Annotated in this window: 68 protein-coding genes (2 of these 68 only partly in view); 31 read left to right on the top strand and 37 right to left on the bottom strand. The window is 70.0% G+C overall.

The features are described from left to right. Window positions 1-286 carry the start of a dihydrodipicolinate synthase family protein gene (locus ACYCO6_RS35020; protein WP_459768103.1) on the bottom strand. It extends 641 nt beyond the left edge of the window, so 286 of the gene's 927 nt are visible here — the first part of the coding sequence; the start codon lies at window positions 284-286; the stop codon falls past the left edge of the window. Between the two features lie 350 nt (window positions 287-636). Here ACYCO6_RS35020 and ACYCO6_RS35015 point away from each other — a divergent pair, with 350 nt between their 5' ends. The 3 genes from ACYCO6_RS35015 to ACYCO6_RS35005 all read left to right on the top strand — a co-directional run bounded on the left by ACYCO6_RS35015 (window position 637) and on the right by ACYCO6_RS35005 (window position 3,051). Further along, window positions 637-1,413, top strand: coding sequence for an amino acid ABC transporter substrate-binding protein (locus ACYCO6_RS35015; protein ID WP_459768101.1), 777 nt, complete (start codon window positions 637-639; stop codon window positions 1,411-1,413). 199 nt (window positions 1,414-1,612) lie between these two features. Then, entirely contained in the window at window positions 1,613-2,293 is a 681-nt protein-coding gene (locus tag ACYCO6_RS35010) for an amino acid ABC transporter permease (RefSeq protein ID WP_459768099.1), read from the top strand. Further along, window positions 2,290-3,051: an amino acid ABC transporter ATP-binding protein gene (locus ACYCO6_RS35005; protein ID WP_459768097.1), complete on the top strand. Its 762-nt coding sequence runs from the start codon at window positions 2,290-2,292 to the stop codon at window positions 3,049-3,051. The genes ACYCO6_RS35010 and ACYCO6_RS35005 overlap by 4 nt, the downstream gene beginning before the upstream one ends. Window positions 3,052-3,095: 44 nt before the next feature. Here the strand turns inward: ACYCO6_RS35005 and ACYCO6_RS35000 are convergent, their stop codons facing one another. The 3 genes from ACYCO6_RS35000 to ACYCO6_RS34990 all read right to left on the bottom strand — a co-directional run bounded on the left by ACYCO6_RS35000 (window position 3,096) and on the right by ACYCO6_RS34990 (window position 5,865). Then, window positions 3,096-3,257 carry a hypothetical protein gene (locus ACYCO6_RS35000; protein ID WP_459768095.1) on the bottom strand — a complete coding sequence of 54 codons (162 nt, stop codon included), beginning with the start codon at window positions 3,255-3,257 and terminating at the stop codon, window positions 3,096-3,098. Then, the gene (locus ACYCO6_RS34995) at window positions 3,254-3,766 is read right to left on the bottom strand and encodes a DUF2243 domain-containing protein (protein WP_459768093.1); all 513 of its coding nucleotides are present in this window, start codon (window positions 3,764-3,766) and stop codon (window positions 3,254-3,256) included. The genes ACYCO6_RS35000 and ACYCO6_RS34995 overlap by 4 nt, the downstream gene beginning before the upstream one ends. A gap of 89 nt (window positions 3,767-3,855) precedes the next feature. Continuing rightward, a complete protein-coding gene (locus ACYCO6_RS34990; protein WP_459773866.1) occupies window positions 3,856-5,865 on the bottom strand; it encodes an OPT family oligopeptide transporter in 2,010 nt (669 codons plus the stop codon). 233 nt (window positions 5,866-6,098) lie between these two features. Between ACYCO6_RS34990 and ACYCO6_RS34985 the strand changes: the two genes are divergently transcribed. Together ACYCO6_RS34985 and ACYCO6_RS34980 are read left to right on the top strand one after the other, a co-directional pair. Further along, entirely contained in the window at window positions 6,099-6,542 is a 444-nt protein-coding gene (locus ACYCO6_RS34985; RefSeq protein WP_459768091.1) for a DMT family transporter, read from the top strand. Between the two features lie 46 nt (window positions 6,543-6,588). Further along, window positions 6,589-7,032 (top strand): DMT family transporter, encoded by a 444-nt coding sequence (locus tag ACYCO6_RS34980; RefSeq protein ID WP_459768089.1) that lies wholly within the window; start codon window positions 6,589-6,591, stop codon window positions 7,030-7,032. A gap of 18 nt (window positions 7,033-7,050) precedes the next feature. Here the strand turns inward: ACYCO6_RS34980 and ACYCO6_RS34975 are convergent, their stop codons facing one another. Continuing rightward, on the bottom strand, window positions 7,051-7,779 hold the full coding sequence (locus ACYCO6_RS34975; protein ID WP_459768087.1) for an SDR family oxidoreductase: 729 nt from the start codon (window positions 7,777-7,779) through the stop codon (window positions 7,051-7,053). A gap of 248 nt (window positions 7,780-8,027) precedes the next feature. Between ACYCO6_RS34975 and ACYCO6_RS34970 the strand changes: the two genes are divergently transcribed. Both ACYCO6_RS34970 and ACYCO6_RS34965 read left to right on the top strand, forming a co-directional pair. Continuing rightward, complete coding sequence (locus ACYCO6_RS34970; protein ID WP_459768085.1) at window positions 8,028-9,197, top strand: DUF305 domain-containing protein; 1,170 nt, start codon at window positions 8,028-8,030, stop codon at window positions 9,195-9,197. A gap of 86 nt (window positions 9,198-9,283) precedes the next feature. After that, window positions 9,284-9,508, top strand: coding sequence for a hypothetical protein (locus ACYCO6_RS34965; protein ID WP_459768083.1), 225 nt, complete (start codon window positions 9,284-9,286; stop codon window positions 9,506-9,508). Window positions 9,509-9,517: 9 nt separating this feature from the next. On the opposite strand, the gene egtD is transcribed toward ACYCO6_RS34965, so the two are convergent. From egtD to gntA, 3 genes are read right to left on the bottom strand one after another with little or no spacing between them, the layout of a single operon-like run. Next, window positions 9,518-10,441: an L-histidine N(alpha)-methyltransferase gene (gene egtD / locus ACYCO6_RS34960; protein ID WP_459768080.1), complete on the bottom strand. Its 924-nt coding sequence runs from the start codon at window positions 10,439-10,441 to the stop codon at window positions 9,518-9,520. Then, entirely contained in the window at window positions 10,438-11,388 is a 951-nt protein-coding gene (locus tag ACYCO6_RS34955) for a methyltransferase (RefSeq protein ID WP_459768078.1), read from the bottom strand. The genes egtD and ACYCO6_RS34955 overlap by 4 nt, the downstream gene beginning before the upstream one ends. Window positions 11,389-11,398: 10 nt before the next feature. Next, window positions 11,399-12,154: a guanitoxin biosynthesis heme-dependent pre-guanitoxin N-hydroxylase GntA gene (gene gntA, locus ACYCO6_RS34950; RefSeq protein ID WP_459768076.1), complete on the bottom strand. Its 756-nt coding sequence runs from the start codon at window positions 12,152-12,154 to the stop codon at window positions 11,399-11,401. 385 nt (window positions 12,155-12,539) lie between these two features. Here gntA and ACYCO6_RS34945 point away from each other — a divergent pair, with 385 nt between their 5' ends. Further along, entirely contained in the window at window positions 12,540-13,124 is a 585-nt protein-coding gene (locus ACYCO6_RS34945) for a YgjV family protein (RefSeq protein WP_459768074.1), read from the top strand. A gap of 121 nt (window positions 13,125-13,245) precedes the next feature. Beyond that, window positions 13,246-13,986 (top strand): DUF4336 domain-containing protein, encoded by a 741-nt coding sequence (locus ACYCO6_RS34940; RefSeq protein WP_459768072.1) that lies wholly within the window; start codon window positions 13,246-13,248, stop codon window positions 13,984-13,986. A gap of 24 nt (window positions 13,987-14,010) precedes the next feature. Here ACYCO6_RS34940 and ACYCO6_RS34935 read toward each other — a convergent pair whose 3' ends face one another. Further along, window positions 14,011-14,304, bottom strand: a complete 294-nt coding sequence (locus tag ACYCO6_RS34935) for a hypothetical protein (RefSeq protein WP_459768070.1) — start codon at window positions 14,302-14,304, stop codon at window positions 14,011-14,013. A 155-nt stretch (window positions 14,305-14,459) separates the two neighbouring features. Here ACYCO6_RS34935 and ACYCO6_RS34930 point away from each other — a divergent pair, with 155 nt between their 5' ends. Both ACYCO6_RS34930 and ACYCO6_RS34925 read left to right on the top strand, forming a co-directional pair. Then, entirely contained in the window at window positions 14,460-15,635 is a 1,176-nt protein-coding gene (locus tag ACYCO6_RS34930) for a hypothetical protein (RefSeq protein WP_459768068.1), read from the top strand. Beyond that, a complete protein-coding gene (locus tag ACYCO6_RS34925; protein WP_459768066.1) occupies window positions 15,608-15,925 on the top strand; it encodes a hypothetical protein in 318 nt (105 codons plus the stop codon). Before ACYCO6_RS34930 ends, ACYCO6_RS34925 begins: the two co-directional genes overlap by 28 nt. Before the next feature lie 34 nt (window positions 15,926-15,959). Here the strand turns inward: ACYCO6_RS34925 and ACYCO6_RS34920 are convergent, their stop codons facing one another. The 4 genes from ACYCO6_RS34920 to ACYCO6_RS34905 form a co-directional block, all read right to left on the bottom strand. Beyond that, window positions 15,960-16,259, bottom strand: a complete 300-nt coding sequence (locus ACYCO6_RS34920; RefSeq protein ID WP_459773865.1) for a hypothetical protein — start codon at window positions 16,257-16,259, stop codon at window positions 15,960-15,962. Window positions 16,260-16,317: 58 nt separating this feature from the next. Continuing rightward, entirely contained in the window at window positions 16,318-16,578 is a 261-nt protein-coding gene (locus ACYCO6_RS34915; RefSeq protein ID WP_459768064.1) for a hypothetical protein, read from the bottom strand. Between the two features lie 88 nt (window positions 16,579-16,666). Next, the gene (locus tag ACYCO6_RS34910; RefSeq protein ID WP_459768062.1) at window positions 16,667-16,900 is read right to left on the bottom strand and encodes a hypothetical protein; all 234 of its coding nucleotides are present in this window, start codon (window positions 16,898-16,900) and stop codon (window positions 16,667-16,669) included. A gap of 15 nt (window positions 16,901-16,915) precedes the next feature. Further along, entirely contained in the window at window positions 16,916-17,311 is a 396-nt protein-coding gene (locus tag ACYCO6_RS34905; RefSeq protein WP_459768060.1) for a hypothetical protein, read from the bottom strand. A gap of 238 nt (window positions 17,312-17,549) precedes the next feature. Between ACYCO6_RS34905 and ACYCO6_RS34900 the strand changes: the two genes are divergently transcribed. Further along, window positions 17,550-17,813 carry a hypothetical protein gene (locus ACYCO6_RS34900; protein WP_459768058.1) on the top strand — a complete coding sequence of 88 codons (264 nt, stop codon included), beginning with the start codon at window positions 17,550-17,552 and terminating at the stop codon, window positions 17,811-17,813. A 249-nt stretch (window positions 17,814-18,062) separates the two neighbouring features. Continuing rightward, complete coding sequence (locus ACYCO6_RS34895; RefSeq protein ID WP_459768055.1) at window positions 18,063-18,251, top strand: hypothetical protein; 189 nt, start codon at window positions 18,063-18,065, stop codon at window positions 18,249-18,251. 18 nt (window positions 18,252-18,269) lie between these two features. Here ACYCO6_RS34895 and ACYCO6_RS34890 read toward each other — a convergent pair whose 3' ends face one another. Continuing rightward, window positions 18,270-18,515 (bottom strand): hypothetical protein, encoded by a 246-nt coding sequence (locus ACYCO6_RS34890; RefSeq protein WP_459768048.1) that lies wholly within the window; start codon window positions 18,513-18,515, stop codon window positions 18,270-18,272. Between the two features lie 120 nt (window positions 18,516-18,635). Between ACYCO6_RS34890 and ACYCO6_RS34885 the strand changes: the two genes are divergently transcribed. Together ACYCO6_RS34885 and ACYCO6_RS34880 are read left to right on the top strand one after the other, a co-directional pair. Further along, on the top strand, window positions 18,636-18,803 hold the full coding sequence (locus tag ACYCO6_RS34885; protein ID WP_459768046.1) for a hypothetical protein: 168 nt from the start codon (window positions 18,636-18,638) through the stop codon (window positions 18,801-18,803). Window positions 18,804-18,916: 113 nt separating this feature from the next. Further along, window positions 18,917-19,150, top strand: coding sequence for a DUF2171 domain-containing protein (locus tag ACYCO6_RS34880; protein ID WP_459768044.1), 234 nt, complete (start codon window positions 18,917-18,919; stop codon window positions 19,148-19,150). A gap of 19 nt (window positions 19,151-19,169) precedes the next feature. Here the strand turns inward: ACYCO6_RS34880 and ACYCO6_RS34875 are convergent, their stop codons facing one another. Beyond that, complete coding sequence (locus tag ACYCO6_RS34875; RefSeq protein ID WP_459768042.1) at window positions 19,170-19,499, bottom strand: hypothetical protein; 330 nt, start codon at window positions 19,497-19,499, stop codon at window positions 19,170-19,172. A 77-nt stretch (window positions 19,500-19,576) separates the two neighbouring features. Continuing rightward, complete coding sequence (locus tag ACYCO6_RS34870; RefSeq protein ID WP_459768040.1) at window positions 19,577-20,335, bottom strand: CDP-diacylglycerol diphosphatase; 759 nt, start codon at window positions 20,333-20,335, stop codon at window positions 19,577-19,579. Window positions 20,336-20,431: 96 nt separating this feature from the next. On the opposite strand from ACYCO6_RS34870, the gene ACYCO6_RS34865 reads away from it, so the two are divergent. From ACYCO6_RS34865 to ACYCO6_RS34855, 3 genes are all read left to right on the top strand, one after another. After that, window positions 20,432-20,812, top strand: a complete 381-nt coding sequence (locus tag ACYCO6_RS34865) for a hypothetical protein (RefSeq protein ID WP_459768038.1) — start codon at window positions 20,432-20,434, stop codon at window positions 20,810-20,812. A gap of 274 nt (window positions 20,813-21,086) precedes the next feature. Further along, on the top strand, window positions 21,087-21,389 hold the full coding sequence (locus ACYCO6_RS34860; RefSeq protein ID WP_459768036.1) for a hypothetical protein: 303 nt from the start codon (window positions 21,087-21,089) through the stop codon (window positions 21,387-21,389). A 341-nt stretch (window positions 21,390-21,730) separates the two neighbouring features. Next, window positions 21,731-22,279, top strand: coding sequence for a Ros/MucR family transcriptional regulator (locus ACYCO6_RS34855; RefSeq protein ID WP_459768034.1), 549 nt, complete (start codon window positions 21,731-21,733; stop codon window positions 22,277-22,279). Between the two features lie 50 nt (window positions 22,280-22,329). Here the strand turns inward: ACYCO6_RS34855 and ACYCO6_RS34850 are convergent, their stop codons facing one another. Further along, the gene (locus ACYCO6_RS34850; protein WP_459768032.1) at window positions 22,330-22,548 is read right to left on the bottom strand and encodes a hypothetical protein; all 219 of its coding nucleotides are present in this window, start codon (window positions 22,546-22,548) and stop codon (window positions 22,330-22,332) included. 139 nt (window positions 22,549-22,687) lie between these two features. Between ACYCO6_RS34850 and ACYCO6_RS34845 the strand changes: the two genes are divergently transcribed. The 4 genes from ACYCO6_RS34845 to ACYCO6_RS34830 all read left to right on the top strand — a co-directional run bounded on the left by ACYCO6_RS34845 (window position 22,688) and on the right by ACYCO6_RS34830 (window position 26,655). After that, window positions 22,688-22,942 carry a hypothetical protein gene (locus ACYCO6_RS34845; protein WP_459768030.1) on the top strand — a complete coding sequence of 85 codons (255 nt, stop codon included), beginning with the start codon at window positions 22,688-22,690 and terminating at the stop codon, window positions 22,940-22,942. 109 nt (window positions 22,943-23,051) lie between these two features. Then, on the top strand, window positions 23,052-24,101 hold the full coding sequence (locus tag ACYCO6_RS34840) for a phosphatase PAP2 family protein (RefSeq protein WP_459768028.1): 1,050 nt from the start codon (window positions 23,052-23,054) through the stop codon (window positions 24,099-24,101). An 88-nt stretch (window positions 24,102-24,189) separates the two neighbouring features. Beyond that, a complete protein-coding gene (locus tag ACYCO6_RS34835) occupies window positions 24,190-25,119 on the top strand; it encodes an oxidoreductase (RefSeq protein ID WP_459768026.1) in 930 nt (309 codons plus the stop codon). A gap of 60 nt (window positions 25,120-25,179) precedes the next feature. Then, a complete protein-coding gene (locus ACYCO6_RS34830; protein WP_459768024.1) occupies window positions 25,180-26,655 on the top strand; it encodes a protein adenylyltransferase SelO in 1,476 nt (491 codons plus the stop codon). Between the two features lie 55 nt (window positions 26,656-26,710). Here ACYCO6_RS34830 and ACYCO6_RS34825 read toward each other — a convergent pair whose 3' ends face one another. Next, a complete protein-coding gene (locus tag ACYCO6_RS34825; protein ID WP_459768022.1) occupies window positions 26,711-26,926 on the bottom strand; it encodes a hypothetical protein in 216 nt (71 codons plus the stop codon). A gap of 281 nt (window positions 26,927-27,207) precedes the next feature. On the opposite strand from ACYCO6_RS34825, the gene osmF reads away from it, so the two are divergent. From osmF to ACYCO6_RS34790, 7 genes are all read left to right on the top strand, one after another. Beyond that, window positions 27,208-28,116 (top strand): glycine betaine ABC transporter substrate-binding protein OsmF, encoded by a 909-nt coding sequence (gene osmF / locus ACYCO6_RS34820; protein WP_459768020.1) that lies wholly within the window; start codon window positions 27,208-27,210, stop codon window positions 28,114-28,116. Window positions 28,117-28,166: 50 nt separating this feature from the next. Then, window positions 28,167-29,390, top strand: coding sequence for an ABC transporter permease (locus tag ACYCO6_RS34815; RefSeq protein WP_459768017.1), 1,224 nt, complete (start codon window positions 28,167-28,169; stop codon window positions 29,388-29,390). Continuing rightward, complete coding sequence (locus tag ACYCO6_RS34810) at window positions 29,387-30,319, top strand: ABC transporter ATP-binding protein (RefSeq protein ID WP_459768015.1); 933 nt, start codon at window positions 29,387-29,389, stop codon at window positions 30,317-30,319. The genes ACYCO6_RS34815 and ACYCO6_RS34810 overlap by 4 nt, the downstream gene beginning before the upstream one ends. Beyond that, the gene (locus ACYCO6_RS34805) at window positions 30,316-31,059 is read left to right on the top strand and encodes an ABC transporter permease (protein ID WP_459768013.1); all 744 of its coding nucleotides are present in this window, start codon (window positions 30,316-30,318) and stop codon (window positions 31,057-31,059) included. Before ACYCO6_RS34810 ends, ACYCO6_RS34805 begins: the two co-directional genes overlap by 4 nt. A 285-nt stretch (window positions 31,060-31,344) precedes the next feature. Continuing rightward, window positions 31,345-31,605 carry a hypothetical protein gene (locus tag ACYCO6_RS34800; RefSeq protein ID WP_459768011.1) on the top strand — a complete coding sequence of 87 codons (261 nt, stop codon included), beginning with the start codon at window positions 31,345-31,347 and terminating at the stop codon, window positions 31,603-31,605. 47 nt (window positions 31,606-31,652) lie between these two features. Continuing rightward, window positions 31,653-31,787 (top strand): hypothetical protein, encoded by a 135-nt coding sequence (locus ACYCO6_RS34795; RefSeq protein WP_459768009.1) that lies wholly within the window; start codon window positions 31,653-31,655, stop codon window positions 31,785-31,787. 112 nt (window positions 31,788-31,899) lie between these two features. Then, complete coding sequence (locus ACYCO6_RS34790; RefSeq protein ID WP_459768007.1) at window positions 31,900-32,214, top strand: hypothetical protein; 315 nt, start codon at window positions 31,900-31,902, stop codon at window positions 32,212-32,214. Between the two features lie 39 nt (window positions 32,215-32,253). Here ACYCO6_RS34790 and ACYCO6_RS34785 read toward each other — a convergent pair whose 3' ends face one another. From ACYCO6_RS34785 to ACYCO6_RS34775, 3 genes are all read right to left on the bottom strand, one after another. Beyond that, window positions 32,254-32,697, bottom strand: coding sequence for a hypothetical protein (locus tag ACYCO6_RS34785; RefSeq protein ID WP_459768005.1), 444 nt, complete (start codon window positions 32,695-32,697; stop codon window positions 32,254-32,256). Window positions 32,698-32,975: 278 nt separating this feature from the next. Next, window positions 32,976-33,563, bottom strand: a complete 588-nt coding sequence (locus ACYCO6_RS34780; protein ID WP_459768003.1) for a hypothetical protein — start codon at window positions 33,561-33,563, stop codon at window positions 32,976-32,978. A gap of 193 nt (window positions 33,564-33,756) precedes the next feature. Further along, on the bottom strand, window positions 33,757-34,989 hold the full coding sequence (locus ACYCO6_RS34775; protein WP_459768001.1) for an MFS transporter: 1,233 nt from the start codon (window positions 34,987-34,989) through the stop codon (window positions 33,757-33,759). Window positions 34,990-35,245: 256 nt separating this feature from the next. On the opposite strand from ACYCO6_RS34775, the gene ACYCO6_RS34770 reads away from it, so the two are divergent. Next, window positions 35,246-35,500, top strand: a complete 255-nt coding sequence (locus ACYCO6_RS34770) for a hypothetical protein (protein ID WP_459767999.1) — start codon at window positions 35,246-35,248, stop codon at window positions 35,498-35,500. A gap of 108 nt (window positions 35,501-35,608) precedes the next feature. Here ACYCO6_RS34770 and ACYCO6_RS34765 read toward each other — a convergent pair whose 3' ends face one another. The 12 genes from ACYCO6_RS34765 to ACYCO6_RS34710 all read right to left on the bottom strand — a co-directional run bounded on the left by ACYCO6_RS34765 (window position 35,609) and on the right by ACYCO6_RS34710 (window position 47,260). Continuing rightward, window positions 35,609-36,889, bottom strand: a complete 1,281-nt coding sequence (locus ACYCO6_RS34765; RefSeq protein ID WP_459767997.1) for a sensor histidine kinase — start codon at window positions 36,887-36,889, stop codon at window positions 35,609-35,611. A gap of 290 nt (window positions 36,890-37,179) precedes the next feature. Further along, window positions 37,180-38,187: an SLAC1 anion channel family protein gene (locus tag ACYCO6_RS34760; RefSeq protein WP_459767995.1), complete on the bottom strand. Its 1,008-nt coding sequence runs from the start codon at window positions 38,185-38,187 to the stop codon at window positions 37,180-37,182. 45 nt (window positions 38,188-38,232) lie between these two features. Next, window positions 38,233-40,479 carry a xanthine dehydrogenase family protein molybdopterin-binding subunit gene (locus ACYCO6_RS34755; RefSeq protein ID WP_459767993.1) on the bottom strand — a complete coding sequence of 749 codons (2,247 nt, stop codon included), beginning with the start codon at window positions 40,477-40,479 and terminating at the stop codon, window positions 38,233-38,235. A 12-nt stretch (window positions 40,480-40,491) separates the two neighbouring features. After that, window positions 40,492-40,938 carry a (2Fe-2S)-binding protein gene (locus tag ACYCO6_RS34750; protein WP_459767991.1) on the bottom strand — a complete coding sequence of 149 codons (447 nt, stop codon included), beginning with the start codon at window positions 40,936-40,938 and terminating at the stop codon, window positions 40,492-40,494. Window positions 40,939-41,187: 249 nt separating this feature from the next. Continuing rightward, a complete protein-coding gene (rclC, locus tag ACYCO6_RS34745) occupies window positions 41,188-41,808 on the bottom strand; it encodes a reactive chlorine resistance membrane protein RclC (protein ID WP_459767989.1) in 621 nt (206 codons plus the stop codon). A 37-nt stretch (window positions 41,809-41,845) separates the two neighbouring features. Continuing rightward, window positions 41,846-42,193, bottom strand: a complete 348-nt coding sequence (locus tag ACYCO6_RS34740) for a carboxymuconolactone decarboxylase family protein (RefSeq protein ID WP_459767987.1) — start codon at window positions 42,191-42,193, stop codon at window positions 41,846-41,848. Between the two features lie 87 nt (window positions 42,194-42,280). Further along, a complete protein-coding gene (locus ACYCO6_RS34735) occupies window positions 42,281-43,231 on the bottom strand; it encodes an AraC family transcriptional regulator (RefSeq protein WP_459767984.1) in 951 nt (316 codons plus the stop codon). Window positions 43,232-43,431: 200 nt separating this feature from the next. Then, complete coding sequence (locus ACYCO6_RS34730) at window positions 43,432-43,782, bottom strand: response regulator transcription factor (RefSeq protein WP_459767982.1); 351 nt, start codon at window positions 43,780-43,782, stop codon at window positions 43,432-43,434. Between the two features lie 436 nt (window positions 43,783-44,218). Continuing rightward, window positions 44,219-44,878, bottom strand: a complete 660-nt coding sequence (locus ACYCO6_RS34725; protein WP_459767980.1) for a response regulator transcription factor — start codon at window positions 44,876-44,878, stop codon at window positions 44,219-44,221. Between the two features lie 230 nt (window positions 44,879-45,108). Then, the gene (locus ACYCO6_RS34720) at window positions 45,109-45,285 is read right to left on the bottom strand and encodes a hypothetical protein (RefSeq protein WP_459767978.1); all 177 of its coding nucleotides are present in this window, start codon (window positions 45,283-45,285) and stop codon (window positions 45,109-45,111) included. A gap of 319 nt (window positions 45,286-45,604) precedes the next feature. Next, window positions 45,605-46,075, bottom strand: a complete 471-nt coding sequence (locus ACYCO6_RS34715; RefSeq protein ID WP_459767976.1) for a hypothetical protein — start codon at window positions 46,073-46,075, stop codon at window positions 45,605-45,607. A gap of 894 nt (window positions 46,076-46,969) precedes the next feature. After that, the gene (locus ACYCO6_RS34710) at window positions 46,970-47,260 is read right to left on the bottom strand and encodes a hypothetical protein (RefSeq protein WP_459767974.1); all 291 of its coding nucleotides are present in this window, start codon (window positions 47,258-47,260) and stop codon (window positions 46,970-46,972) included. Window positions 47,261-47,589: 329 nt separating this feature from the next. On the opposite strand from ACYCO6_RS34710, the gene ACYCO6_RS34705 reads away from it, so the two are divergent. Next, window positions 47,590-47,751 (top strand): hypothetical protein, encoded by a 162-nt coding sequence (locus ACYCO6_RS34705; protein ID WP_459767972.1) that lies wholly within the window; start codon window positions 47,590-47,592, stop codon window positions 47,749-47,751. 411 nt (window positions 47,752-48,162) lie between these two features. On the opposite strand, the gene ACYCO6_RS34700 is transcribed toward ACYCO6_RS34705, so the two are convergent. The 4 genes from ACYCO6_RS34700 to ACYCO6_RS34685 form a co-directional block, all read right to left on the bottom strand. Beyond that, window positions 48,163-49,578: an efflux RND transporter periplasmic adaptor subunit gene (locus tag ACYCO6_RS34700; protein ID WP_459767970.1), complete on the bottom strand. Its 1,416-nt coding sequence runs from the start codon at window positions 49,576-49,578 to the stop codon at window positions 48,163-48,165. Between the two features lie 171 nt (window positions 49,579-49,749). After that, entirely contained in the window at window positions 49,750-50,247 is a 498-nt protein-coding gene (locus tag ACYCO6_RS34695) for a hypothetical protein (RefSeq protein WP_459767968.1), read from the bottom strand. A 470-nt stretch (window positions 50,248-50,717) separates the two neighbouring features. Beyond that, the gene (locus tag ACYCO6_RS34690; RefSeq protein WP_459767966.1) at window positions 50,718-51,179 is read right to left on the bottom strand and encodes a hypothetical protein; all 462 of its coding nucleotides are present in this window, start codon (window positions 51,177-51,179) and stop codon (window positions 50,718-50,720) included. A 62-nt stretch (window positions 51,180-51,241) separates the two neighbouring features. Further along, window positions 51,242-51,401, bottom strand: the 3' portion of a protein-coding gene (locus ACYCO6_RS34685) for a hypothetical protein (RefSeq protein ID WP_459767964.1). The gene runs 227 nt beyond the window's last position; 160 of the gene's 387 nt are visible here — the last part of the coding sequence; the start codon falls outside the window, past its right edge — the gene reads right to left on this strand; the stop codon is at window positions 51,242-51,244.

The following is a 51,401-nucleotide window of genomic DNA, read 5'->3' as shown; positions in this document are numbered from 1 at the left end:
GCGAGCGCTCGGCGCAGACCTGCGTGGCGAAGTGGGTCGTCGTCACGATCACCGGCACGCGGCCGGCCACATGCTCCAGCACGGCGTGCATGACGGCCTCGCGCTCGTCGTCGGTGAGGACGAACTGCTCCGAGAAGTTGGCCAGGATACACAGGCCCTGGCTGCCGGCGTCGATCATGAAGTCGATCGCCCGGCGCTGCCCGTCGAGATCGAGGGCGCCGGAGGCGTCGAACACCGTGGGGGCGACCGGGAAGACGCCCCGGTAGGGTTGAGCGGGCGAGGTCATGCGCGATCCTTCCGTCGAGCGGGCCGCACCCCGGCGCCTGACTCGGTCGGGGAATCGGGACCCGCCCCCATCTAGCACGAACCCGGCGCGCCGCTGTCGGGAAGCGGAGCGACCGGCGGGGACAATGCAGCCCGCGCGGGCGGCCGGTCGGCTGATGCGTCCCAGATGCCGATGGATGAAGAAGCCGCGCCCCGGAGTAAAGCGCCCCGACGGGGCAGAGATCCGCGCCTGTCGATCCTGCCCCTTGCCAGCACCACCCGACTCGATTCATTGACGCGATGCACGCGCGAAGCCGAGATCGACTTCATCGGCGGCGAGAGAACATTATCCTCGAGTCGGAGCAATTACGGATGCGACTTTTCTCGACGGGCGTGGCCGCAATGCTGGCCGTCTCGGCGCTTCTCCTGGGTGGCCCCGCGCAGGCCGACGACCTCGACGCGATCCGCGCCGCCAAGACCCTGCGCATCGGCACCGAGGGCACCTACGCGCCCTTCACGTTCCACGACGCCTCCGGGGCGCTCGTCGGCTTCGACGTGGAGATCGGCCGCAAGGTCGCCGAGACGCTCGGCGTCACCGCGCAATTCCTCGAAGGCAAGTGGGACGGCCTGATCGCGGGGCTCGATGCCAAGCGCTACGACGTGGTGATCAACCAGGTCGGCATCACCCAGGAGCGTCAGGCCAAGTTCGACTTCTCCGAGCCCTATATCCGCTCCCGGGCCGTGCTGATCACCCGCGCCGACCGGGCGGACATCAAGGCCTTCACCGACCTGAAGGGCAAGAAGGCGGCGCAGAGCCTGACCAGCAATTTCGCGCGCCTCGCCACAGAGGCCGGGGCCGAGCTCGTCGGCACGGACGGCTTCGACCAGTCGATCCAGCTGGTCGTCACCGGCCGGGCCGATGCCACGATCAACGACAGCCTGTCCTTTCTCGACTTCCACAAGCAGAAGCCGAACGCCCCCGTGAAGATCGTCGCCGAGAAGGCGGATGCCGAAGCGTCCGGCATCCTGCTGCGCAAGAATAATCCCGCGCTGAAGGCCGCGCTCGACAAGGCCCTGGCGGACATCAAGGCCGACGGCAGCTACGCGGCGATCGCGCAGAAGTACTTCGGCGCCGACGTCTCGCAGTAGACCGGCCGGAGAGTACCCCTCGCGGTGCCCTTCCTGTTCGCCTTCGGGCCGTTCGGGTCCGGGCGCGCCGCCGATGAGAGAGCGCATCGAGCCCCCTCTCCCGTGCGGGAGGGGGGACCCGCGCCACATCCGCCCCGGCGAAGGACGCGCCCGGACGCCGAAGCTGCATAGCCCGTACGCCCGAAAGGACACGCCGCCCGTGCCGCACTGGCTCGATCTCATGCTCCAGTCGCTCGGACCGCTGCTCGAAGCCGGCCTCCGCTTCACCGTGCCGCTGACGCTGATCGCCTTCGCGTTGGGCCTGGGGCTCGGGCTCGGGACAGCCCTCGCCCGCCTGTTCGCGCCCCGCCCGCTGGCGGCGCTGGCTTGGCTCTACGTGTGGATCTTCCGGGGCACCCCACTCCTCGTCCAGCTCTTCGTGATCTTCTACGGCCTGCCGAGCGCCGGGATCCTGATCGACGCCTTCCCGGCAGCGGTGATCGGGTTCACGCTCAATGTCGGCGCCTATACGTCCGAGATCGTGCGCGCCGCCATCGGCTCCATCCCGAAGGGCCAGTGGGAGGCGGCCTACGCGACCGGCATGACGCCGAGCCAAGCCATGCGCCGCACGATCCTGCCGCAGGCGGCGCGGGTCGCGGTGCCGCCGCTGGCGAATTCCTTCATCGCCCTCGTCAAGGACACCTCGCTGGCCGCGGCGATCACCGTGCCCGAACTGTTCCAGGCGGCCCAGCGCATCGTCGCCGTCACCTACGAGCCGCTGATCCTCTACATCGAGGCCGCGCTCATCTACCTCGTCCTGTCCTCGCTCCTGTCCTGGCTCCAGACGCTCCTGGAACGGCACCTCGGGCGCTATGGCGGCTACCTGGAGGCGCGCGCGTGATCGCCCTGTCGGCCATCGAGAAGCGGTTCGGGGCCAACGCGGTCCTGCGGGGCGTCGACCTCGGCGTCCCGGAAGGGCGCGTCACGGCGCTGATCGGCCCGTCAGGCTCGGGCAAGTCGACGCTCCTGCGCTGCGTGAACCTCCTGGAGGTTCCGCAGGCCGGGACGCTGACCCTCGGGGATATCCGCCTCACCTTCCGGCCGGGGGCGCCGCCGTCGCGGCGGGACGTGCTCGCGGTGCGACGCCAGACAGGCATGGTGTTCCAGACCTTCCAGCTCTTTCCCCACCGCACCGTGATCGAGAACGTCACGGAGGGGCTCATCACCGTCGGCAAGTGGCCGCCGCGGAAGGCGCGGGAGCGGGCGGTGGCGCTGCTGGAGCGCGTCGGCCTTGCCCACAAGGCGGCGGACTGGCCCGCCAACCTGTCGGGCGGCCAGCAGCAGCGCGTGGCAATCGCCCGGGCGCTGGCCCCTTCCCCGCGCCTGCTGCTCTGCGACGAGCCGACCTCGGCCCTCGACCCGGAACTCGCAGCCGAGGTGGTCGACGTTCTGGCCGGCCTCGCGGGCGAAGGCATGACCATGCTGATGGCGACGCACGACCTGCGCCTCGCCCGGCGCATCGCCGACACGGTGGTCTTCCTGGATGGTGGCACGGTGGTCGAGCAGGGCCCGCCCGCCGATCTGTTCGTCCAGCCGGCTGACCCGCGCACCCGCCGCTTCATCCGCACGCTCCTCGGCGCGGACGAGACGCAGATGTGAACGCGGAAGCCGCCTCGCGGGAGAGCCTGCCCCGGGGCGGCCGGTCACCACCCCCTGCAGCGCAGGCTCAGAAGGTCGTCGAGGGTCAGCGCGGTTCCGAAGAGCAGCGGCCGCCAGGCCGGCAGGGTGGCGAGGATCAGACCCACCAGCAAAGCGAGCCACGGCAGGGCCGGCCGGAGGCCGGGGCTGGCCTGTCCGGGCCTCACCGGCGTGCTCCCGCCCGCCGGGATTCCTGCTCCGTCTGGCCGACCTGCACGAGACCGAGGCCCGCGGCCAGCATGGCGCCGCCCCAGAGCAGGAAGCCGAGATCCCAGTAGAGCCACTGCGCTCGCGGCATCAGCTCGTTGACGTGGTGCACGCCGAGGACCTCATGGTCGACCACACCCTCGACGAGGTTGAACAGGCCCCAGCCGATCAGGAGCGACCCGGTCAGCAGCTTGTTGGACCAGTGGAGATGCGACCGGTGGGCGGTGCGCCAGAGGAGGAACAGCCCCAGGACGACGAAGACGTAGGTCGTGCTGTGGAAGATGCCGTCCCACAGGGTGTTCAACTCGAGGTTCGGGATCGAGTCGATCGGGTACCAGCTGCTCACCATGTGGTGCCATTGCAGGACCTGGTGCAGCACGATTCCGTCGAAGAACCCTCCCAGACCGAGTCCGAAGAGGATGCCGGCGCTCAAGGGGAAGACGCGGTCCCGGGTCTCAACCGCTCCCATTCCGCTCTCCCGGCTGCGGCATCCGGACGGTCCGACGGCGCGGGGCAGGATGGTTCATTCCGGCCGGTCCGGCACCAACGCATGTTGCATCAGGCGGCCGGCCGCGCCCGCGGCCCAGTCGGGTCCGTCGAGACCATCCGCAGGTAGACGGCGAGCCCGCCCAGGAAGACCGCGAGGCCGAGCCCCGTGGCGTAGGGTGCGAACCCCTCGCCCGCGATGGCGAGGGCCGAACTGTGCCCGGCGAGGAGATCGGTCCCGGCGAGCAGGACGCCGACGCAGCTTTCCCCGACCAGGAAACCGGAAGCTAGGAGGACGCCGCGGCGGCGCGCGGCCCCCACCACCTTGTCGGCCCTCGTGTCGCCCTTCCCGCGGCGCAGCCGGCGCTCGGCGATCCAGCCGAGCACGCCGCCGATGGCGATCGTCATCTCCACGGAGAGCGGCAGGTACATGCCGATCCCGACCGTGAGCGCCGGAAAGGTGAGATTGCGCCGTTTCAGCAAGGTCTCCGCGGCGACCAGCACCACGCCGAGCCCGGCGCCGATCAGCACCATGCTCCAGGGCAGTTCGCGATGAACGATGCCGTTCGCGATCTGCGTCATCAGGGCCGCCTGAGGCGCCGGCATGGCGCTTCCCGGATTCTGGCCGTCGTGCGAGGGCGCGCCCACGAAGCCGTAGGCCTCGTAGAGGAGCGACAGGAGCGGCGCGATCACCACGGCGCCCACCCCGACGCCGAGGATGAGGGCGACCTGCTGGTGCCAGGGCGTGGCACCGACGACCTGCCCGGTCTTCAGATCCTGCAGGTTGTCGTTGGCGATCGAGGACGTCGTGATGATGACCGCCGTGAGCAGCAGCGCCATGCCGGTGACGAACCGGTCGCCCTCCGGTCCGGCGGAATGCCCGAGCAGCAGGGGCAGGAGCAGCGCGGTCGCCATCGTGGTCAGGATGCCGATCCCCGAGATCGGGCTCGACGAGGATCCGAGCAGGCCCGCGAGGTAGCCGCAGGCGGCGGCCATCAGGAAGCCGAACAGGATCGTGAACAGGGTCGCCGCCACCGCGAGCACGATCATCAGGCCGCCGAGATCGGCCGGCTGCGCGAAGAATCCGAACAGGAGCGCCAGCGGCACGGCGAGCGCCAGCGTCGCGGCGGCCACCCAGGTGATCGGCAGGTCCCGCTCCTCGCGCGGATGGTCCTTTCCGAGACCGCCGCTGCCGGACAGGGCCGAGCGGATGCTCGCCAGGATCGGGCGCGCCAGCGATCCCACGGTCCAGAGGCCGCCCACCGCGATGATGCCGGCACCCATGAGGCGCACCTGACCGGACCAGACCGCCTCGGCGGCCTCACCGGCGGATTTGGCGGGGTCGGGCGACATCAGGGTGAGCACGGGCACCGCAATGCCCCAGGCGATCACGACACCGGTGAGGAGCGCCAGGCACGCGCCGATGCCCACGAGGTAGCCGACGCCGACCAGCGCCAGCGAGAAGCCGGTTCCGGTGCGGAACGCGGCCCCGCCGAGGCTGACCGCACCGTTGAGCCCGTCGCCCAGGATCCGCAGCCCGCTGGTGGCGAACCCGATCGTCCCGGCGGCCGCAGCGGCCCCGAGCAGGTCGCGCAGGCCGTGGCCACCCTCCTCCTCGTGGCCGGTCCTGAGCACCTCGGCGGCGGCCACGCCCTCCGGGTAGGGAAGGTCGCTGCCCGCGACGAGGGCCCGGCGGAGGGGGATCGAGAAGGCGACGCCGAGCAGGCCGCCCAGCATGCAGACGGCCGTGGTCTGCCAGAACGGGAAACCGTGCCAGTGCCCGACGAGCACAAGTCCGGGGAGCGCCAGGATGACGTTGCAGAGCGTGCCGGCGGCCGAGGCCTGCGTCTGCACGATGTTGTTCTCGAGGATGCCGGCCCCGCCCATCAGCCGGAACGCCCCCATCGAGATCATGGCGGCCGGGATCGAGGACGAGAACGTCATCCCGGTCTTCAACCCCATGTAGAGGTTGGCGGCCATGAAGACGACCGTGATCGCCGCGCCGAGCGCAATGCCGCGCAGCGTCAGCTCCACCTGACGGTCCTGCCCCGTCGTCCTGATCGTCGGGGTCTGGGCGTCCATCATCAACTCGGGCTGTCGGTTGCAAACCGCGCGAACGGCCAAACCTTTCCCGTCCCGGTTGCCGGAAACGTCAGCCAACCCGGCAGGCTGCGGCCTGGGTCGATCTGTCCCGGCAGCATCTCGCCGATGTGATGCAGTCATCCGGGATGCCGGTGGGTTTCGCAGCAGACCATCGCGGCCGTGTCCGCCCGGTGCGCCCGCCTCTCCCCACTCCGGGACAACCAAGACAGCCCATGTGGTATCTCTACGGCATCGCCCTCTTGGCCGGCGTCGCCAACGCCATTGAGCCGGGCCAGAACGCCACGCTGGCGAAGGTCACGGGCCAGCCGATGCTGGCCGGCCTCTTCTGCTTCGCCCTGTCGATCGTCTGTTTCCTCGGCGCGGTGATCGTCGTCCGACTCCGCGGCCAGTCCGGTGCCGGCGCCACGTCGAGCGTCCCGTGGTGGGCCTGGCCCGGCGGCGTTCTGGGGGCCGCGGTCGTGCTGGCGCAGCTCTATGTCTCGGAACAGGTCGGCGCCGCGCCGTTCCTCGGCTGTGTCATCACGGCGGGCGTGATCGGCTCGATTCTCCTCGACCATTACGGCCTCGTCGGATTCGAGCGCCATCGCGCCGGCCGCGGGCGCGTCCTCGGCGGCGTCCTGATGGTCGCGGGCGTCGCCCTCGTGGCGGTGTTCTGACGACCCGGCTGACGATCCGAATGTCCCGCTCCCTCAGGATTCAAGCATGCTCTTCCTCTACGGCTTCGCCCTGCTCGCGGGCGTCGCGACCGCGATCGAACCGGGCCAGAACGCGGGTCTCGCCAAGTCCCTCGCGCGGCCGCTCCTGGCTGGCGTCGTGAGTCTCGTGGTCAGCATCGCCACGATCGCCGTGGCGATGCTGGTGACGGGCCAGTTCGGGTTGCCGGGTGTGGACCGCCTCGCGCAGGTCCCCTGGTGGGCCTGGCTCGGCGGCCTGATGAGCGCCGGCCTGACGATGGCGCAGCTCTACATTTCCAAGGCCATCGGCGCCGCCACCTTCCTCGGGCTGATCGTCACGGCGGGCGTGGTCACGTCGATCCTGCTCGACCATTTCGGCCTGGTCGGCTTCAAGGAACACCCGGCGAGCCTGTGGCGCCTCCTCGGCGGCGCCCTGATGATCGGCGGCGTCGGGCTCGTCGCCCGGTTCTGAGACCCGGCCCCGCGCGGGTCAGATCGTCCAGCCGCCGTCGATCACGACGGCCTGGCCGGTCGTGTAGGTCGCGCCTGCCAGATAGACGGCGAGATCGGCGATCTCCTCGGGCGTGCCGAGCCGTCCGATCGGCTGCCGGGCCACGAAGGCGGCGCGGGTCTGTTCGTAGTCGCCCTGCGCGCGGATCCGCTCCTGCAGCGACGGGCTCTCCACCGTGCCGGGGCAGATCGCGTTGCAGCGGATGTTCTGGCCGACGTAGTCGGCGGCGACCGACTTGGTCAGGCCGATCACCGCCGCCTTGGTGAGGCCGTAGGCGAAGCGGTTCGGCACGCCCTTCACCGAGGAGGCGACGGAGGCCATGTTGACGATGGCGCCGTCGCGGCGTTCCAGCATGCCGGGGAGCACGGCCCGGATCGTGCGGATCATCGCCTTGACGTTGAGGTCGATGGCGAAGTCGAGATCGGTCTCGCGCATCTCCAGGATGGTACCGCCATGGACCACCCCGGCGCAGTTGAACAGCACATCGACCGGCCCGATCCGCTCGACGAGCGCCGTGACGGCGCCATCGTCGAGCACGTCGAGAACCGCGGTGCTGAGCGTGTCGGCGCGAAGTTCGCCGAGCGCGGCCGCGTTGATGTCGGTGGCGTGGACCCGCGCCCCGGCCCGGGCGAAGGCGAGCGCGCTCGCACGCCCGATCCCCTGCGCCGCCGCCGTGACAAGGACGGTCTTTCCGGAGAGATCAGCCACCTCTTAACTCCCAGCAGGACGGGTCGGACGCGCAGACGTCTCTCCCGGACGGATCGTGTCGCGCCCCACGGTGCGACGGCAGCCCCTTGTAGGTCCCGACCCGACCGCGCTCCAGCCCGATCACCCTGTGCCCGCGGCGGGCCACCGATCTCCGGCGGGTGTGCGCGGCGGGACGATCTCCAACATAGGCTGTCGCCGGGACGGCCCCGGCCCTCTATGGCAGTCCCGATCGCGAGGCGGGGCAGCGTGTGAACGGGATCGTGGGGCGTTTCTGGTCGAGCGAGACCGGGATCAACTGGCGCGCCGCAGCCTTGCTCGGCCTGTTCAGCAGCACGTTCTCCACCCTCGTCAGCCAGTTCACGGCCGCCCGCATCGGCCGCGACGCGGTCGTCGACTGGATGGTGGTCGCCGCGATCCCGTTGCGCGATCCGGCCTTGCAGGTGGAACCGTCCTGGCCGGCGATCCTGACCGGCATCCTGTTCCACCAATGGGCGGATTTCTCCTGGGCGGTGGTGTTCTTCGGCCTGCTCGGGCGCTGGACGGCCCGCCTTGGCCCCTGGACGATCCTGCTCATCGCGCCGTTCTGGGCGCTCTTCACCTCCGCGACGGAGTGGCTGCTCCTGGTGCCGCTCCTGCCCTTCTGGCAGCCGATCTTCCCGCTGGAGCAGCCCTACTGGATCGGCTTCCTGGTCCACGTCACCTCGGCCTCGCTCTACCCGCTGTTCCCGTATCTGCGGGACGCGGTGGCGGGGCGGCACTCCTCGCCCCATCGTCGGTTCGCGGCCGGCTGGAGCGGCTGCGCCGTCCTGGGCATGGCCACCCTCGGGGTGCTGGCCTTCCTCGGCTGGCAGGGCCGGGAGCTGCCCTGGACGGGGCAGGATGCGGCCTACGACCAGGGCTACATGCGGCGCATGATGGCCCACCACGCCCAGGGGATCGAACTTGCGAAGCTCGGCGCGGAGCGCGCGCAGGACGGCGACCTCCGGGCCGTCGCGCGCCTGATCGCCGCCGCGCAGGTCGGTGAGAACAAGGTCTTCGACCAGTGGTGGCGGAGCTGGTTCGGCGACGCGTCGCAGATTTGCGCGCCGGACGACCGGGAAACCATGCCGGGCATGCTGCAGCCCGAGCAGATCGATGTCCTGCGCGGGATGAGCGGGCCGGCCTTCGACGCGCGGTTTGTGGCGCTCATGACCTTCCACCATGCCGGCGCGATCGAGATGGCCGACGACGCGATGGGCCGGGCGGACGACCTCCGCTTGCGGATCATGGCGCAGGGGATCCGGCACGAGCAGCGGGGGGAGATCGCCCTGATGCACGGGGTCGCGGGCCTCGATGCGGTGCGCGTGGCGCTGGGCGATCTCGTCCTGCCGGCCGGCCGCGCGGCCCCCGAACAGGCGGCGGGCGATCAGCCGGAGTGACGACGCGGCGGCGCGGGATCCACGGCAGCCGATCCCGCGTTTTCCTCCCCGATCACCGATCTCGCACCGGTCCTGGGAGGGTCGCCGTGGGTCTCGCCGCTTTCGTGTTCTTCGTCGTTCCGTGGATGGCCGTCGCCGTCTGGCTGTTCATGCGGCCGGAGAGCGTCCGTCTGGGTGCCGCGGCGACACCGTGGCGGCCGCTCACCGACTATCCGCCTCCGCGGCGGGACCAGCAGCGTGCGCCGGAGACGCAGTCCCTTGCGTCGGGCGCGGCCCATGACGGCAAGCACATGCCTTACCAGGCCGGGTAAAGCCGCGGATCAGGCTTCGGCCTGCAGCAGGTGCAGGTTGAAGCTGCCGCCCTCCGCCTGCCAGAGCGCGCGCGGCTGCCAGCCGCTCGCGGCAGCCAGGGCGCGGAACACGTCCGCCGTATACTTGTGCGAGGTGTCGGTGCGGACGCTTTCAGAGGCGGCGAACGCGATGCTGCGGTCGCCCAGGCGGTAGGTGGCGGGCCGGATCGCCACCAGATGCGCCTCGACGCGGAAGGGTTCAGACAGCAGCCGGACCGTGTGCCGGAAATTCTCGGGGTCGAAATCGGCGCCGCATTCGCGGTTGAGGCGCGTCAGGATGTTGCGGTGGAAGGCGGCCATCAGCCCGTCGGCGCCCGCATAGGCACGCTCCAGGCGCTGGGGATCGGTCGTACCGTCCGCGCCCACCAGGAACAGGCTCGGACCCAGCGTGGCACGCGCGCGCTCAAGAAACAGGCCGGCCTCGCGCGGATCGAAATTGCCGATGCTGGTGCCCGGGTAGAAGCCCAGGGTGCCGCCGGGCCCCGCGGTGACCGGCAGCTGCACCGGCTTCGAGTAATCGGCGCAGACCGGGACCATGGGAATGTGCGCATAATCCGCCGCGAGCCGCCGGATCGCCGCCTTGAGATAGTCTCCCGAGATGTCGATAGCCACGTAGGCCGCCGGGCTGGGCAGCACATCGAGGAGCGTGCGGATCTTGCGGCTCGCGCCGCTGCCGAACTCGACGACGGTCGTGCCAGGCGCGACCGCGCGGGCCACCTCGGCTGCCGCCCGGGGCAGGAGCGCCATCTCCTGCGCGGTCGGATAGTAGTCGGCGCTGTGGCAGATCCTGTCGAACAGGTCGGAGCCGGTCTCGTCCCAGAGGTACTTGCCCGGCAGCGTCTTCGGCTCGGCCATCAGGCCCGCCAGGGCATCCCGGAGAAACGCCTCGCTCATGGACGTGTCGCCGTGAGCACGACCAGGGCGAGCCGTTCGACGTCGTCGTAGGCCGCGGTCGCCAGTTCCTCGCCATACTCGTCCGGGTCGAACTCCCGGTAGGTCCAGTCCAGGCCGGCGCGGTCGCAGGCCTCGGCCACCGCCTCGCGGAACGGATCCTGCCCCTCGACGATGGCCGCGCCGGTGAACAGGACGAGGCTGCCGCCCGGGGCGAGGCGCTCGACCGCCTGCTCCACCACGGCCAGCGACAGACCCGCCCCGAGGGGGCCGCCGCCGTGCCGATAAGCGCGCTCCGCGGTGTCGATCATGAAGGGCGGGTTCGACACGATGAGATCGAATTGACCCTCGACGTCGCGCAGCATGTCGCTGCGGCGGACCTCGACGCCGTCCGTCCCGGCGAGCCGGGCGTTGACGCGCGCCGCCCGCATGGCGGCCGGATTGATGTCGACCAGCACGACCTCCGCGCCCGGGGCCCGCTTGGCGACGCAGATCCCGGCCGCCCCGGAGCCGCAGCCGATATCGACGGCCCGGCGCACGGGATTGGCCCGGTGGTCGAGATGATCGATCACCGCAGAGACGAAGCGCATCGTGTCGGGCCCGAAGAACACCGCCTCCGCGGCGCTCGGCGGATAGGAGGAGTGGGCGAACAGCTCGCCGTCGAGGCTGGAGAACCGGATCGTCGGCCGCAGGAGCGCGCCGTCCTCAGCCACAGCGCCCGCCTCCCGCATCAGGTGCAGGATCGGCCCGGGCAGCAGGTCGGCCCGGAACGGGCGGCTCCACCCGAACACGTCGCGCAGGCTCTTCGCTTCGGCGTTCCGCGGCCGGGCATTGACGTGGGCGTGGGTGGCCGGAGTCACCGTGGTGAAGCTGTACCCGGTGTCGCGCACGGCGCGCGCGAGGGCCAGCACGGCGTTCTCGTCCTGGGGGAACGGATTGGATCGCGTCATCGGCCGGTCCTCAGCTGTCCATCTGGGACGCCACGAAGGCGCCGGATGAGAGATCCTCGGCCACCTGCTGGGCATCCCAGGGCGCCACCGCCGCTCCGCGCCGGAACGGGCAGGCCCAGTCATCCGGCACCACGCGCCCGCTGAATTGCCGGGCCGCCGAGAGCTCGCCATGCTGGGCGAGCATCGGGTTGATCGAGCCGGTCCAGGCGGCGTCGCGGTCGACGATCGACGTGCGCAGGCGCTCGTAGCGGCCCTCCGCGCGCAGCCGCTCGAACTGGTCGTGCAGGTTGAACACCAGGGCCGGCGTCTCGAAGCGCCGGGCGCGGCGGCTCGCCCCCGGATGCAGCCCGACCACGAAGAAGCCCTCGCCGCCGAGGCTCAGCGAGAAATGCGGATCTTCCGGATCCGACGCGACCCGCGGGTCGTAGTTCTGGCCGAGGCACTGATCCTTGTCGGAGAGCGACTGGACCCGCTCCCACAGCGCCGCCTCGAAAGCCTCCTCCGAAAGGGAACGCGGTCCCTCGAACAGCACCACGAAGCTCTGGAACAGGTTCGGCTGCGCCCGGTAGCGGCAGATGAAGGCCAGGAGGGCCGGATAGATGCGGGTATCGTCCCAGCCCGACGTGATGTCGCGGGCGACCATCATCTTCATCTGGCCGCGTGAGAGGGCGGATTTGGCGCCCACGCATGGGAACGGCGCATGCTGAATGAAGTCCCGGAAGCGCTCGGCAACGGGATGACGGTCGTCATTCGTGGGAAGCTGCATGGGAGAGGTGAATCACGCCGCCACTGTCAGGCACGATCGCACACACCACCGGCCGAGACGCCGAGGTGTCGTCCTGAGTTGAAGTCCCGGGGAAACCGGACAGCACGGGCAATGTTCCCCCGAGATTGGCCAGGATCCTGCGATTGATCTATGTTAATACGCCAACTCTTCAACGCACATGCTGTAAATACTTTCCTGGGATCCGTATGATTCGATACGGAATCGCGTTCGCGGCCCGGTATTCGGCTTCGGTCCAGAGCTGCGGCACGGGTCCCACCCTCGCATCGTCGTGATCGCGCGTCGGCGCAACGTTAACCAACTGATTACCATGGAAACCTAGCGCAACCGGCGGGAACGGCGCCCCCGCGCCGGCTGGGCGCTGACGATGAACGCCGTCGATTATCTATATTCCTGGCACACTGCGGCCACGATGCACCTCGATCTCTTTGGATCGCTGGGCCTGACCCTGGGCTTTATTGCTGGCCTCATGCCGCGGCGGGACCGGATCCTTCTGGCATCGGCAGCCTGTGCGGCCTGCTTCGGCGCGCATTACTGGATGCTCGGGGCGCTCACCGGCACGGCGATGTGCGCCATCTCGGTGGCGCAGAGCCTCGTGTCCCTACATTGCCTCGGCACGCCGGGCCGGAGCGGCTGGGTTCCGCCCCTGTTCGCGGCGAGCACCCTCGCGGCGGCCTGCCTGACCGCCGGCACCTGGACCGGCTGGCCGTCGGCCTGCGCGGCCTTCGGGACGCTCCTCGCCACGGCGGCGCGCCTGCACGAGGCTCCGCAGACCATGCGCCTGCTCTTCCTCGGCGCCTCCTCGAGCTGGGCGGGCCACAACCTCCTGGTCGGTTCGGTCTTCGGCCTCACCTGCGACGTGCTGACGATCCTGGGGCTGATGATCGCGCTGCTGCGCGCTGTCCAGACCCGCCCGGTCGAGTCTGCGGCGCCGGATTGCGTGCGCGCCTGAGGTACGGGACGACGAGAGCCGCCTGCGTCGATCCATCCGGGATATCTGGCCCTGGCACGCGGTTCCCCGTTCTGCGGGTCGTGGCGCCGGAAGGGCCCCGGAAGGTGGGAGGTTGTGGTTCTTGCGTGAGGCGACCTATCCCCCACTCGACGTCCTCAAGCCCGTGGCCGACGGCATCTGGATCGTGGATAGCGGCCCGCTCCGGGCCCTCGGCATTCCCCTCCCCGTCCGGATGACCGTCATCCGGCTGCGCGACGGCTCACTCTGGCTGCACTCGCCGACGCGCTACGACGCGCGCCTGCACGAGGACATCGCGGCTCTGGGGCCGATCCGCCATCTGGTCGCGCCGAACATCGCACACTGGACCTTCCTGAAGGACTGGCAGACCCACTGCCCGCAGGCGCTGACCTGGGCAGCCCCGAACCTGCGTCAGCGCGGGCAGGTCCGTCGCTCCGGCCTGCGGATCGACCGCGTGCTCGACGACGCGGCGCCCCCTGAATGGGCGGCGGACCTACGCCAAGTCGTCGTCCCGGGCGGCTTCTCCTTCCGGGAGGTCGCGTTCTTCCACGGGGCGAGCCGGACGCTGATCCTGACCGACCTCGTCCTGAACCTGGAGCCGGCGAAGATGCCGGCGCTCGTGCGCCCGTTCCTGCGCCTCGCCCGCATGACCGCGCCGCACGGCGAACCGCCCCCGTACCTGCGCCTCGTGATCAAGCTGCGTCGACGGGCGGCCGCGCGGGCCGCGGCGGAGCTCGTCGCGCTGAAACCCGAGCGGGTCATCTTCGCGCACGGGCTCTGGTTCGCCCGGGACGGCGCCGCACGCCTGCGGCATTCCCTGCGCTGGCTCGGCACGCTCACCTGATCGCCGGCCCGTCCCGGCCCGCGCTCACGGGCCGGCGGTCAACTGGCGCGTGATCCAGGTCCGCGCCACACCGAGATCCGCGAAGAGGGGCGGCGCGAGGAGGTCGATCGGGCCGAAGCCTGCTTCGAGAAACCATTTCCCGGCGTCGTCGCCGTGCTGGCCGGAAAGGCGGACCAGGATCGCGACCAGGAAACCGTCCGCGAAGACAAGCTGACTCTCAGCATCGTCGCTGTTCGTCGCGACCTGCACGGGCTGCAGGCTCAGGATCATCCGGCGATTGCTTTCCAGCGGGAGATCTTCGGAGGAGAAATCCGCCACCGCACGCGGTCGCGACCGGGGACGCGCTTCGCCCGCACCCATCTGTTCAATCAGCCCGTCATGCCGAAGTTCCTGGCCGGGCCCAGCGCGGAACAGGGTCGGAGCCGCCCGGTTGGCCGCACATGGATCGGCGGCTGCGCGGGACGGGATCGGCCATGGATGACCGGAATGTGGCCCGGGGGCTGGCCTGGTTCGGGATCGGCCTCGGTCTCGCCGAGACTTTCGCGCCGCGGCGCGTCGCCGAGGCGACCGGACTGGAGGGCCACGAAAGAACCATCCAGCTCTATGGGCTACGCGAGATCGCCTCCGGCGTGGCGATCCTGGCCGCCGACGAACACGAGCGGCACCTCGGCCTGCGCGTGGCGGGCGACCTCCTCGACGGCGGATTGCTGGCGGCGCGCGCCATACCGTCCAACCCGAGGCGGGGCCGCACCCTCGCGGCGGCGCTCGCGGTGGCGCCGGTGATCATCCTGGACACGGCCTACTGGCTGAAGGCCCGGGACCGCCGCCAGCGCATCCCCCGCAGCCCGGCCGACCTCTGCTACGTGCGCTACCGGGCCGATGTCGAGACGATCGCGCCGGACGAGGACACGGTGATCGATCAGATCCTCGCCTCGCAGCAGCGGCTGCACGGCCGCAACCTGGAAACCTTCGGCCGGCCGGTGCGCGCCTCGCACGGCAGGATGCACGGTGCGGCCGTCGGCGAGCTCGAAGTGCTGCCGAACCTGCCGCCCTGGCTCCGGCAGGGGCTGTTCGCGGAGCCGGGCCGCTACCCCGTGGTGGCGCGGCTGGCCAACGTTCCCGGCGAGGTCGCGCCCGACGCCGTCGCCACCCAGCGCGGCTTCTCCTTCGAGGTGATCGGCGTTCCGGGCATGATGCTCCCCGAGCACGCGGGCGAGCTGACGCAGGATTTCGTGCTCGACAGCGGGCCCCGCTTCGCGGCCGGGACCGCCCGACAGTCCTGGCCGAACAGGTCGCGCTGGAGCACGGCCCGCAGATCCCGGACGGCGTCAAGGCGGCGGTCTCGTCGGTCGCGCGGGCCGGAAACGCGGCGCTCGACTCCGTCGGCGCCGGCAGCGCCCTGCTCGACTTCTTCGGACACCCCCGGGTGCATCCCCTGGCGGAGGCCTATTTCTCGCAGGCGCCCCTCCGCTTCGGCGACTCCATCGCCAAGCTCGCCGTCGTCCCGGTCGGTCCCGCCCAGAGGATGCTCGCGGACGCGACGGTCGACACGGCCCGCGACCCGGACGCCCTGCGCACGGCCACGGTGGGCTATCTGCGGGACCACGACGCGGAATTCGACGTGCGCGTACAGCTCTGCACCGACCTGAACCGGATGCCGGTGGAGGATGCCAGCGTCGCCTGGCCCGAGGACGAGAGCCCCTACCAGACGGTGGCCCGCCTCCGCTTCCCCCGGCAGGATGCGTTCTGCCCCGGGCGGCGCGCCTATGTGGACGAGGCGCTGTCCTTCTGCGTCTCGCACAGCCTCGCGGCGCACCGGCCGCTGGGCTCCGTCAACCGGGCCCGGCTCCGGGCCTATCCCGAGATGGCCCGCCTCCGGCGCGAGGCGGGCGGCCAGCCCGTCCGGGAGCCGCGCTCGATCGCCGAGGTCCCCGCCTGACCTGGGCGCCGCCCCGCCGGACCGGGTCGCGGGTTCAAGTGCCGGACGCGGCCATGCCCACCGCGCCGTCGGCCCGGTCGAGCGCGCTGATGCGGGGGCCGCGCAGGCCCGGGTTCTGCTGCTCCAGGGCGTCCAGCACGGCGTTGGCCGCGTCGATGATCGCCCCGGGTGAGCCCCCCGGGATCTCCGGCCGGATCGCCTCGACGAGGCGGGCGAGCATCGTCTGCTCGATCTGCGGGTGGTTCGTCCCCAAGGCCTGGCGCCAATAGGCGACGTGGACGTTCTCGGCGATCGTGCGGGCCGTCCGATCGACGGCCGGCGTGTCCTGCTCCATCACGCACCTGCTCGGTTTTGGGGTCTCTGGGACAAGGATGGCTCTCGCCGCCGCGCCTTCAAGGCTCACCGGCCTCCGCCGGATCGGCCCCGTCGATCGATTTGGCGAGCTCCGTCAGCACCTCCTCAACCATCGGCGGCCAGGGTGCGTTCTCCTCGTCCAACAGACGCGCGGCACTGACGAGGGCGGCGATCTGCGCCTCGTAGATCGGCCGCCCGACGAGTTGCGCATAGCGCACCCGGGCGGCGAGCGCCGTCGCGAGGCGCTGGACCTCTGCCATCTTCGCGTTCGGCGCGCTCGAACCGTCGCCGTAGCCCATCCGTCCATCCCCTTCGGATCCTCACGGACCCTCATAGGCCATGGACTTTGTGCCGTCAGGGGGCGCGGCGGAACGCCGTCCGGTCGAGTCACCAGGCCTGAAGGATCTGACCGCCGACCAGGGTAACGATGATCGCGACGAGCAAAGCCGTGGCGATGTCCCGGAGCGGACCGGCGATCCATCCGGGCGCCGTCATGGCAGCCGGAGGGTCGGGATATCGGATCAGCCTGCCCGACACGAAGCGCGTCAGGCACTCCGGCAGGGCCCGCTCACCCGGCGCACACCCCGGCCGGTTCCGCTCCCCTGCCCGGCGCGTCCGCATGACCGCTCCCCCTCCTCAGGCGTTCTCGACGTGGCGGGCGGTGGCGTCCGCGAAGCCCTTCCGCTTCGCGGCCCTGGGGTGGACGAAATCCGCGAGGGGCTTGCAGGCGGGGAGGTTCAGCGTGTCGCCCGTCCGATCCTCGTCCTGGAGCGCGAGAGCGGGCCTCTGCGGGGCCTCCGTGTCGGGTGAGCCTTCAGCAGCGCAGGGTCCGGCCACGTCGTCCGGCAGATCGACCCGATGGCCGACCAGGTAGGCTTCGAGGTCGATGAGGCGGTGGCGGAGCCGCCAGATGTCGTTCTCGACGCCGTTGAGCTGGACCAGCAGGTCGGAGATGGTCCCCTCGCGCGCCGCAATGGCCGACAGGACGGTGGCCCGCTCGTTCAGCAGAACGGCCTTGACGGTCGGGTTCATCGCGCAGTCCTCCAGTCGTCACACGGTCAAGGTTCGGGCTTTTAGCCACAACAACAGTTGTCAAAATTGCTTAGCGCGTACCCCTGAAGGCGAACGGACGGCGCCGAGGGCAAAAAATCGGAGTTCCTTCGCGGTGACCGCTCAACCGGGCCGCCGCGATCCTGCACGCCGGGAACTTCGGGCGCGCGGGTGCGTCGGTTTGCTGCATACGGACGCAGACAGGTGCAGGAAGATTCAGATGCGCAGATCCAAGACACTCGCGATGGCGACGATCCTGGCCCTGGCCGCCATCCCCGCCCGGGCGGAACCCGTGAGCCAGACGGGAACCGGAGGCGGTCCCGCCACCGCCGCGAAGGCCCCGCACACGACCGCCACCGGTCAGACGGTGCCGAATCCGGGTGCGCTCGGTCCCAACGAGACCGGCAGCATCGAGCGGCGCAACGCCACCGAGGAGCGCAACGACGCGATCACCCGGGGCATCTGCATCGGCTGCACGCGCTAGGGTCTCCCACGGCCGCGCCGGCATGCTGCCCGGATGCCGGCCCATGACCTCAGGACAGCTTGGCTCGCCAAGCAGGACCGCGCATGCGATCGGTCCCGCCGGCTTCCCTGCGACTGCGTTCCGGCGCGGGGCTGTGATAGGATTGATAGCCGCTCATGGCCGGGGTGCCATGCTGTTTCTGGGCTTGAAGAGGCACGCGCCTTCGCCCAAATCAGCAGCCCCAAACTTACCACAGACAGGAGTTGAAGAGTGGCGAACGCGGCTGTCGAACAGGCGACAGAGAAGACCTACTTCGGCCTTACACTTTCACAGCATGCAGAGCGTATCAGGAAGCTGGCGGCGGAACGCGGCCTGACCGGCGACGCCTTCGAGCGCGTGACCGCGAAGGCCGTCGAGATGATCCCGACCATTCGCCTGAACGACGGGGCCCAGCGGTAACGCCGGACCCGGGTCAACTCACCGCGTGGCCCGCAGGCTCTTGATGATGCGGCTGGCGACCTTGCGCACGGCCGCATCGTCCCGCGCCTCGCCCTCGACCTTGTCCCATAGATGGGAAAGGCTGACCTCAAGCTCATCGAGAAGTTCCGGGTGACGCCGAGCCAGGAACCGGATCGTCCCGAAGAGCAGGTGCTCGGTCGCGATTTCGCGGCGGCGCGCCTCGACAACCGGGTCCGGATGCGGCGTGGGGGTCTGGTCGGTCATGGAAGCCTAACTTCTCGCACGAAGGGCGGTTCGGAAGAGCCGACACGGTGCGACGCCGCGGAGGCCCAGCACAGGAACAGTGTCCTCCGCTCTCGGTTGCCTTTGAAAAGGGAGGTATCCATGAGCGACACAGATCCTGGCAAACCCGGCGACGAAGCCCCTCCTGGCACGCCCGGAACCGGCGAGAACCTCTGTCGGGCCTGCGGCGGCACGGGCAGGATCGACGACAAGACCTGCCCTGAATGTCAGGGATCGGGCAAGGTGACGACCGGAATCGGCGGCGCCTGACGCGTTACCAACCTGGTTCTCAAACCCCTCAACCGATCGATCCGCGTCGCGCGGCCGTCACCCGGAACGCCACCGGACCGGGCCGGTTGTCGCCGCGAACAGGGAGGATCACGATGGTCGATGTCGCGCAGATCCAAGAGCATGCCGAGGTGGTCGGCTCGGACGGGGCCCATGTCGGCACGGTCGACCATGTCGACAAGGGCGAGATCAAGCTGACGAAGAGCGACGCCGCCGCAGGCGGCCTGCACCACTACATTCCCCTCGACTTCGTGCAGTCCGTAACGGGCGGCAAGGTCCACCTTGATCGGCCGGCCGAGGAGGTGAAGCGCGAGTGGTCGACCTCCTGACCGGGAGGCTGCGGCGCGCTCAGCGCCGCAAGCCGCCGAACCAGGCGGTCAGCGGCTCCACGAAGGCGGCCCATGTCCGCGACCAGACCGTACCGGGCCGGGGATCCTCGGCGCGGCTCGCGGCCATCAGGGCCGCCACGAGCGCGTCCTCGCGGGGCTTGCACTCGTCCAGAGCGTTGCGTTCGTCACCGGCGCGGCTCTGGCCCGCGGGCTGATGCGCGGAGGCCTCGCGCAGGCAGCGGTGCCACGCCAGCTCCAGCGCGCGGGGATCGGCCGGAGCGGCCGCCGGCGCCGCGGCCGCCGCGAGGGCGGGCAGGAGGAGCATCGCGGACAGGCTGAGCACCGGCATGCGCATGGCCTGCGATATGCCCGATTCGCGAGCCGGCCGGATAGAACGGATCGGCAACAGTGCGGCGCGTCCGGCGCTCAGCTGTTCCGACGCGCATGGGCCGCCCGGCAGCTGTGATCCATCAGATCTTCCGCGCTGGCATCAGGGGCCCGGTAGGCCAGGACGATCATGCCGCTGCGCGGGTCGGCAGGGTCGGCGTCGACCGCGGCGAAACTCGCATCGTGCAGCTTGCCCCCCCAGCCCGGTACGCGTGCCAGGGCCGCGAACGGGTTGAAATCGGCCACCGCATCCGCTGGGACGCGAAGGGCCAGAAAGCGCTCCTCTTCCAGCGCCACGGGGAACGACGCCCAGGCTTGCCCGACCGCGTCCCCGTGCGCCTTCAGGGCCGCCATCACGCTCGTCCGCATGCAGTCGAGGTGGATGTGCAGCTGGTCCTGGCTGCGGCCGCCCACCGAATTCACCTCCAGGCCGACCGCCTCCACCGGCAGCCGGCCCTGCAGCGCGTCCGACACGTAGTGCCGCGCCGCCAGCGCCGCGCGCCAGTAGGCGGCACCGCGGGGCCCCTGCAGGACCGGCGCCTCGATTCCCGTAACGCTGTCGGTGGGCATCACGACCGTGTGGGTCGGCTGGCCTGGCGCGCGCAGGACCGCCGTGCCCGGACGCTCACCGTCGCCGAGGTCGACGGCAAGACAGGGAAAGCTCCGTCCCGCAGCCTTCTTGGCGAGCACGCAGCCCTGCAGCGCGACCCAGAGCACGTCCCGCACCGGATTGGCCGCGATGGCAACGGGAACCGACGTGAACGCGAGGAGGGTCGCGACGGCCAGCATACGGCGCATGATCAGGTTTTCCGGTCCTTGGCCGCCGTTATGCTAGGGGCAACGGCGGGCGGTCACTGGAGGCCCGAGCCGTCGGCGCGACGTTACGAGGCTTTGATGCTTATATCGGACAGGCAATGGCTTGGCTTGGTGCGGCTCGCGGCCTGGATCCTGCTCGCGCTCATCGTCGCCGTCACCCTCGTGCCGATCGGGCTCAGACCCGTGGTGACGGCCGATCCCAGCATCGAGCGGATCGCGGCCTACGCGACGGCCGGGCTGCTCATGATGGTGGGCTATCCACGGCACTGGTTCTGGATCCTGATCGGCATTGTCCTCCTGGCGGGCGGACTGGAGGCGGCACAGACCCTGACCAGCACGCGCCACGGCCGCTTCGACGACTTTCTCGTGAAGGGGGGCGCCGCACTGGCGGGCGCGGTTGCCGGTCTCGGACTCGCGTCGCTCATGGGACGACGCCTGAACGCCTGGGCGGGCGGATGATCCCGGCCGGGAGCGGGCCGCGCCGCCAACGAAGGCGCCGCCGGGCTGCGGGGCCGGACACTGCATCGGCTGAAGACAGCCGCTCCGCCAGGCAGCCGAAGGACGTCGCACATCACAGGCCTCCACCACGGAGGCAGGACGTCACGGGCCTGTAAACGGACGATGTCTGCGGATCCGGCGCCGTTCGGTGCCGCCGGCAGATCTCCGGGCATCCCCGGAAACCGCTTAGCTTCCCGGACGTTTTCCGCCATGGGGCTCTCACGCGAGGTGCTGCATGTTCGGCGCGGCCAAGCTTACGGGACGGTTCTGGTTTCGCAAGACGTGGACGGGCAAGCTGGTTCTGCTCGTCGAGGAAGAGAAGCCGCGGTGGTTCAGCCGCAGCGGGCTGACCAAGCTCCGCTGGCGTGATGCCAGCCTCCTCGATCTCGCGGAGGCGCCGATGCGCACGCTGATGACCCTGGAGCGGACCTACCGGGCCGAGTACGGGTCCGGTCCCGCGCGGGTGCTTCAGGCGGTCGTCCCATCCGGCAAGAGGGGCGCCATCCCGACGCCGATCGGGAACACTGCAAGCGCCTGAGCGGCGGCACGGAAGAAGGGCGCGGGCCGAGCATTGAGGGGCATGGCTCGGCCCGCCTGCCGTTCGGCTTCGTACCCCCAGAAGCCGGAGCGACGTCTTCAGAGACCATGGCATGGTTAACGAAGTTTGAACGGGCCCGGCGCGTCGGTGCCCCGCCGCCGCCCCGAGCCGGGGCTCTGTAACTCAAGTTGTCCAGCAGCAGCACCGCCATTGATCTATGTTGGTGCTTGTCGGCTCAGGCGGTAGATAACAGCGATAATCAGTTATCTTCACGCAGATAAGGCCTTGACTGCCGACAAGAGACACCACGTTCATGGTGCACTCCCACGTGAGAGGCGCCAATGGAAGACAGCACTTCAGTCCCACACCAAGACCAGATCGATTACGTCGAGCTGACCGCCGACATCGTCTCGGCTTACGTGGCCAACAACTCCGTTCCGGTTCCCGATCTGCCGACGCTTCTGTCGGGCGTCCATGCTGCGCTGACCGGCCTCGGCCAGACCACCGCTGCCGCCGAGCCGGAATTCAAGAAGGCGACGCCGGCCCAGATCAAGAAATCGATCACGCCGGACGCGCTGATCAGCTTCATCGACGGCAAGCCGTACAAGACGCTGAAGCGGCACCTCACCGGCAACGGCATGACCATCGAGCAGTACCGGCAGCGCTACGGCCTTCCGCCCGACTATCCGACGACCGCCTCCAACTACTCGGCAATGCGGGCCGAGTTCGCCCGCAATGCCGGACTCGGGCACAAGCGCCGGGGCCCGGCCGCGAAGCGCGCCGAATCCGCCGAGACCGTCGCGGCGGCCCCCGAGGCGGGCGGTCGCAGCGGCGGCGGCACGAAGTCGGCCAAGGGCCGCAAGAGCCGGAAGGCCGACGCCGAGGCGTAAGCGCTTCGGCCCGGCGGTCACTGGACAGCCCCGGGCCGGAGCGCCGCCGGTCAGTGCTTCTCCTCGGCCGGACTGTGCGCCTGTGGCCTGTGGCCCTCCTGGCCGGCATTGTTGTGCGTGTGGTGGTCCCGGCTCTCCTGCTGGGACTGGCTGCGCGGTTCGCGCGGCGGGCTTTTGCGGATCCTGTCGCCACCGCCCGCCGGCACGTTCGGCCTCTCCGTATGCTCGATCGTCCGGATCTCGAGGTCGTGGGTCTTGTCGCCTGCCATCGATGCCTCTCGGGTTCGCGATGCCCGCCGTCGCGCTGCGGCGGATGCCCGGCGAACCGCGGGGCCTGATGGCGTTCCCGGGGCACGGAACGACGCTCTCGGCCGGCCGTTGGCCCGTTTCATCGTCAGGGAGCTCCGCGTGAACCGGTCGATCGCCGTTCTTCTCCTCTCCGCCGTGTCCATCGCCCCTCTCCCGACGGCGACATGGGCGCAGGACAGGACGGGACCTGAACCCCGCGCCGAGACGGCGGGCAAGCCGGCCGCCGACACGCAGGATCCAGGCAAGACGGCGACGGACGCCGTGACCAACCCCGCCACCGTGCCGCCGACCGAGGGAGCGGTGGGCTCGGGCAAGCCGCCGGCTGGCAGCGGATCCCCGGGACCGAATCGATAAGTCCTCAGGGTCGACGCGGCCGCATCGTCCGCGCGCGAACCATCGCGGCCGTCGCGAGTCTCCCTCACGCGGCCAAGCATCGGCCGAGGGAGGCGAGTAGAGCCGGATCATGCATCAAGAACGGGTCGCTCAAGCCCGCCTCGAACCCGTCTCTGCCAATCGAAACGTTCGTCCCCCCTGGCTGCAGACCCTCCGCCGGCACGCATCCGGGATCGCCGCCCCCGATCCCCGGCTCTGGGCGCTGACCCTCGCGATCATCGGGATCGACGCCGTCTGGATGCGCGCGGCCCATATCGCGGCCGAGCCGGCGGGCTTCGCGCTCGCGGGCGGCGCCGTCATCCTCCTTCTGCTCGCCGCGGCCTGCCTCGGCACGGTGAAGTCCGATCCGCCGCTGCGCGGCATGGCCCTGGCCAGCGCGTTCCTGATCGCCTTCACGGTCCCGGTGGCCGTCCTGCATTTCCTCGCGGCGGGCCTCGGGCTGCCCTTCGTCGACGGCGCGCTGGCCCGCTTCGAGGCCGGGCTCGGCTTCGACTGGACAGGGTACGTCGCGTTCCTGGCCCGGCATCCGACCCTGTCGTGGTGGCTGGCGCTGGCCTACCATTCCAGCGGACCGCAGGTCGGCCTGGTGGTGATCGCCCTGAGCGCCACCCGCCGGCTCGGGCGGCTGTGGGCCTACACCCGACTGTTCGCCGCCACGCTCCTGTGCGTGATCGTCCTCGCCGCCCTCCTGCCGGCGCTGGGACCCTACGCACATTACGCGCCGCGGGTCGTGCCGGCCGAACATCTGGAGACGATTGGCGCAACCTGGCACCTGGAGCCGGTGGCGCGGCTGCGGGCGGGCACGATGGACAGGCTGGCGCTCGGCGACCTGCGCGGCCTCGCCACCTTCCCCTCCTTCCACGTCTGCCTGGCGATCCTGACCGCATGGGCGCTGGCCCCGGTGCCGCTCCTCGGCCGCCTCGCCGTGCTGCTCAATGCGGCCGTGATCATCGCGACGGTCGGAGCGGGCGGCCATTACCTGCCGGACGTGCTGGCGGGCGCCCTCCTCGCGGGCGCGGCCCTGGCCCACCACGCCAGAGTTCGCCGCCGCGAGCCGTCCTCCACCATCCTGGCCGGACCGGCGCCGGCCACAGGGACGATCAGCCCGGCCGATGCCTAAGGGGGCGGAGACACGGTCCTGCGACGGCCCGGGCCGCGAACCACCCCGCGTCCAGGCGATTAGCCGGACAGCGGAGATTCACCCGACGATGACGCAGACCCGATGGACAGCCCGTGACATGCCGAGCCAGGCCGGCCGGCTCGCGATCGTCACCGGCGCGACGAGCGGGATCGGCTACGAGGCGGCGCTCGCGCTGGCAGTGGCCGGCGCAGAGGTCATCCTCGCCGCCCGGGACGCGGCGAAGGCCGAGCGCGCGATGGCGTCGATCCGGCGCCGCCACAGGGAGGCCCGGCTGGCCTTCCGCCCCCTCGACACCGCGCGCCTCGCCTCGGTCCGGGCCTTCGGCCAGCAATGGCGATCCGAGGGCCGGCCGATCGACATCCTGCTGCTCAATGCCGGCATCGCCGCCGTGCCGAGCCGCGAGGAGACCGAGGATGGTTTCGAGCGCCAGTTCGGCACGAACTACCTCGGCCATTTCGCCCTGATGGGGCTGCTCCTCCCCTTCGTCCGGCGGGATGCCGCGGCCCGGATCGTCGAGGTGGCGAGCCTCGCGCACCGGCAGGGCCGGATCCAGTTCGACGACCTCCAGTCCCGGCGATCCTACGGTCCGCAGCAGGCCTACCGGCAGTCGAAGCTCGCCATGCTGATGTTCGGGCTGGAACTCGACCGGCGGCTCCGGGCGGCGGGCTCGCCGATCCGGTCTATCCCGGTCCATCCCGGCGCGGCGCGGACGGACGTGTTTCGTCGGGGCGACCGGGCGGGACCGGTCCAGCGGCTCGCCGGGCACCTCATCTTCTCGGTGATCGGGCAGTCCGCCGCCCAAGGAGCGCTGCCGCTGCTCTACGCCGCCACGGCGCCGGAGGCAGAGGGCGGCGCCTATTACGGGCCGGACGGCATCTGGGAACTGTACGGCTATCCCACACGCGCCGACATCGCCGCGCATGCCAAGGATGCCACCACGGCGCAGCGGCTCTGGTCGGTGTCGGAGACCCTGACCGGGATTTCCTGCACCGTCTGATCCGGCATCGACCGGATGCCCGCGCTTGCTGGCCGGCGCTACGCTCCATAGATCCCGACGATGATGGCTCTCCCTTTCGACAACAGCTACGCCCGCCTGCCGGAGCGCTTCTACGCGCGCCGCCCGCCCACGCCCGTGGCGGCACCGCGCCTGATCCGCCTGAACCGGGCGCTTGCCGAGGAGCTCGGCCTGGATCCGGACTGGCTCGCGGGTCCCGAGGGCGTGGCGGCCCTCGCGGGGAACGGCGTGCCGGAGGGGGCCGATCCGATCGCCGCCGCCTATGCCGGGCACCAGTTCGGCCAGTTCGTGCCTCAGCTCGGCGACGGACGCGCGATCCTGCTCGGCGAGGTGGTCGACCGGGCGGGCCGGCGCCGCGACATCCAGCTGAAGGGCTCGGGTCCGACCCCGTTCTCCCGGCGCGGTGACGGGCGGGCGGCGCTCGGGCCGGTGCTGCGGGAATATCTCGTCAGCGAGGCCATGGCGGCGCTCGGCATCCCGACCACCCGGGCGCTCGCCGCCGTGGCGACCGGCGAACGCGTGGTGCGCGAGACCCTGCTGCCCGGCGCGGTCCTCACCCGCGTGGCGGCGAGCCACATCCGGGTCGGCACCTTCCAGTTCTTCGCGGCCCGGGGCGACGTCGAGGGCCTGCGGGCGCTCGCCGACCACGTCGTCGCCCGACATTATCCGGAGGCGGCAGACGCCCCGAACCCCTACCGGGCGCTACTGGAGGGCGTCGTCGCCCGGCAGGCCGATCTGGTGGCGCGCTGGCTCCTTGTCGGATTCGTCCACGGAGTGATGAACACCGACAACATGTCGGTCGCCGGCGAGACCATCGATTACGGGCCCTGCGCCTTCCTGGACGCCTACGATCCCCGGACGGTCTACAGCTCCATCGACCGGAACGGGCGCTATGCCTACGGTGAGCAGCCGCGGATCGCGCTCTGGAACCTGACGCGGCTGGCCGAGACGCTGCTGCCGCTTCTAGCCGCCGACGAGACCGCTTCGGTCGCGGGGGCCGAGGCGGCCCTCGCAGGCTACGCGCCGCGCTTCGAGACGGCCTATCACAGCGGCCTCAACCGCAAGCTCGGGCTGGGCGAGGTCCGGGAGGACGATCCGGCCCTGGCGGGAGACCTCCTCAAGCGCATGGTCGAGAACCAGGCCGACTTTACCCTGATGTTCCGGACCCTCTGTGCTGCGGCCGAGCGGCCGGAGGCGGACGGGCCGGTGCGCGACCTGTTCGTCGATCCCACGGCCTACGATGCCTGGGCCGCCCGCTGGCGCGACCGCCTGGCCCAGGAGGCTCGCAGCCCGGCCGAGACCGCCGCGGCGATGCGCGCGGTCAATCCGGCCTTCATCCCGCGCAACCACCGCGTCGAGGAGATGATCGCGGCGGCGGTGGAGCGGAGCGATTTCGCGCCCTTCGCGGCGTTCCTCGACGTGCTGTCCCGCCCCTACGCGGATCAGCCGGACCACGCCCGCTATGCCGAGGCGCCCGAAGGCGGCGGGGTGGGCTACCGGACGTTCTGCGGCACCTGAGGCGGTGCGAACAGGCCCGGGATCGTCCGGCCTGCGCCCGGCCGGACGATCCCCGTCACGTCCGGGGCCAGGCGTAAATCTCGTGGACGCTGTCGCCGCGGCGGAACCAGTGGACCCGCGTCGCGGGGTTGAAACCGTGCTCCCGGTAGGAGGTCGCGATGGCTGAGATGATCGACTGTGCCTCCTGCCGATCTTGGATATCGTAAGCGAGGAGTTGCGCCGGGTACCCGCCGGCCCGAGTCAGATCACGAACGAGGATGGAATAAGACATCGTCTCACCACGCGCAGTCCGAAACGATTTGTTCAGAGATATATCATCGCCGCCACGGATGTTCATCGCAATCGACTCTAAAGGTTAACGTATATTCATAAAATTTCGGGCATTTTATCTCTGATCCTATGTCCATCGTCAGGCGGCCCGGTGACGGGATCGGGTGGCCACACGGCTCGGTACTGTCGGGCGCGAACGCCCATCGACGCCCGGTGCGGAAGCGCCAGATCCCCGCAGGCGCGCAGGCGCGGAATTTCCTTGGACCGGAGAGCCGAAACCCCATGGTGTCACGGATCCTCGCCGGGCTCGTCGCGCTGCTCCTCGTCACGCCCGGTGCGCAGGCGGCCGGGATCGTCGTCGCCTCCAAGATCGACACGGAGGGCGGGGTTCTCGGCAACATCATCCTGCAGGCCCTGACGGCCAAGGGCCTCCCGACGGTCGACAAGACCCAGCTCGGCGCCACCTCGATCGTGCGCCAGGCCCTGATCGAGGGTCAGATCGATATCTATCCGGAATACACCGGCAACGCGGCGTTCTTCTTTGGAAAGCAGGACCTCCCCGTGTGGAAGGACCCGAAAGCCGCCTACGAGACCGCCAGGACACTGGACCGCGTGGCTCACAACCTCGTCTGGCTGGAGCCCGCCTCGGCCAACAACACCTGGGCGATCGCGGTCCGGCAGGACATCGCCCAGGCCCACGGCCTGAAGACGCTGAGCGATTTCGGCCGCTACGTGGCCGGCGGCGGGCCGGTCAAGCTCGCCGCCTCCTCGGAATTCGTGACCGCGCCGGCCGCGCTCCCGGCTTTCGGCAAGACCTACGGCTTCGCTCTCAAGCCGGAGCAGCTCGTCATCCTGGCGGGCGGCGACACCGCCGCCACCATCGCCGCGGCGGCGCGGGGCACCTCCGGCACGAATGCCGCCATGGTGTTCGGGACGGATGGCGGGATCGCCGCCGCCAAGCTCGTCGTGATGGATGACGACAAGGGCGTCCAGCCGGTCTACCAGCCGGCGCCCGTGGTCCGCGGGGAGATCCTGAAGGCCCATCCGGAGATCGCGACCGTGCTCGACCCGATCTTCCGCAGGCTCGACCTGCTCACGCTTCGGGATCTCAACGGCCGGGTTCAGCTCGGCGGTGAGCCGGCCTCCTCGGTGGCGGCCGATTTTCTCAGGCAGAACGGATTCGTGCCCTAGGTGGAGACCACGCGCAGGCCTGAGCGGACGGCCGCGCCCGGAGCCTCAGGATGGGCGGATTCTCTGTGACCTGGCAGCGCCACGGACCCGGCGGGCGCCAGGCCGGCCTGAGCCGGCCCGGCCTCGACCCGCTCGGCACGACCTTCGCCGCTCTGATCGCGCTCAGCTTCGTCGCCCTGCCCCTGATGGTGACGCGGCCGAACAGGATCGCCTCCGGCACCTCGCTGATGGTGTGGTCGGCCCTGCCGGCCGGACAGGCGCTCGCCCTCGGCGGCGTCGCCCTCCTCGCCGCGCTGCTGCTGGCCCTGCGGGTGCGGCCGCCTCTGCGCCTCGCCGCCGGCTGCGTCCTGCTCCTGCTTCTCGGCCTCGCGGCCGGCTGGGCGGCCAGTCACCTGACGCTGCCCGGCGATCGGTACGGTCGGGTCTCGCCGGATGCCGGATGGTGGCTGGCCTTCGCGGCGGCGGGCCTCGCCGCCGGCGACGGGCTGGCGCGCCTGCGGCCGAATCCCTGGACGCGGATCGCGGCGCTCGCGATCGTCGTCATCCTGGCGGGACTCGCCCTGAGATCCGGGTTCTGGGACCGGCTCTCGGTGCTGCGGGAATATGCCGGCCACTCCGACACGTTCGGCCGCGAGGTCCGAACCCATGTCGGTCTCGCCCTGTCCTCCGTGGCGGCCGCCACGCTCGTCGGGATCCCCATGGCCATCCTGGCGCGCCCGATCCCGCCCCTGCGGGCGGCGCTCCTCTCGGTCCTCAACGTCCTGCAGACCATCCCGTCGATGGCGCTGTTCGGGATGCTGATCGCCCCCCTCGCCTGGATCGGCCGGACGGTCCCGGGGGCCGCCGGTCTCGGCATCGCGGGGATCGGCGCCGCGCCGGCCTTCGTGGCCCTCTTCGCCTACGCACTCCTGCCCGTGGCCGCCGCGACCATCACGGGCCTCGATGCCGTGCCCGGGCCGGTGCGCGACGCGGCCCGGGGCGTCGGGATGACCGACAGGCAGCGCCTCCTCCAGGTCGAGTTGCCGCTCGCCCTGCCGGGGATCCTCACCGGCATCCGCATCGTCCTCGTGCAGAATATCGGGCTGGCGGTGATCGCGGGGCTCGTGGGCGGCGGCGGCCTGGGGGTGTTCGTCTTCCAGGGCATCAGCCAGAATGCGGGCGACCTCGTCCTGCTCGGGGCGCTACCGACGGTCGCCCTGGCGAGCGGTGCCGCCGTGCTGCTCGACGCCGTCATCGACCTCAGCCGCGGCCCTGTGGCGGACCGGATCCCATGATCGAGATCGAGCATGTCAGCCGCGTCTTCGGCGGCCGCACCGTCGTGGACGACGTCACCCTGCGGATCGAGGCCGGGACGGTCCTGACGGTCGTCGGCACCTCGGGGTCCGGCAAGACGACCCTATTGCGCATGATCAACCGGCTCATCGAGCCGAGCGCCGGCACGGTCCGGATTTCGGGCCGGGACATCCGGACCGTCCCGCCGCACGAGCTGCGGCGCGGGATCGGCTACGCCATCCAGGGGCACGGCCTGTTCCCGCACCGGACCGTCGCGGAGAATATCGGCGTGGTCCCCAAGCTCCTCGGCTGGCCCCCCCGCCGGATCGCCGCCCGGGTCGACGCGCTCCTGAGCCTGTTCAACCTCGATCCGGCGACCTATCGGGACCGCCGGCCCGGGGCGCTGTCCGGTGGCGAGCAGCAGCGGATCGGCGTCGCCCGGGCGCTCGCGGCCGAGCCGCCGATCCTGCTGATGGACGAGCCCTTCGGCGCTCTCGATCCGATCATCCGCGGCCAAGCCCAGGAGGATCTCCTGGCGATCCAGAAGCGCTACGGCACCACCATCGTGCTGGTGACCCACGACATGAACGAGGCGCTGCACCTCGGCCACCGGATCGCCGTGATGGACAAGGGGCGCCTCGTGCAGGAGGCCGCTCCGGCGTCGCTGATCGCCGCGCCGGCGACGGCGTTCGTCGGCGCGCTCCTCGGCAGCGGGGAGCGCGCCTTCCAGCTCATGGCGCTGCGCGTGGTGGATGATCTCGTGGAACCGGGCGCGGCACCGGGCGCGCCCATCCCGGCCGGGACCACGGTGCGCGCGGCCCTGGCGGAGAGCCTCTGGTCGCGGCGCCCGGCCCTGCCGGTCAGCCGCGACGGCGTGCTTCTGGGCCGGGTGACGCGCGCCGCCCTCGAAGCGCAGGGCGCCGGGCCGTGAGCCGCGCCGCCCTCCTGGCGCAGGCGGGGCTCCTCGCCCTCCTCGGCGCGTTCCTGTACGCCCCGGGCGCCTTCGCGGGCCTGTTCCGGCCGCTCGCCCCCGGGGGCAGCGCGCCGATCTACACCCAGACCCCGCTCCTGACCCTCACCGTCAACCATATCCTGCTCGTGGCCGCCGCGACCCTGGCGGCGAGCGTGATCGCCGTGGGTTGCGCCATCGCGGCAACGCGGCCGGCCGGGCGCGACGTGCTGCCGTTCGCCCGCGCCGTGGCCAATATCGGCCAGACCTTCCCGCCCGTGGCGGTCCTGGCCCTGGCGGTGCCGATCTTCGGGTTCGGCGCGGTCCCCACCCTGATCGCGCTCGTCCTGTACGGGTTGCTGCCGATCTTCGAGACGACGCTCACGGGTCTCACCGGCCTCGACCCGGCGCTGATCGAGGCGGCTCGCGGAATGGGCCTGACCGGCCGCCAGCGGCTCGTCCAAGTGGAGTTGCCGCTCGCCCTCCCGATGATCCTGTCGGGGATCCGGCTCTCGGCCGTCATCGGCCTCGCGACCGCCACCATCGGCTCGACGGTAGCGGCCAGCACCCTGGGCGAGGTCATCGTGTCCGGCCTGCTCACCGGCAACACGGCCTACGTCCTTCAGGGTGGCCTCGTCGTCTCGGGGCTGTCGATCCTCATCAACGCGGGTTTCCTGACGCTCGAACGGGCAGCGGCGCGGCGTGCTGGATCGTGTTCCTAGAAGCAGCTGGGGAATCACCGGGACCGTACGCGCGGCCCTGGGGCGTAGCCCCCTGTCTGATGGTCGGTACCAACCACAACGGCACCCGCATCCTCGACGAGACGGTTGGGGAGCCTACGCCGCATGTCCGGGCATTCCGGTCACCCTCGCTGCGACCGGTGATCGGAGGATCCCCGCCGCCCCATGCGTGACCGAAATATGGCAGAAGCTTGACTATTAGCGCCGAATCAGTTTAAGACTTGACCGTTGCGTTGCGGATACACCCCAATTCTAGTGGAGGTCCGGATGTGCGCACGGAAGACTTTCTATATCTTTGCCAAGTCGTCCGACGGCCAGCAGTTCTGCGCCGTCCGTCAGGATCAGCCGATCCCACGGATGCTCGACGGCGTGCATTGGACCTATGTGAGCTGTATCGACACGTCGCGTGACAAACCCTTCGGTTTCGATGTCGACGAGGCGCATGAGGCGATGCGTCGTCGGGGCGTATACTTCTATCGGCGCGAGCTGATGTTCCGCCGAGCCAACTTCCTGCTCGAAGCGGCCTGACGACGGGCAGCCGCGGGGTCGCGAAGTCACGTGTCGGCGGCGGGGCGATGACGTGCCTCGCGTCCCGGTCCATCGGCCGCCCCAAGGGCGATTTCCGCGGGACGGTGTACGCCACCGCGAACCTGCGGGCCCTGGACTCCGAGCGCCTGTCCGACGGGCAGCCCCTGTGTGGCGGTGCCTGAGGCGGCGTCCGCTCGGTCCGGCAGGCGGTCCGGCACGCACCCTTTGCAGGCCGGATCGCGGCTCCCATCTCCTTCAGGCGGGACCGGGTCTCGGGCGTGGGGAGGACGGGCTTTGTCGTTCAGGACGTGTCTTGCCGCCGCCGCGCTGGCGACGATGGGCGGGGCTCCGACCGCAGCTTGGGCATGGGGCGTGCCCGGGTGCACCGACCTGCCCGAATACAATCGCGCCCTCGGCGCCCTGCAGGGCATGACGAGCGCCTGCGACATGAGCGTCGAGGAGGCACGCCGCATCGTCGCCGCCCATGACGGCGTCGCGGTCGGACCGCCTGCCGTTGCGGAGCCGCCGATGGCGCCGAGGCCCCGGGTCCGTCCGCGACACCGCAAGCTGCGCGCGCATCACCGGCCCGCGCCTGTTCGAAGCCGCTGACCGTCCGCCGGGCATGCCGCGATGGCTGCCCGCGCGGCCTCATTCGCCGGAGCGGCCATCCGCTTCGGCGCGCTTCCGCGCCCAGTCCCGATCCCGCTCGGCCTGCCTGGCCCGCTGCTCCGCCGCGTAGGCGTCCTGCTCGGCCCTGTCCCGTTTCAGCCTGCGGTCGGCGGCAGCGGCCGTCCTCTTCCGCCACGCCTCGGTCTCAGCCTTCTGGCGGGCCAGTTCCTCGACCGTGATGGGTTTCACCGGTTCCTTGGGCTGCGCCCAGGGATAGGTGCGCCGTGGCGGCCGGGGCGGCGATGCGGAAGGCCGGGCCTCCTGAGGCCGGCGGAACGTGCGCGTTGCCTGGGCCAGCGTCAGATCGGCGCCTGCGGCGATACGCCGGGCGGCGGCCAGGGCGGCGGCGCGCTCGCCCGCGGTCGCTCCCCGCTCGGCCAGCACGAGGCACTTCTCGAACCGGTCTCGGTCGGCGGGGGTCATGAAGCGCGTCATACCGCCAAGCCGGGCCGCATGTCCCGCCGATCCTTGCCCCATACCCGGGTTTCCTGCCGGGCGACCGCGAACCCGCACGCCCCGTTGGACTGTCTACCCACGCAGCAGGACCGGCCGGTGAGCCGCTCTGACACGCCCCACAACGAGCATGCCGGCCACTACATGCCGATGCAGCCTGTCCACCGGGGCCCGGTCTACCCGCCCGAGGCGGGAGCGGACGCAATCCTGTGGTGCGCCGCGCATCCGAAGCGCGACATGGCTGCCGCTCAGGGGGCGCGACACGCCATCCCGGCGGTCGCCTCCGTCACGCTCAGAGCCCGTCGCCGGACCTCCAGCGTCGTATCCGGGTCGTCCGAGATGACCGCCGCCTCGCGCCGGAGCGCCGCATCGCAGGCGCAGGAACTGTATCCGGCACTTTCGTAGCACGCGTCGTGACGCATGCAGGCTGCGTCGAGGGTGTCGGTGGGCGGCAATCCTTCCCCGCGCTGGCCCTTCCCGCAATAATTGCCATGGAAGAGTTCCTTGCCCGCGATGACGTTGCCGAGGTCCCCACGTGGCGGCGCCGGCGCCTCGGCCCGTCCTCCCGGGTTGAGGTCGTTGGCCGGCCCGCCCGCCTTGGTGCCGGAGGACCGCAAGGCCTTGGGAATGCCGGAGCGCTCGCCGGGTTCGTTCAGGGCTTCACCGGCCCGGGCGTTCGGATCGGAGAGTTCCGGCAGCGGCGGCGGCGGCCCGGGACGAGGCTCGTCAACCTCCGTCGTCGTGGCGGGCACCTGCTCCGAGACGGCTTGTGCCCGGGACCCATGCGGGTAGGCCACCAGTGCCAGCCCGAGAAACACGAGGACGGATGGTTTCAAGGCAGGCTCCTGAATTCGGGGCCAACAACCCGAGGCTTGGCCATTTCGTTCCGTCCGCGGCGCCGGCCGGCGGCACGGAGCCCGTGCGGTGTCGGCGCGAGGTCCACACCCGGGACCGACCCGAGGGAGAGGGCTGGGCCATCCGGGGAGCCGCATCGATCATCCCGCCGCTGCTGGGTGAGCGGCCACATCCTCATGCCGGTTGAAGCGCCGTCGCCCGGCGCTCGCGCCGACGGGAGCGCCGGCCCGGCTCGCAGGTCGCGTCCAGCCAGATCACCAGGACGAGGGCGAGGAGCGCCGGGGCGCCGAGCGCCAGGAACGCCCCGGACCATCCCAGGACCGACTGGATCAGGCCGCCGTACCAGGCCGAGACGGCGCCGCCGATGCCCTGGATGGCGTTGACGGTGCCGAGCGCCGTCTGCGTGCGCCCCGATCCCCAGGTCAGGTCCGCCACCACGACAGGAACCGCGACGCCGACGATGCCGGAGGCAACACCGTCGAGGACCTCGGCCGAGATCAGCCAAAGCGGATCGTCGATATAGGCCGAGAGCGCCGCCCGGATGGGCAGAACCGCGAAGGCGGCCAGCAGAAGCTTGCGCCGGCCGCGCCTATCCGCGAGCGATCCGGCCAGGAGCGCGACCGGGATCATCACGAGTTGTGCGACCATGACGTAGCGCGCCGTCCAAGCGGTACCGTCGTGCTCGGCCGCCACCAGCTTCTGGCTCAGCAGGCCCAGCATGCCGCCGTTGCCGAGGTTGAACAGGGTGAGCGCGACGGCCAGCACGAGGAGCTTGCGATTGGAGGCGACCGCCTTCCACCCGGCGCGCTCGGGCTGATCCTCCTCATCCTCCTTCCAGCCGACGGCGCGGCGCGCGTTGTAGCAATGGCCGGGCGTGGTGACCGTCGCGACGACCGCCAGCACCGCCATGGTCCCGAGCACCCAGAAGGCCACGGATGGGCCGAGCCAGGACGTGCCCAGGGTGATCAGACCCGCCGCGATCAGGATCCCGAGGTGGTTGGCCGATTGGTTGCGCCCTTGCTGCTTCGGAAAGCGGTCCTTGCCGACGATCCCGAGGGTCAGTGCCGTGACCGCCGGCAGCAGGAGGGTCCCGCCCGCAGCGGCCATCATCTGTGCCGCGAAGACCATGCCGAAGGAGCGGGCCGGCAGAAGCAGGAGGGTGCCGGCGAGGATGGCGGTGCAGGCCAGTCCGATCAGCAGCCGCGGGCGCCCGAGCCGGTCGACGAGGGCGCCGAGCGGGCCGCTGAGCAGAAGGGCGCCGATGCCCACGAGGGTGGTGACGAGGCCGATTCGGGCGGGCGTCCATCCACCGGCCTCCGCGAGCCACGCGCACAGGAAGGGACCCAGGCCGCCCTGGATATCGCCGATGAAGACGTTGATGAGGGCGAGGTGCGTGGTGGCGTTCATGCGCTCGGACTGTCCTGCCGACGCCCCCGGGAAGAGGCGGATGTGCCCCGCGCCTGACGCGCGAGGTAGATCACCGGAGACGCACGAGCGAGCTGAACCGTTCCGTGCAGCGTGTACGCAAGTAAACAGAGCGCTGCTCCATCAACACGCGATGAATACTCCCTGAACGGGCCGGAGACCGCGCGGGTCGTACTTGCTGGGAACGGTCTTCGGCTTCGCGACGTTTCGAGAGCAACTGCAAACGTGGAGACAGACCTTGAAGAAGCTTGCTTTGACGCTCGCCGCCGGTGCCGCGCTCGTCGGGGCCGCGTCGTCGGCCCAGGCCTATGAGTGGGGCGGCGGGTACGGCTACGGACCGGGTTACGGCCATTCCCGCACGGTGGTCCGGGAGGGATACCGCGATGGTTTCCGCGGCGCCCGGTTTTACCATCGCGACTACGACCGGCCCGGCGTGCGGGTGATCGAACGTCGCGGCCACGGCCACTGGCATCACCACGACTGGGACGATTGAGCGATCGCACCGGAGAAAGGATCGAGGGGCGCCTGTTCGGGCGCCCCTTCCCGCGTTGCGCTCCGTGAGGCCGGAGCGCCTCGCCTCAATCCGATCCGGCCGAGGCGCTCATCGGTTCGCGCGCGTGGGACACGCCGTCACGTCCGTATGGAGCGGCAGACGCACGGAGAACCGGGCGCCCGGCTCACCGGTACGGCCACTCGCTTCGATCGAACCACCATGGGCCGCCACGATCGTGCGGCAGATCCTGAGACCCAGGCCGAGCCCTTCGGCGCGCGTCGTGTAGAAGCCGTCGAACAGCTTGTCGACGTCGACGGGATTGATGCCGGGCCCGTTGTCCAGGATATCGATCGTGACGGATGCGTCCTGGTGAGACGTCTCGATCATGATCGCCGGCATCGGGGTGCGGGCCTGCCGGTGAATCTGAATGGCATTCATCAGCAGATTGACGAAGACCTGCTGCAGCTGGATCCGATCCGCATAGACCAAGTCGGTGCCCTCGGTGCAGGCGAGGCTGAACCTGATGTCGGTGCGATTGAGGTCGTGCAGCACGAACTGCACGGCTTCGGTCAGGACGTCCGCGACGGAAACCGGCGCCCGCACACTGTCCCGTTTGGCGGCCATGCGGCGCGTGCGGTCGATGATGTCGCCGGCGCGTGCGACCTGATCGACGATGCGCTGGCACTGCCGCCGGAGCAGGTCGCGGTCGATGTCCCCCCTGTCGAGGAGGCGCAGCATCGCTCCGGCGGTCATGCCGATCGACGACAGGGGCTGGCCGATCTCATGCGCGATGGAGGCCGACAGTTCGCCCAGCGTCGAGATGCGGGCGACATGCGCGAGTTCGTCACGCAGGGTGTTCAGGGACGTCTGCCTCTGAACATGTTCGGTGATGTCGACGAAGGAGGCCAGCCAGAGCCCGGAGGTGGACCCGTCCGCCCGCGGGACGACGCAGAACAGCGTCTCGAAGCGGGTCCCATCCATCCGGACGCTGTGCGCCTGCTGCTGGAACGAGGTGGCGCCGGCCGCGAAGGCCCGCGCGGAATTCACCTGGGCGGTGCAGAGCGGATCGAAGAAGCGCTGCGTGCGCTGCCCGATCATGTCCGAGCGGGCGACGGCGCCGAACATCCGCACCGCCGCCTCGTTGACGTCGAGGATGACCATGCCGCGTCGCAGCCAGTCCGCCACTGCGGGATGGGCGTCGAGATGTGCGGAGATGTCGGTGATCCCCGCGGCCCGGAGCTCGTCGAGGGCCGCGACGCGTTCGCGCGCGTCAACGACGACGAACCCGATCGTCGAGACCTTCATGCAGACCAGGTACCAGGCATCGTTCCAGTCGGCCTCGGTGGTCACGACGAGGCGGTCGACCGTCGGTGCGAGGCCGACGCTCATGCCCGCCTCCCCTGGACGGGGATGTGGACACCGTAGCTTCCCCGGAACGGAGCGCGTTCGGACCGCAAGCGGGCCGGGGCTGACGCGCAGGTCGGCGTGAGCCGCCAAGTCGCCGCGTTCTCAGTGCGCGTCATCGGAAAGCTCCGCTCCTGGCCGCGAGACCGGTAAGCCCATGCCGCTGCGCCGCCAAGTAACCGTTACGGCTCGTGACCGATTCGGCCGGGGCGGTCGCGGAGCCGGCTCAGGGACCGCCGGCGTATCGACCACGGCCCGCTCGGGAGGCCGCCGCGTCAGCCGCTCAAGGCGCGCAGCTCGCCGCGCGCGATGCCCGCGAGGGTGCGCAGAGTAAGGGCGCCGATCAGCCCCGTCGCGAAGGCGAGGAGCAGCAGCGCCAATCCGTCGGCCGGCCCGGTCTGCGCATGGGCGGCGTAGCGCAGGGCCGCCACCGCCGTCGCGGCCGCCGGGAAGCTCACGGCCCACCACGACACCCGGAAGGGGCAGCACCGCGGCAGGTCCCGGAGCAGGCCGACGAGGATCGCGAAGACGAACAATCCGATCAGGAACAGACCCTCGGCGAAGGCGTCGATCCGGCCGAGCGTCGCGGCGTAGCTGGAGAAACCCACCGCGAAGGGCGCCACCAGGATCATCAGCGTCGGCCGCATCGCGGGCGCGAGCGGCTCCTCGAAGACGAGGCGTGCGAAGACGAGGGTGAAGAGCGGCACGGCGAAGAACAGGCCGACGCTCAGCGCGAACAGGGTCAGCGTCTGCGTGTGCGGCACGTCGAGGGCCGGGGCGGCGAGCGGGATGTCGAGGAGGCCGACCACCGGCACGATCCAGGCGGGCGTCGCGTGCGCGAGGTGCTGGCGGCTGCTCATCCAGCGGCTGACGATCACCACGGCGAACACGACCATGGTGGCGGCCGCCGCGATCCAGATCCCCTGGGCCAGCAGGGGGCTGACGCGCACGACCACCAGCGGTAGCAGCAGCAGGCTGATCAGCACCGTGCCGAACAGGTTGCCGGCGATCGGATGCCGGAATTCGGCGATCACGGTCGGCCAGGCCGTGACCGCCTTGATCCCGTAGGCCAGAGCGAGGGCGAGGAACGTCGCGACGGCGATCCACCCGATCGCGTCCGCGATGAGGCCCGGCACGCCATAGCGCCGGGCCGCGAGTTGCCAAGCGACGCTCAGGCCCGTCAGTCCCATCACCGAACCGAACAGGGCGACCGGCAGGTACTCGAACCGTGGACCCCATTCGAACTGCGTCCATCGGGGTGTCGGCGCAGCAGCCGTCGTCATCGCGTACCCTCCTGGCCGTCTTGTCTCAGAAGCCGCAACACGCCGTCATGCCCCCGAGAGGCGGGCCTTGCTGAGCGGCAGGCTGCGCAGGCGCTGGCCGGTGAGCACCGCCACGGCGTTGACCACCGCCGGCGGCACCCCCGGCAGGCCCGGCTCGCCGATACCGCCCATCGGCGCGCCGCTCTCCACGATCGCCACATGCACCCGCGGCATGCGACTCCGGTCGAGGATCGGGTAGGCGTCGAAGTTCCGCGCCTGACGCTGGCCGCCCTCGTAGACGACCTGCTCCAGAAGTGTCGACGACAGGCCCAGAGCCGCCGCGCTCTCCACCTGCCGCTTCACGATCGCCGGGTTGACCACCCGGCCCGGATCGATGGCGATCCAGAGATCGTGCACCCGCGCCTCGCCGTCCTTGAGCGACACCTCGGCGATCGTCGCCGTCTCCGAGCCGAACGGCGAGGCCATCGACACGCCCCGCGCACGGCGCGTGCCGTCCGCGGCCTGGAACGGGCCGCCCTTCCAGCCGCCGGCCAGATCCGCCACCGCCTGCAGCAGCGTGCGGTGACGGGGGCTGTCCTTCAGGAGGGCCATGCGCAGGGCGAACGGGTCCTGGCCGCCGGCCTGCGCGATCTCGTCGAGGAAGCTCTCGTAGAAGTAGTCGTTCATCGAGTGCCCGACGGAGCGCCAGAAGGCGATGGTCACCGGGTGGGGCACCTTCACGTAGGTGAGCCGCCGGTTCGGGATCGCGTAGGGCTTCTGATCCAGCCCTTCGACCACGGAGGAATCGACCGGCGACTTGAACAGCGCGCCGAACCAGCGCCCGATCGGGCCCTCGCCTACGGCGGTGGTCTCCAGCGCCACCGGCATCCCGTCGGGCCCGAGCGCGGCCCGGAAGCGCGCGAAGCTCAGCGGGCGCAGCGCGTCCATGCCGAACTCCTCCTCCCGCGACCACAGCACCCGCACCGGCTTGCCCGTGGCCTTGGCGAGCAGGATCGCCTGCGGGAACGGGTTGGCCGGCCCGTAGTAGAAGTGGCGCCCGAAGAAGCCGCCCAGCATCGGCGAGTGGATGCGGACCTGATCCGGCTGGAGCCCCGCGGTCTTGGCGGCCACCTGTTGGAACAGCTCGGGCATCTGGTTCGGCAGCCACAGGTCGAGGCTGCCGTCGGCCGCGAAGCGCGCCACCGCGGAGGGCGGCTCCAGCTGCGCATGGGCGAGGTAGGGGGCGTCGTACTCCGCCGCGACGATCTTGGCGGCGTTCTGGAAGGCGGCCTCCGGGTCGCCCGCCTGCTCGGCCGGGATGCCGGGCTCGCTCGCGCCCTTCAGGGCGGCCAGCATGGCGGCCGAGGAGAAGCCGGCCGAGACGGTGGCGGTACCGTCGGGGGCCGGCTTGGTCCAGGTGACCTGCAGCGCTTCCGCACCCTTGCGGGCGCGCCACCATGTGTCGGCCACCACCGCCACCGCGCCCGGAAGACGCTGAACCGCCTGGACACCCGGCATCGCCCGGACCTCCGCCTCGTTGGCGATCGCCTCCGGCTCGGTGCCGAGATGCGGCGCGTGCTGGACGGCGGCGTGCACCATGTCGGGCAGGCGGATGTCGATGCTGTAGACGGCCCGACCGGTGGACTTGTCGCGCATGTCGAGGCGCGCCACCGGCTTGCCGATCCAGCGGAAATCCTTCGAGTCCTTCAGCGTGACGTCGTCCCGGGGCTGGAGCGCGAGCGCCGCGGCGGCCAGTTCCCCGTAGCCGAGGCTCCGGCCGGAGGCGGCGTGGATCACGCGCCCGTCCCGGGTGGTCAGGCTGTCCTGCGGCACGGCGAGCTTGGCGGCGGCGGCGCGCAGCAGCATCTCGCGGGCGGTGGCGCCCAGCCGCCGCATGGCCTCGAAGCTGGACCGGGTCGAAAAGGAGCCGCCGGTCATGCGCAGGCCGTTGACGACGGCGTAGTCGGGTCCGGGCGGGGCGCATTCGACAGTGAAGCGGGCGGGGTCGAGGTCGAGTTCCTCGCCGATGGTCTGGGCAAGCCCGGTGTTAATGCCCTGTCCGCCCTCCACGAACGGGCTGAGCAGGCGGACCGAGCTGTCGGGGCGGATCTCCAGGAAGGCGGCGACCCGGGTGCCGGGCTTCGGAGCGACGGCCGCCGGGCCCTCGGCGCGGGTCTGGGCGGCGGCGGGATCGAGCCGCAGGCCGACGCCGAGCAGGAGGGCGCCGGAGGCGGCGCCCAGGAAGCCGCGGCGGGAGAGATTGCGGACCGGCTCGGGGCGGTCGGCGCGGCGGAGGGGCGTGAGGTCGGTCATGGGGAGGCCTTCTCAGGCGGCGGCCTGCCGCACGGCGGCGGCGATGGCGTTGTAGGTGCCGCAGCGACAGAGATTGGTCATGGCGCCGGCGATGTCGGCGTCGGAAGGCTTTGGGGTCTGCTTGAGCAGGCTGGTGGCGGCCATGACCTGGCCGGACTGGCAGTAGCCGCATTGCGGCACCTCGATGCCGACCCAGGCGGCCACGACCTTGGCGCCGACCGGATCGTGCTCAATCGCCTCGATGGTGGTGATCGCTTGGTTGCCGACGCTCTCGAGCGGGATCTGACAGGAGCGGGTTGCCTCGCCGTCGAGGAGCACCGTGCAGGCGCCGCACTGGCCGATGCCGCAGCCGTACTTGGTACCGGTCAGCCCGAGACTGTCGCGCAGGACGAACAGCAGCGGCGTGTCCGGCTCGGCCTCCACCGTGTATTGGCGCGCGTTGATCGTGAGCTGGATCATCGTTCGACCTCTTCCACAACTTGGCAACGGTTCTCACGCCGGATCCATTTGTCCTGGCGCGGTGAAGCTCTCGAAGGCGCGCCACGAATGCGGTGCTTCGCGATCACGTCCCGTTCGAAAGGCGTACAGGCGCCGTAACCGGTTCGGAATCATACGAAGGTTAGGGGTCATCACCTCAAGCGATGGCCGACCGAGGCGCTCCAAACTTCGGTAGCGGGGGCCGCCGTTCAGCCCCCGCACACCGGCGCGTTACGCCTTCGTGGCCGGCACGAGCCGTGCGGGGGCGGCTCGAGTCGACGCCTCCTCAAGGAGCGCGCGGGCGCTGTCGGCGAGGACCAGCCACGCGCCGGCCATGAGGGTGACGTCCTTCAGGACGAGCCGGCCTGCCCCCGACAGGTAGGGAAAGCCGTGCTCGGCATCACCCAGGGCTGCCACCCAGGCCTCGGGCGTGGTGACCAGGAACGACAGGGTCACAACCGGCGTCAGGAAGGCCAGCACCGCCCCGGCGAGGCCCAGCCGCCGCGATGCCAGGCCGGCGAGGACGAGCAGGCCGATCAGCAGCTCGACTGTCCCCAATCCGCTGGAGAACGCGTAGGTGTGGTTCGCCGTCTGCCAGGCGCGCTCCGCGAGCTTCAGCTCGCCCTCGTGGGTGAGGTGCTGCGCGTACTGGTCCGGATGGGCGTAGAAGAACGCCATCACCGGATTGTTGGCGACGAAGGGCGTGATGCTGTCCGCCTCGTAGGGCACGAACTTCAGCGCACCGATCCAGAGGAAGATGACGGCGATGGCGACCCGCATGGCCTGGAGGCCGATGCGGTTCGATCCCGGCCCGGACACGAGGCGGAGGACGCGACGGATCTGCGTGTTCATGACACGATTCCTTTGCTCAACCGGGTTGGAGGATGGGTCAGGCCTCGGCCGAGGCCGCGAAGGCGTCGAGGGCGCGCGTCGCGTAGACGACCGCGGCTCCGGCATTGATGCTGGTGGCGACCCCGAGGGCTTCGGCCAGCTCGGCCTCGGTGGCGCCGAGCTTGCGCGCGGCGTCGGTGTGGACCGTGATACAGCCGTCGCAGCGCAGGGAGATCGCCACCGCAACCGCGATCAGCTCGCGGGTCTTGGCATCGAGCTGGCTCGTCTTCTGGCCGGCCGTGCTAAGGGTGCCGTAGCCGCGCACCGTGTCGGGGCTGAGCTTGGCGAAATGTCCGACGCCGGCCGTGACCTGCTGGCGGTAGGTGTTCCAATCGATCATGTGCATGACGACCTCCTTCGTGATGACGAGGAAGGTAATCGTGGCCGGCTGCGCCCTCGATGACCGCACGGCGCAAGCTGATGACCGGGCGGATCAGCCGGAATTCGCGGGGGCCTCGGCCTGTCGGGCGTGACCGGGGCGGATGCCGTACTTGCGCAGGAACGCCCGGCTGAGGGCTGCCGCGGACTGGTAGCCGACCTCCACCGCGAGATTGTCGAGCGAGACCGTCCCGGCCCTCAGGCGGTGATGGGCCAAGCCGAGCCGCAGGTCGGTCAGGAATTCGAGCGGTGCGACGCCGGCGGCCTTGCGGAAGGCGCGCACGAGGCTCGCCCGCGAGGCGGCGGAGACCGCGGCAAGCTCGTCCAGAGTCCAGGCGTGCACGGGATCGCGCACCATCGCGAGCACCGCCCTGGCGGTCACCGGCTGCCCGAGGAGGCGCAGCAGGCCCTCCGCCGGGGCCGAGGCTTCGAGGTGCGCGCGCAGCATCATCATGAACAGCGCGCTCGCGAGATTCTCGGCGACCGCGACGGCTCCGGCTCGGATGTCGTTCAGCTCCTCGCGGATGCCGACAAGGAGGGGCTGGAAGCGCGTGGCGAGGGGCTGCGCGCCCACGCTCAGGACGAGGAGATCCGGCAGGGCGGTGACGATCAGGTTCTGGGGCGCAGCCTCGAAATGCAGGCGGCCGCAGATCAGCTCGACATCCGGCTCGGCGCCGACGGTGGTCTTGAACCGGAGGGCGTGCTCGTGCCGGACGGCAATGGGTTGTCGTGTCTGCGGGTGCGGTCCCACGCTGTGGATCGTGTGCGCGTCGCCGCGCGGCAAGAGCAGGATGTCCCCGGCCGCGACGTGCAGCGGTTCGCCTTCAGGCCGCAGAAGAGTGGCATGGCCGCGCATGACGATGTGGAAGTAGGCCTGCCGAGCCGGCTCCGGCTCGTGCCTGGCGGCCCAGCTCCCGCCGAAGCGGCAGACGTCGTCTAGGTGCGGTCGCACGCGCAGCAGGGGCGCGAGCCCACTCAGCGGATCGTCGGCACCCGTCACCGCCATGTGGCCCCCTCTCTGATGCGCGGCATCCGCCCGATCCTGCGCCGAGGCGGGTGCGGATCCGAGTCATACGGAGGTTTGATACGGACGACCGACGCCGTGCGTGTCCGCCGAGACACGACGCGCAAGCTGCGCGCACAACCGCGCGGCTTGCGAGGATCGTGAGAGATGCCTTCCGAAAAGCGTGGCAGAACCGGCCGCCGTCAGGACCCGATCGTATCCTCCAGGCAGCGGATCAGGTCGTCGGCTGCCAGGGGCTTGCGCAGGAGCTCCCGGGCGCCCCCGGCGAAGGCACGCCGCCGAACGGTGTCGTCGGTCAGCGCCGTCATCATGATGATCGGCAGGGCCGGCCGCACCTGCCGCACGCGGTCCTGCAAGTCCAGGCCGTTGAGACCGGGCATGTTGATGTCCGTCACGAGACAGGAGACATCACTCTCGACACCCGAGATCAGGAACGCCTCGCCCGAGCTGAACGCCAGCGTGTCGTAGCCGAGCGCTTCGAGGAAGTTGGACATCGCGTCCAGAACAGCCTCGTCATCGTCGACGAGTGCCACCGCTTTCTTTCCAGCCGACACGCATGTTCCTTTCGAGGCTTCTCGCCGGCGGACGATCTCACCTCAATGCACCAGCAGCCGCCATCCCGATATCATACGATCGTTTGATCCGGCCTGCCGTTGGCCAAGGGAGAAGGCGACAGCGCCCATAATTCACTCAATGCAATTGAATTCATCGAGTTTCCCGACCGGGCGAACAATTCGCCGCGGCATTGAATGAATATAATTTTGATAAATCCAGGCAAGTCCAGGGCGTATCGCGCCGCGCGACAGCCAACATGCTTGCGATGCGTCTCGTTCCGCGCACGGCCCAGGCGCATCGCGGATGGGTGTGGCCCGATCGCCCAACCGCCGGGGGCCAAGCGGATCCCGTCAGCGGCGGCGCGCTCCATCGGGCGAGACGGCAGAGGTTGATCCGCGCGCCCGGACGGTCACCCTATGCCACCGTCTTCAACAACTCGGTCTTACGCACGAGGTCGGCCACGGAGCCGGCCGCCATTTTCCGCATGACGTTGCCGCGGTGAATCTTGACCGTGATCTCACTGATACCCAGCGCATGCGCGATCTGTTTGTTCAGCAGCCCCTCGACCACGTGGCGCATGACCTCGGCCTCCCGCGCCGTCAGAGTCGCGGCGAGCGCTTCGAGTTCGGCCACACCTGCGCTCTCGGCACGCCGCGCCCGGTCACGCTCGATCGCGACGGCGATCGCGTCCAGCATGTCCTGATCGCGGAACGGCTTCGTCAGGAAGTCGAGGGCACCGGCCTTCATGGCCTGGACGCTCATGGGGATGTCGCCGTGGCCGGTCATGAAGATGATCGGCATGCGATTGCCCATGGCCGCCAGCTTCGACTGCAGGTCGAGGCCGCTGGAGCCAGGCAGCCGTACGTCGAGGACCATGCAGCCGGGACGATCCGGCAGAGTCGCAGCGAGCAGATCGCGCGTCGACCCGAAGGCGACCGTGTCGAGCCCCACCGACTGCAGCAGATCCTGCAATCCCTCGCGGACACCCGCGTCGTCTTCGACGATGACAACGAGCGGGGATACCTTCGCGTCGGCGGCCGGTTTCCCGGCAGCGCCCCGGACGTTGCCTGCCATCGTCATCAACGAGCCCTTGCAGTCCTACGCGAGCGCACCCCTGACACTTGTGCTTACAGAGATTGCCGCCACCCGATCAAGCGCGCGTGACTTCAGGGGAGTGATCCGCGCACGACCACTGCCCCGGGGACAGCGCCAAGCGTACCGTCCGGTGCCTCGAACCGGACGAGTGCCGCAACTCTCGCCGCCGCGGTGACGCCTCTTGCGACCGCGGCTGATCGGATCCCGCTCTAGACCCGAATCTCCTCGACGTGGATGCCGCCGGCCCGCAGGTGCTCTGGGATGTCACTGTGGTCGTAGTACCCGGCCTCGTGCGCCATCGCGTCGAGGGCGGCGAGCGGATCCGTGGCCGAGCCGGTCCAGAGGATGGCGCCTGTCAGCTTATGCCGGATCTGAAACACTCTCATTGCCGCCCTCCCATGTTTGACGATCGGGTCAAGCGTACCGCCGCCTCGGACAGGCGGACGCTACCTCAATGGGTCAATCCGTTCCGCGCGTCGGCAACCTCGAGACCGCCACGCGGGTATCGAACAGCTGGCGATCGGCAGGGCCTCAACATCGTCGAAGCCCTGCCGTGTTGGTTCGTACCGGTACCCGGCTGCGCCATGGCCCCATCGAACGCCACCGGCATGATCGGGTCGCGCGCCGTTCGCGCATCAGGTCTGAGGTGGGGCGCCGCTCCGGCGTAGGAACAGTATCGGGCCCGATGCGGGGATCGAGGCACGCCTACCCTTTGAGCTGCTTGTTGCAGGCCGAGTAGTAGCCGCCCCCCTTCTCGATCCACTTCATGCCGCCCAGCGTGCCCGCGGCCTTGGCGGCATTGTAGCTGTCGAGGCAGGTGTGCATCCGGGCCTTGCCCGCCGATTCCTTGGCGTATTTCGGATCGATCGCTCGCGGATAGGCGGCCGATCCAGGCGAGGCAGCCGGCGCCGCTCTCGAGGCCGTCGTGGTCGAGGTGGGTGGTGCGGCCGTTTTGGCCGACGGCGCAACCGGGTTCGGGACCGAGGTGGCAGCCGCATCCGGTGCCGCGCCGCACGCGGCCTTGCGGAAGTCGTTCCACGTCTGCCCGTTGAGCGTTCCGGCCTGCTTGGCGGCTTGATACTTTGCCGAGCACTCCTTGGTGGAGAGGGCCGCAGCCGGCGTCGCGATGGCGGCGATACTGGCAATCAGCAGAGGGGCGAAGAGATAGCGGCACATGGTGAACAATCTCCGATGCGCTTTACGGCATCGTCGGAGAAATTAGCGCAGTTGTTGATAGTCGAAAATGCGTTTTGCGTTCAATCTGCTCGGCCAGCTTCGACCGGTCCAGGGCCGGCGACGCCGACCGTCCGCAGCGGCCGGACCGCGTGGATCGCATGGGTGAGTCAGGCCGAGGTTCGAGACCGCGGCCATCGCCTTCTCCTCGGGGACCCGATTGCGAGCGCGGTCGTCGGGGCCAGCCGCTCCGCTGCTGGGCGGCTGCATTCGCGTCCGCGCATCGGAACCCCCGTACCTCGATCTCCCGGGCGTCGGCCCGAACCCGGCGGTCGGCGTGGCCGAGCTATGGTGTGCAAGCGCACCTGAGAGGTCACGCGGCGCTACTTATGCCCGAATCCACGACCGATCGGCCGTTGTTTGCCGCGGTGCGGGTGCTTAGGTCAGGAACGCTGGATCGCGACGGCGTCGTGGTTCCGCAGCCCTTCCCAAGGGCGTTTCCTCCCAAGACTTCGGGCCGCCCCGTTCAGGCGGCCTTTTTTCTGTCTGGACATAGGGCGCCATTGAAAAGGGTGGCCGCGCGAAGGCTGGCGGGCTCGGATCTCGGCGAGCGTGGCGGTGCGCCTTTCGGAGGTCCGCGTTTCGGGGCTGGACGCGGTCGGGCTCTTCGGGCGAGGCGCCAAGATGCCTCCAGCGGCTTGCCCTGCGGCGAGACTCAAATTGCCTGGTCGCGCCGGACGCGGCAGGCCTCGTCGCTCGTGCGGCCGCGCCGCAGGCTCAGGGATGAAGGACCCAGACCTGCGGCTGCTGCGACCAGCGGTACTGGCAGGGGCTGCCGAGGGGGCAGCCCATATCCTTGTCGCGCGGGCGAACAGGGATTCGACTCCAATCGGCGGCTCAGCGATCGTTGCTGTTCTGACCCTGAATTGGCTTGCCTTCCGGAGGCTTCTTCTCGTTCGGGCCGGGGTTCGTCTGAGCGCCGACGTTGTTCATGGCCTCGACTGTCTTCGGTGCGCCGGCATGCTCACCGCCCGCGAGGTTCTTGGTCGAGGCGTCCGCGTTCGAGCCTTTATCCTGTGCTGCCTGCTTGCCCTGGCTGTTTACAGTGGTGCCAACCGCACAGGGTGCAGCGAGCGCGCCTGCTGCCGTGAATGCCAGGATAACGCTCGCACTGATGAAGGTGGACACCTTAGGCATAGCCTCCTCCGAACGTTGTCAGCTTAAGAGGAAGCTCATAATCCAAGCCACAGCTCCTAGTTCAAGATCAACAAAACACACCATTGCACTTGATTTGCGCGCAATTATATCGCTCGATTACCCGACCCTCGAACATATGTTGAGGCAATCTTTCTGCCGGCTCGCTGTGGATCCGGCGCCGAGCGACGAATGATTTTAACAAATGCTATTTTCTTGGCTCGGAGCAGCCCTTATTCGCAGACGGACAGTCTGTGGGTCCGATGCATCACTATCGATTCTGCGTGGCCCTCCGGCGCCCTGACGGGACTGTTGACGCGCCTGTGCGCGAGGACAGCATCATCGCCAGGAATGCGGCCGAGGCCATAGAGGCGGCCAAGCGCATCCGCGTCGACATGATCAGCTCGGATGCGAACGCGATCTTCCTCACCGGCCCCAACGGTCACGTGATCTGGTCGCTGCGTCTGGGCGATGTCTGGCTGTAGAAGACTGCCGCTCGACAGCGGACGCCGCGGGTAGCAGGCCTCATCGGGAAGCGGCGGCTATCGGAAGACGGGCGGAGAGGCGGAAGCATTCGCCACCGCTGGCCTGAGACATTGCACATATCAGGCATCCGATAGCTCCGATGCGGAGCTTCGAAGCCGCGTCTCGGGGCGACGTCAAACGCAAAAAAGTAAGATGCGCAGCGGGGCGAACGCTGGGGCGTGGGCGCTCGGATCAGAGACCGCCGCTCAATCGCGTCGGGACGTCGCCCAGTCGGCCTCGCGCCTCAACCGGAGCTGCACGTTCGGGTCCATCGACAGGACCGTCCTGGAAGGTCGGACTTTACGTCTGGACATCGCACCCCGCGGCTTGTGCGCCCCTTCTGAGGGTATGCGGTCCGAGGAGCGGCATTGTCAGAACCCCAGCCGCACGCCGAACAGGCGGCGGCCCGTCGGCGCCTCGGCCTGGCCGACCACCACCTCGCTGCCCTCGGCGAGGCTCCCCGCCGCCCGGAGCGCGACCAGGTCGGCACTCATCGCGCCGGTCTCCACCCGGACCGCCTCCAGGCTGCCGTCGGCCGCCCGCACCCAGACCGCGGGCGCGGCCGGATCGCGCGGCGCGCTGCCCTCCGGGCGGAACCGCAGGGCCGCCAGCGGCACCTTGAGGACGTTCTCCTCCTTGTGGATCGTCAGCTTCACCAGCGCGGTCATCCCGGGCAGCAGCAGGCCGTCGCGGTTGTCGGTCTTCAACACCACCGTGTAGGTGACCACGTTCTGCGTCACGAGCGGCGCCTTGCGGACCTGCCGGACCACCGCCTGGAAGCGGCGGCCCGGATAGGCGTCCACCCCGAAGGTGGCGCGCTGCCCGGCCGCGATCCGGCCGATGTCGGTCTCGTCCACGCGGGCATGGACCTCCATCTCGGCGAGGTTCTTGGCGATGGTGAAGGCGGTCCGGACCTCCAGGCCCGCCGCGAGCGTCTGCCCCTGGTTGACGAGGCGGCCGACCACGACGCCGTCGGTGGGCGAGCGGATCACCGTCCGGTCGAGGTCGATCTCGGCGCCGCGCAGGCTCGCCTGCCGCTGGGGCACGGCGGCGCGGGCCTGGGCCAGCTCCGCCTCCAGGCGGCGGACCTCCGCGACGGCGGCGTCCACCGCGAAGCCGTTGAGCTCGAGCACCGCACTCGCCTCGCGGGTCAGGGCCTTGCGGGAGGCGAGGTCGGTCTGCGCCTCCTCGAGGGCGGCGGGCGAGGCGACCTCGCGGGTGCGCAGGGCGACCTTGCGCTCGAGGGTGCGCTCGGCGGCGAGCTGCTGGGCCTGCGCGCTCTCGAGCTTGGCCTGGAGCACCGCCTTGGTGCCGCGGGCGTTGTCGAGGTCGGTCCGGGCCCGGTCGAGCCGGGCCTGCTGGACCTTGACGTTGGCCACCGCCATGTCGAGGGCGGCGCGGTTCTCCTCGACCTTGGCGATGAAGCTGCGCGGATCGAGTTCGGCGAGCGGGTCGCCGAGATGGACCCGGTCGTTGAAGTCGACGTGCAGCTTGGCGATCTGTCCCGCCAGCTGCGAGCCGACCTCGACCGTGTCGACCGGCTGCACGGTGCCGGTGGCGGTGATGAGCTGCTCCAGCGAGCCGCGCTGGATCGGAGCCGTGATGAAGTGGCCCGCCTCCGGCGCCGGAACAGCCAGCTCCTTGACCACCGCCGCGGCGGCGGCCGGCGACCCAAGCCGGGCGCCCCCGAGGCCTCCCAGACCGGGATCGGCGTAGGTGAGCAGGGCGAAGGCGGCGATCACCGCGACGCCGAGCGTCATCAGGTTGTCGGGCAACCATCGCGCCATGTGCGAGACCTCTGAGTGTGCCCGAAGAGGCCGAGGTGGATCGGCATTTATCTCGGCCATGGGTAGAGCGGAACGGCCTAGCGGCGGGGGCGGCGCAGCGTACCTTCGATGCGGCATCGGCGCTCGCTGCGAAGCCATACCGGCTCGCTCTTCGCGCGCGGCTGCACCGCGCTACTGACCGAAGGTATCGCCGCCTCCGTTCCCGACACCATTGCCGATGCCGAAGTTACCATTCCCGTTGGTGGAATTGCCGTTGCCGTTGTTGGAGCCGATGTTGCCGTTGCCGTTGAAGTTGCCCGAATTGCCGTTGCCGTTATTCGAGCCGGTGTTGCCATTGCCGTTCCCGTTGCCCGTGCCGCCCATCAGGTCCAAGTTCGAGGGCATGCCATTCCCGTTGAGAACGGCGGCACCGCCGGGTGCGAGCGCTGTGGCCAAGCCAGCGGCCCCTGGATTTGCGAAGGGGACGAGACCTCCCCAGAATGGGATGGTGAATCCGCCGGGGGGCATATGGTGATGATGCCAGAAGTGACCCGGCGTCGGTCGCCAGCCGTTGGCCGGGACGGTGGGGGTCGAGGGCGACATGACCGCCTGGGCCGAGAGGGGAACCGGGAGCAGTGCCGCGACAGCAATGCAGGCACCTCCGGCCATGCGTCGGAATGAGTCGTTCATGCTGGGATCTCCTTCCTGGGATCTCCGTCGATGCCGGGCTGCATGCGAGGCGCTAGGCTCCCAGCCCAAGCCGGCGATGCGGCAAGCCTTCCGCATTCGGACTCTGCCCGGGATGCTGCCGCCGCGGGCGAGAAGGCGGCGATTGGCCAGGCGATGATCAGGCAGGTGGGAAGCCGCACGCTGCGGCTTGAGCATCGCCGCCTTCGTCAACACGGATCCGGTCGGTCAGAGGGCGGTGCGGAACTATAGCGCGGTGCGAGCGGTCGCCCGTCCTTTTGTCTGTCGCCCTTCTTCCGGCCGGACCGTTGTTCCGGCGTTCGCTTGATGGACACGGCCGCCTCGTCCTCCGCCCAAACATGACCGTTTACGGTCGGGCGGCGAGAATTCGGCTTCGCGGGTCGTCGACTTCCGGATCCGGACACGGCTTTCTCCACCTTGCAGAAGTTCGACGCCCGGCCTTTTTGCCGTTTCTAGCGGATGCGCAGAGTTGCATTGCCGTTCACATTCCCGTTCAGGGACCCGATATTGCCGTTGCCGTTGTAGCTCCCGCCGTTCAGGTTCCCGTTGAACGAGCCGACATTGCCGTTTCCGTTGTTGGTCCCCGTATTCAGGTTTCCGTTGAACGCGCCCACGTTGTTGTTGCCGCTGGTCGAGCTGGTGTTGCCGAGGCCGTTGAAGGCACCGACATTGCCCGTCCCGCCGTTGAAGGCGCCCAGGTTTCCGTTTGTCTGCGGGGCACCGTTGCCGTTGCCGTTCCCGTTGCCATTGCCGGAACCGGTGTTGCCGTTGCCGTTGAAGTTGCCGTTACTGATCCCGATGTTGCCGTTGCCGTTGCCGTTGCCGTTTCCGAAGGAAAAGGCGAGCGTTTGGGCTGAGGCCCCATCAGCGGCCAGAAGTGCCGCGAGAACGAGAAACCGAGCGCTGTTCATCATCGACTCCCTGCAAACGGATCGGGAGCGACCGGATGGGTCGCTCCCAAGGTCATCGCAGCGGCTCAGCGGTTCAGGTTGCCGTTGCCGTTGCCGTTGAACCAGCCGCCGTTGAGGTTGCCGTTGGCGTTGCCGTTGCCGATACCGTAGTTGAGGTTGCCGTTGGCGTTGCCGTTGCCGACACCGACGTTGCCGTTGCCGTTCAGGTTGCCGTTAAGGGCACCG

The sequence above is a fragment of the Methylobacterium sp. CM6257 genome (genome assembly GCF_054611515.1).
This window is presented reverse-complemented; position numbering and strand designations above follow the sequence as displayed.

Excerpts from the sequence above, each read along its gene's own strand:
- ACYCO6_RS34735 (WP_459767984.1), bottom strand. The coding sequence starts at position 43,231 with ATGGCGGTGACGGGTGCCGACGATCCGCTGAGTGGGCTCGCGCCCCTG.
- osmF (WP_459768020.1), top strand. The coding sequence starts at position 27,208 with ATGGTGTCACGGATCCTCGCCGGGCTCGTCGCGCTGCTCCTCGTCACG.
- ACYCO6_RS34995 (WP_459768093.1), bottom strand. The coding sequence starts at position 3,766 with ATGGGAGCGGTTGAGACCCGGGACCGCGTCTTCCCCTTGAGCGCCGGC.
- ACYCO6_RS34690 (WP_459767966.1), bottom strand. The coding sequence starts at position 51,179 with ATGATGAACAGCGCTCGGTTTCTCGTTCTCGCGGCACTTCTGGCCGCT.
- ACYCO6_RS34750 (WP_459767991.1), bottom strand. The coding sequence starts at position 40,938 with ATGATCCAGCTCACGATCAACGCGCGCCAATACACGGTGGAGGCCGAG.
- ACYCO6_RS34785 (WP_459768005.1), bottom strand. The coding sequence starts at position 32,697 with ATGACCCCCGCCGACCGAGACCGGTTCGAGAAGTGCCTCGTGCTGGCC.
- ACYCO6_RS34835 (WP_459768026.1), top strand. The coding sequence starts at position 24,190 with ATGACGCAGACCCGATGGACAGCCCGTGACATGCCGAGCCAGGCCGGC.
- ACYCO6_RS34810 (WP_459768015.1), top strand. The coding sequence starts at position 29,387 with ATGATCGAGATCGAGCATGTCAGCCGCGTCTTCGGCGGCCGCACCGTC.
- ACYCO6_RS34700 (WP_459767970.1), bottom strand. The coding sequence starts at position 49,578 with ATGGCGCGATGGTTGCCCGACAACCTGATGACGCTCGGCGTCGCGGTG.
- ACYCO6_RS34775 (WP_459768001.1), bottom strand. The coding sequence starts at position 34,989 with ATGAACGCCACCACGCACCTCGCCCTCATCAACGTCTTCATCGGCGAT.
- ACYCO6_RS34915 (WP_459768064.1), bottom strand. The coding sequence starts at position 16,578 with ATGGGCTACGGCGACGGTTCGAGCGCGCCGAACGCGAAGATGGCAGAG.
- ACYCO6_RS34855 (WP_459768034.1), top strand. The coding sequence starts at position 21,731 with ATGGAAGACAGCACTTCAGTCCCACACCAAGACCAGATCGATTACGTC.
- gntA (WP_459768076.1), bottom strand. The coding sequence starts at position 12,154 with ATGCAGCTTCCCACGAATGACGACCGTCATCCCGTTGCCGAGCGCTTC.
- ACYCO6_RS34725 (WP_459767980.1), bottom strand. The coding sequence starts at position 44,878 with ATGGCAGGCAACGTCCGGGGCGCTGCCGGGAAACCGGCCGCCGACGCG.
- ACYCO6_RS34860 (WP_459768036.1), top strand. The coding sequence starts at position 21,087 with ATGTTCGGCGCGGCCAAGCTTACGGGACGGTTCTGGTTTCGCAAGACG.
- egtD (WP_459768080.1), bottom strand. The coding sequence starts at position 10,441 with ATGAGCGAGGCGTTTCTCCGGGATGCCCTGGCGGGCCTGATGGCCGAG.
- ACYCO6_RS34980 (WP_459768089.1), top strand. The coding sequence starts at position 6,589 with ATGCTCTTCCTCTACGGCTTCGCCCTGCTCGCGGGCGTCGCGACCGCG.
- ACYCO6_RS34850 (WP_459768032.1), bottom strand. The coding sequence starts at position 22,548 with ATGGCAGGCGACAAGACCCACGACCTCGAGATCCGGACGATCGAGCAT.
- ACYCO6_RS34720 (WP_459767978.1), bottom strand. The coding sequence starts at position 45,285 with ATGAGAGTGTTTCAGATCCGGCATAAGCTGACAGGCGCCATCCTCTGG.
- ACYCO6_RS34765 (WP_459767997.1), bottom strand. The coding sequence starts at position 36,889 with ATGAGCGTCGGCCTCGCACCGACGGTCGACCGCCTCGTCGTGACCACC.
- ACYCO6_RS34930 (WP_459768068.1), top strand. The coding sequence starts at position 14,460 with ATGGATGACCGGAATGTGGCCCGGGGGCTGGCCTGGTTCGGGATCGGC.
- ACYCO6_RS34840 (WP_459768028.1), top strand. The coding sequence starts at position 23,052 with ATGCATCAAGAACGGGTCGCTCAAGCCCGCCTCGAACCCGTCTCTGCC.
- ACYCO6_RS34875 (WP_459768042.1), bottom strand. The coding sequence starts at position 19,499 with ATGCCGGTGCTCAGCCTGTCCGCGATGCTCCTCCTGCCCGCCCTCGCG.
- ACYCO6_RS34815 (WP_459768017.1), top strand. The coding sequence starts at position 28,167 with ATGGGCGGATTCTCTGTGACCTGGCAGCGCCACGGACCCGGCGGGCGC.
- ACYCO6_RS34885 (WP_459768046.1), top strand. The coding sequence starts at position 18,636 with ATGAGCGACACAGATCCTGGCAAACCCGGCGACGAAGCCCCTCCTGGC.
- rclC (WP_459767989.1), bottom strand. The coding sequence starts at position 41,808 with ATGAACACGCAGATCCGTCGCGTCCTCCGCCTCGTGTCCGGGCCGGGA.
- ACYCO6_RS34910 (WP_459768062.1), bottom strand. The coding sequence starts at position 16,900 with ATGCGGACGCGCCGGGCAGGGGAGCGGAACCGGCCGGGGTGTGCGCCG.
- ACYCO6_RS34795 (WP_459768009.1), top strand. The coding sequence starts at position 31,653 with ATGACGTGCCTCGCGTCCCGGTCCATCGGCCGCCCCAAGGGCGATTTC.
- ACYCO6_RS34905 (WP_459768060.1), bottom strand. The coding sequence starts at position 17,311 with ATGAACCCGACCGTCAAGGCCGTTCTGCTGAACGAGCGGGCCACCGTC.
- ACYCO6_RS34740 (WP_459767987.1), bottom strand. The coding sequence starts at position 42,193 with ATGCACATGATCGATTGGAACACCTACCGCCAGCAGGTCACGGCCGGC.
- ACYCO6_RS34880 (WP_459768044.1), top strand. The coding sequence starts at position 18,917 with ATGGTCGATGTCGCGCAGATCCAAGAGCATGCCGAGGTGGTCGGCTCG.
- ACYCO6_RS34800 (WP_459768011.1), top strand. The coding sequence starts at position 31,345 with ATGTGCGCACGGAAGACTTTCTATATCTTTGCCAAGTCGTCCGACGGC.
- ACYCO6_RS34920 (WP_459773865.1), bottom strand. The coding sequence starts at position 16,259 with ATGGAGCAGGACACGCCGGCCGTCGATCGGACGGCCCGCACGATCGCC.
- ACYCO6_RS34760 (WP_459767995.1), bottom strand. The coding sequence starts at position 38,187 with ATGACGACGGCTGCTGCGCCGACACCCCGATGGACGCAGTTCGAATGG.
- ACYCO6_RS34890 (WP_459768048.1), bottom strand. The coding sequence starts at position 18,515 with ATGACCGACCAGACCCCCACGCCGCATCCGGACCCGGTTGTCGAGGCG.
- ACYCO6_RS35015 (WP_459768101.1), top strand. The coding sequence starts at position 637 with ATGCGACTTTTCTCGACGGGCGTGGCCGCAATGCTGGCCGTCTCGGCG.
- ACYCO6_RS34985 (WP_459768091.1), top strand. The coding sequence starts at position 6,099 with ATGTGGTATCTCTACGGCATCGCCCTCTTGGCCGGCGTCGCCAACGCC.
- ACYCO6_RS34870 (WP_459768040.1), bottom strand. The coding sequence starts at position 20,335 with ATGCGCCGTATGCTGGCCGTCGCGACCCTCCTCGCGTTCACGTCGGTT.
- ACYCO6_RS34990 (WP_459773866.1), bottom strand. The coding sequence starts at position 5,865 with ATGGACGCCCAGACCCCGACGATCAGGACGACGGGGCAGGACCGTCAG.
- ACYCO6_RS34830 (WP_459768024.1), top strand. The coding sequence starts at position 25,180 with ATGATGGCTCTCCCTTTCGACAACAGCTACGCCCGCCTGCCGGAGCGC.
- ACYCO6_RS34695 (WP_459767968.1), bottom strand. The coding sequence starts at position 50,247 with ATGAACGACTCATTCCGACGCATGGCCGGAGGTGCCTGCATTGCTGTC.
- ACYCO6_RS34715 (WP_459767976.1), bottom strand. The coding sequence starts at position 46,075 with ATGTGCCGCTATCTCTTCGCCCCTCTGCTGATTGCCAGTATCGCCGCC.
- ACYCO6_RS34900 (WP_459768058.1), top strand. The coding sequence starts at position 17,550 with ATGCGCAGATCCAAGACACTCGCGATGGCGACGATCCTGGCCCTGGCC.
- ACYCO6_RS34865 (WP_459768038.1), top strand. The coding sequence starts at position 20,432 with ATGCTTATATCGGACAGGCAATGGCTTGGCTTGGTGCGGCTCGCGGCC.
- ACYCO6_RS34945 (WP_459768074.1), top strand. The coding sequence starts at position 12,540 with ATGAACGCCGTCGATTATCTATATTCCTGGCACACTGCGGCCACGATG.
- ACYCO6_RS34825 (WP_459768022.1), bottom strand. The coding sequence starts at position 26,926 with ATGTCTTATTCCATCCTCGTTCGTGATCTGACTCGGGCCGGCGGGTAC.
- ACYCO6_RS34955 (WP_459768078.1), bottom strand. The coding sequence starts at position 11,388 with ATGACGCGATCCAATCCGTTCCCCCAGGACGAGAACGCCGTGCTGGCC.
- ACYCO6_RS34755 (WP_459767993.1), bottom strand. The coding sequence starts at position 40,479 with ATGACCGACCTCACGCCCCTCCGCCGCGCCGACCGCCCCGAGCCGGTC.